Genomic DNA, 55,531 nt, shown 5'->3' on the forward strand with positions numbered 1-55,531 from the left:
GAAGCATTTTTAAGCCTTGTTGGAGAAGCGAAGTCTCAAGAACGTATGCAGCACATGTTAGTTAAAGGAAAACCACTGCGCAATTAAGGGGGAGAAAAAATGAGAGAAGCAGTTATTGTAGCAGGTGCTAGGACACCGGTCGGAAAAGCAAAAAAAGGTTCATTGGCAAGTGTTAGACCTGATGATTTGGGTGCCATTGCGGTTAAAGAAACTCTTCGCCGAGCAGGCGGATACGAAGGACCAATTGATGATTTAATTATTGGTTGTGCGATGCCTGAAGCAGAACAAGGTTTGAATATGGCTCGAAATATTGGCGCTCTTGCAGGTTTGCCTTATACGGTGCCAGCAATAACGATTAATCGCTATTGTTCATCAGGTTTGCAAAGTATTGCCTACGGTGCAGAGCGAATTATGCTAGGGCAAGCCAAAGCAGTGTTAGCTGGAGGAGCAGAATCAATGAGTTTTGTTCCGATGTTTGGAAACGTAGCGCGTCCGAATGCTCAGCTGGTTGAAAATGCGCCGGAGTATTATATGGGCATGGGACATACAGCAGAACAAGTGGCGATGAAATACGGCATTTCACGTGAAGACCAGGATGCATTTGCTGTACGCAGCCATCAAAAAGCAGCAAAAGCGCTTCAAGAAGGGAAGTTTAACGACGAAATTGTTCCCGTGGAAGTGACGCTTCGAAAAATCGATGAAAACAATAAGCTCCGTGAACAAAAGCTGATGTTCTCTCAAGATGAAGGAGTTCGTCCTGGCACAACTGCGGACGTATTAGGGAAACTTCGTCCAGCCTTTTCAATTAAAGGATCCGTAACAGCTGGAAACTCTTCGCAGACAAGTGACGGAGCTGCATCCGTTTTTCTAATGGATAAAGAACAAGCTGAAGCAGAAGGCTTAAAGCCTTTGCTTAAGTTTCGCTCATTTGCAGTTGGAGGAGTTCCGCCTGAAGTAATGGGGATTGGCCCGGTAGCTGCCATCCCTAAAGCTCTTAAACTAGCAGGGCTGGAGCTTTCTGATATCGGGTTGTTTGAATTGAATGAAGCATTTGCTTCTCAAGCACTCGGCGTTATTCGTGAATTAAATATTAATGAAGATAAAGTAAATGTAAACGGAGGCGCTATTGCCTTAGGTCATCCATTAGGCTGTACGGGAGCTAAGCTTACTCTTAGCTTAATGCACGAAATGCAGCGTCGGAATGAGCAGTTTGGAATTGTCACCATGTGTATTGGCGGAGGAATGGGAGCTGCTGGTGTATTTGAGTTGTTAGCATAATCATTTCAAAGGGGGATATAAACATGTCAAATAAAACAAAACAAATGATTAAAGGTGGAAGCTTTTTAATTGAAGAAGGCGATGCAAGCCGCGTCTACACGCCGGAGGATTATACATCTGAACAAAAGATGATTGCCAAGACGACAGATGAATTTGTAGAAAATGAAGTCCTTCCACAAGTGGAATATTTAGAAAAGCATGAGTTTGACCGCTCTGTAAAGTTATTAAAACAAGCTGGTGAATTAGGTTTACTTGGTGCAGATGTACCGGAAGAATACGGTGGACTCGGTTTAGATAAGATTACCTCGGCTTTAATTGCTGAAAAAATGTCTCGAGCAGGCGGATTTTCCATCACTCATGGTGCTCACGTAGGAATTGGGTCATTGCCAATCGTCTTATTTGGAACAGAAAAGCAAAAACAAACATATTTACCTGCTTTAGCAGTTGGGGGAAAAATAGCAGCATATGCGTTAACTGAACCTGGGTCTGGTTCCGATGCTCTCGGCGCTCGAACAACGGCTCGCCTTAACGCAGAAGGCACACACTATGTGTTAAATGGAGAAAAGCAGTGGATTACGAATGCTGGATTTGCTGATGTGTTCGTGGTGTATGCGAAAATCGACGGCGATAAATTTTCTGCTTTTATCGTGGAGCGCGAATTCCCAGGCGTTTCGGTTGGACCGGAAGAGAAGAAAATGGGAATCAAAAGTTCATCAACAAGAACATTAATTCTTGAAGATGCGCTTGTTCCAAAAGAAAATGTGCTAGGTGAAATTGGAAAAGGTCATGTGATTGCGTTTAACATTTTGAATATTGGGCGCTATAAGCTTGGAGTTGGAGCAGTTGGAGCAGGAAAACGTGCATTAGAAATTACGTCTCAATATGTTAATCAGCGTCAGCAGTTTAAAACGCCAATTGCTAAATTCTCATTAACACAAGAAAAGTTAGCCACAATGGGTTCTAAATTGTATGCAACTGAAAGCTCCGTATATCGTACGGTAGGACTTTTTGAAGACCATATGGGCCAGCTTTCAGAAGAACAACAAAAAGACGGAAAACAAATTGCTGCTTCCATTGCTGAATATGCTATCGAATGTTCATTAAATAAAGTGTTTGCCACGGAAGCTCTTGACTACATTGTAGATGAAGGCGTGCAGCTTCACGGAGGCTACGGTTTTATGAGTGAGTATGAAATTGAGCGTCTGTATCGCGATTCTCGCATTAACCGTATTTTTGAAGGAACAAATGAGATTAACCGTCTTTTAGTACCAGGCACATATTTACGCAAAGCGCTAAAAGGAGAGCTTCCACTGCTTCAAAAAGCACAAACGCTTCAAGAAGAATTGATGATGCTTATGCCGCAGGAAGTAGGAAATGAGCCGTTAGATCAAGAAAAAATGCTTGTGCAAAACGGGAAGAAAATTGCGCTCTTGCTTTTGGGATTAGCTGCACAAAAGTATGGCAAAGAATTAGAGAAAGAACAAGAAATTCTCGTTAATATTTCCGATATGATCAGTAACGTATATGCAATGGAATCTACTGTTTTACGTACTGAAAAAGCCATTTCCAAAACAGGAGCAGATCAGAATAGCTTAAAATTAAAGTATACTCAAGTATTTTGCCAAGAAGCATTTAATCGAATCGAAGCAGATGCAAAAGAAACGTTAATTGGCGTTGAACAAGGTGATACGCTTAGAGTTATGCTTTCGTCTCTTCGCAAGTTAACGCGCTATACACCAATCAATGTGATTAGCGTAAAGCGTGAGATTGCGAAAACGCTTCTAGAAGTAGAGAAGTTCACAGTTTAAGGAAAAAGGAGCTCGTTTTGCGAGCTCCTTTTTGTTTAAGAAGCCTCTATCTAGGTAAATGATAAAGGATGTGTTAAAATACGAAAAAAGCTTAAAATAAAGGGTGGTTGACGAAATGTCATTATTTTTTTATTCATATCCAAAGTGTGGGACGTGCCGAAAAGCAAAGAAGTGGCTGGATGATAACGGAGTAGCGTATGAAGAAATTCATATTGTAGAAAACCCGCCAACAAAAGAGCAGCTGCAGTCTTATTATGAGAACAGCGGCTTAGAATTAAAAAAATTCTTTAATACAAGCGGTAAAAAATATCGCGAATTAGGGCTTAAAGATAAAGTAAGCAGTGCAAGTGAAGATGAACTTCTGTCTATTCTTGCGTCAGATGGCATGTTAATTAAGCGTCCGCTGCTAACAGATGGACAAAAAGTAACGCTTGGTTTCAAAGAAGAGCAGTTTGAAGACGTGTGGAAGTGAGTTTTCAAATAGAAAATTTTTACCTTTTACGTTACACTGTTAATAGGAAGTTATTTTAGGTTGTAGAAAGTGTTCTCCACGTTGAAGGCGCTTTTTATATAAACAAATTACGATACATATTTTGGAGGGATTAAGATGAATACACCAAAAGATTTGCGTTATTCTGAAGAGCATGAATGGGTAAAAACAGAAGGAGACGTTGTCCGCGTAGGTATTACACATTTCGCTCAAGCTGAGCTTGGAGACATCGTATTCGTTGAACTGCCAGAAGTAGGAGCAACAGTAGAGGCTGACGAGCCGTTTGGCAGCGTTGAATCAGTAAAAACAGTTTCTGAGCTCTATGCACCAATTAGCGGTGAAGTTGTAGCAGTAAACGACAACTTAAGCGATAGCCCTGAACTGGTTAATGATTCTCCATACGAAGAAGCATGGATGATTACAATCAAACCATCTGATTCTTCTCAAGTAGACAAGCTAATGACAGCAGAGCAATACGAAGAAATGACAAACGAAGGATAATATTCCTCCATAAATTGTCTTTATGAAAAATTTTTGACTGGACACTCTATTAGTAAACAAACTAAAGGAGTGTCTTTTTATGTTTGAAAAACAAAAAATGGACGTTACAGATCGCGTTACAGCTAAATTTCATGACGGCGGTATGAAATTATATGTTGATAAGCAGCCAATTGGTGAAGTTAGTTACGGAACAAGCGGCAATGAATACCGCTTTGAAGAAGGATATTCGCAAGAAAATAATAAGTTCTACCAATATACGGACGTACAAAAAAAAGGTGAAACGCAAAAATATACAGACTGCGACGAAGAAGCAGGATGGTGCTAAACAGTGGCAACTGCCGCTGTTTTTCTTGTTTTATGGAAACAATATGGCCTGAGCTGCCTTTAAAAACAGTTCTTTCTTGCAAATTTCTTTTAAAAAACAGGTGAACTGTGATACATTAACGAATATTGTATAGCATAAAGAAATGATGTTACTATACAACTGACGATTATGGGTGATGAAAATGGGGCTAATTGGAATTGAAAAAGTAATTATTGTCGAAGGAAAATCAGATAAAAAACGTATTCAAGATATCATTCGAGAACCAATTGAGATTATTTGTACAAACGGTACGATTAGTTTATCAAAGCTGGATGAAATTATTGACTGTACGTTTAATAAAGAGGTATACATACTCGTTGACTCTGATGATTCAGGGAATAAGCTAAGAAAACAATTTAAACGAGAGCTTCCGGAAGCAGAGCATCTATATATTGATAAAATGTACCGAGAAGTTGCTGCCGCCCCTAGACATCACATAGCAACAGTATTACTGAGTGCCAATATCGATGTTAATGCAGAATTTTTAACATAAAAGGAATGAGCAACATGCAAGAATGGAGCGAAAAACAGCTTGATGATCAGTTGAAAGAAGGAGAAAGAGCGTTTATCTTTTTCCATACGCCTTTTTGCGGAACATGTCAGCTGGCAAAAAAAATGTTAACCGTGGCAGAAGCGATGCTGCCGGATGTAACCATCGGAATGAGCAATTTAAATTATATGCCTTCAAAGGCAGAATTATTTTCAATTGAAAGCGTACCTTGTTTGATCGAAGTGAAAAATGGTGAAATGGTAAAAAAACTCTACGCTTTTCATTCCATCGAGCACATACTCGAGGAGCTTCGATAATCAAACGTTTGTTTAAAATGAAAAAATGGAAAGAGAGCGAACCGTTGGGGTTGTTGAGTTCTTGGGATATTATCCCAAGAGCAAAATCTGTTGACAGCCTATCTGACACATGCTAAAATCACACTCATGAATGTTCATAAATGAATGAATATTTCCCAAAAACAAAATAATTGTTGCGAACTCTTATCAAGAGAGGTGGAGGGACTGAGCCCTGTGAAACCCGGCAACCGTCAGACTAACTGAAATGGTGCCAATTCCTGCAAAGCTATGCGCTTTGAAAGATGAGAGAAAGGATTAAATATCGAGCCTTTCTGTCATGCGCAGAGAGGCTTTTTTAATGGGGAAAATTGTTTTACGGCTTTTTCATCCTATAGGGCAACCTAACATAATTAAGTTTTTATTAAAGAAGGTGAAGAAATATGATTACATTAACAGACGTTACAAAAATTTATCAGGCTAAAAGCGGTCAAGTAACAGCTGTTGATAATGTGAATCTAACCGTTAACCAAGGTGAAATTTACGGAATTATTGGTTATAGCGGAGCGGGGAAAAGTTCTTTGATTCGCTTGCTAAACGGATTAGAAACACCAACGACAGGAACGGTCGAAGTAGCAGGTAATGATATTGGAAAAATTAAAGGCGGAAAACTCAGAAAAGCTAGACAAGAAATTAGTATGGTATTTCAACACTTTAATATTTTATGGTCGCGTACGGTGAGAGAAAATATTGCTTTTCCGTTAGAAATAGCAGGGATTTCAAAAGAAAAAAGAATGAAACGAGTAGACGAACTCATTAAGCTAGTTGGACTTGAAGGTCGTGAAAATGCTTATCCATCTCAGCTTAGCGGTGGACAAAAGCAGCGTGTTGGTATTGCTCGAGCGCTAGCGAATAATCCAAAAGTATTGCTTTGTGATGAAGCCACATCAGCGCTTGATCCTCAAACGACAGATTCTATTTTAGATCTGTTAGTAGATATTAATGAGAAGCTAGGGTTAACCATTGTATTAATTACTCATGAAATGCACGTCATTCGTAAAATTTGTCATCGAGTAGCTGTTATGGAAAATGGGGCAGTAGTAGAAGAAGGACAAGTGCTAGAAGTATTCAGAAAACCTAAGCAGCCGATTACAAAACGATTTGTTCAACAGATTTCTGAACCAGAGGAAACGTTTGAAACGATTGAACAAGTGAAAGAGCTGTATCCAAGCGGGCAAATTATTCAGCTGACGTTTGTTGGCGGAAAAGCAGAGCAACCGCTCATTACAACGATTTTAAAACAGTTTGATGTAACGATTAATATTTTACAAGGAAAGATTTCTCATACGCAAACAGGTTCATACGGAACGTTGTTCGTTCATTTAGACGGAGAATTAACAGAAGTTAAAAAAGTCATTGCATACATTCATGAGCAGCAGGTAGAAGTGGAGGTAATGATAAATGCTTGAGAAACTATTTCCAAACGTTATTTTAGACGATTTTATTCAAGCGACAAATGAAACACTATATATGACGGCTATTTCAGTTGTAGCCACATTTGTTCTAGGTATTTTATTGGGCTTGCTTTTATTTTTAACGTCCAAAGGACAGCTTTGGCAAAACAAACCTTTATATGCCATTGTGTCAGCGGTTGTAAATATCTTTCGTTCCATTCCATTCATTATTTTAATTGTTTTACTGATTCCATTTACCAAAGCATTGGTAGGAAGTATTCTAGGTGCTAATGCAGCGTTACCTGCTTTAATTGTTGGAGCAGCACCATTTTATGCGCGTCTTGTAGAAATTGGTTTGCGCGAAATTGATAAAGGTGTGATTGAAGCTGCTAAATCAATGGGAGCAACAACAAGCACCATTATTTTTAAAGTGCTGTTACCTGAATCGCTGCCAGCTTTAATTTCCGGTTTGACGGTAACAACGATTGCATTAGTCGGCTATACGGCAATGGCGGGTGTGATTGGAGCCGGAGGTCTTGGAAACCTTGCATATTTAGAAGGATTCCAGCGCAGTCATAATGACGTAACGCTAGCCGCTACAATCTTAATTTTGATTATTGTATTTATTATCCAACTTATTGGAGATGCGATTACTGCAAAAATTGATAAAAGATAAAGGGAGGATTATTTATTATGAAAAAATGGCTTTCGGCTTTAGCATTAACATCTGCACTAGTAGTAGGATTAGCTGCGTGTGGATCTAACAATGGATCAGAAGATGAAAAGAAAATTGTCGTGGGTGCATCTAATACGCCTCATGCTGAAATTTTAGAACAAGCAAAACCGATTTTAGAAAAACAAGGAATTGACTTAGAAATTAAAAAATTCCAAGATTATATCTTACCGAACACAGCTCTTGCAAACAATGAAATTGATGCAAACTACTTCCAGCACGTTCCTTATATGAATTCAGTGTTAAAAGATCACAAGGGTGAAAAAGGGTATGATTTCGTAAGTGCCGGTGCCATTCACATTGAACCAATTGGTATCTACTCTAAAAAATACAAAAGCTTAAAAGATCTTCCGAAAAACGGTACAGTTATTATGCGTGATGCGGTAGCAGAGCAAGGACGTATTTTATCGATTTTTGAAAAAGCTGGCGTGATTAAATTAAAGCCAGGCGTAAAGAAAATAGATGCACAAATTAAAGATATTGTAGAAAACCCTAAAAATTTAAAATTTAAAGCCGATGTTGAAGGCGGATTGTTACCTCAAATGTACAAAAATAATGAAGGTGACGCTGTTGTTATCAATGCTAACTATGCTATCGATGCTGGTTTAGATCCAGTAAAAGATCCAATCGCAGTTGAAAGCAAAGAAGATAACCCTTATGCAAACATCATTACGGTTCACAAAGGTGACGAAAATAAAGATACAGTGAAAGCTTTAGTAAAAGTTCTTCACTCTAAAGAAATTCAAGATTACATTAAAGAAAAATACAAAGGCGGAGTATTGCCGGTAAATAAATAATAGAAGAAAAGCGCTGGCCCACTCTGGGCAAGTGCTTTTTTTGTATGCGGCAAAACGAATAACTCTTATTTTTCTCACGCATACTAACCGTGAAAACTTTACTGATGATGGGAGCTGACGTTATGCAGCAAGAAGCACGTCATTCAACTGAGCAAGCACTTCATGATTATAAAATGGGTGTTGGGAAATTTAGTGAAAAATTGCCGGAAGTAACAAAAACGTTTAATGCGTTTACTGAAGCATGTTTTGGAGAAGGTTCTCTTTCTAAAAAAGAAAAGCAGTTAATCGCGTTAGGGATCAGCGTAGTAGCTCAAGACGAGTACTGTATGATTTATCATACGAAAGGCTGCATTGATCAAGGTGCAACTGAGCAAGAAATTTTAGAAGCATGCGGAGTATCAGCAGCATTTGGCGGAGGCGCAGCGATGAGTCAGTCCGTTACGCTTGTCCAAGAGTGTGTTTCAGAACTGACTAGCCACACGCACTAAGTAAATAAAGCGGGTAAAAAGCTTGTCTTAGAAGGCTCTATAGAGTCTTTTAAGGCAACTTTTTTATGAGTGGATTTAGTCTTAAAAAACGTACATAATGGTTTAAAACCTTTTGGGTCAAAAGGTTGCTATAAGTTTTCATTTGTTATAAGATTGTAATGAGAATAAAATGAGAATAATTAAAAAGATATAGGTATATCGTTTTTTACTATATACGTCTATAACTGGAGGTTTTAATATGGCAGGGTCAACTTTAACAATTAAAGATCTTCATGTTGCAATTGAAGGTAAAGAAATTTTAAAAGGTGTTAATTTAGAAGTTAAGGGCGGCGAAATCCATGCAATCATGGGACCAAACGGTACTGGTAAATCAACATTATCTTCAGCAATCATGGGACATCCTAAATACGAGGTTACACAAGGAAGCATCACGCTAGACGGCGAAGATGTACTTGAGATGGAAGTAGATGAGCGCGCTCGTGCAGGTCTATTCCTAGCGATGCAATATCCAAGTGAAATCAGCGGTGTAACAAATGCAGACTTCCTACGTTCAGCAATTAATGCTCGTCGTGAAGAAGGCGAAGAAATTTCACTAATGAAATTCATCCGTCAATTAGACAAAAACATGGATTTCTTAGAAATGGATCAAGACATGGCACAGCGTTACCTAAATGAAGGTTTCTCTGGCGGTGAGAAGAAGCGTAACGAAATTCTTCAATTAATGATGCTTCAACCAGGAATTGCAATTTTAGATGAAATCGACTCTGGTTTAGATATCGATGCGTTAAAGGTTGTATCAAAAGGTATTAATGAACTGCGCGGCAGCGAGTTCGGTTGCTTAATGATTACTCACTATCAACGTTTATTAAACTACATTACACCAGATAAAGTTCACGTTATGATGCAAGGTCGCGTTGTAAAATCAGGCGGACCAGAATTAGCACAGCGTCTAGAGGCAGAAGGTTATGACTGGATCAAACAAGAATTAGGTATTGAAGACGAAACTGTAGAGCAAGAAGCTTAAGAGTTAGGAGGATCTCTATGACTATTGATACGAAATTACCATTTGATCAAGAGTACATCAGCAGCTTTTCAAAAGAAGCTAATGAACCAAGTTGGCTGCTAGATCTTCGCTTACAAGCTCTTGCGAAAGCAGAAGATCTCGCACTTCCAAAGCCAGATAAAACAAACATTTCGAAATGGAATTTTACTGCTTTTGACAAGCACACTTCACAGGCAAGCACAATCTCATCTGTAGATGAGCTTCCAGAAGTGGTTAAAGCATTGATTGATACAGAAGCTGTTAAAAATCTATATGTTCAGCGTGACCAAACAGCTGCATACTCAACGTTAACAGAAGAGCTAAAATCTCAGGGTGTTATCTTCACAGATATTCAAACAGCTGCTAAAGAGCATAGCGCCCTTGTTGAGAAGTACTTCATGAAAGACGGAGTTAAAGTAGATGAGCACCGTTTAACTGCATTAAACGCAGCGTTATTAAACGGCGGTGTATTTGTATACGTTCCTAAAAATGTAGAAGTAGAAGAGCCGCTTCAAGCTGTATTTGTCCGCGAAGATGAAGAAGCAGCTTTATTCAACCATGTGATTGTTGTAGCTGAAGACAACAGCTCAGTAACATATGTAGAAAACTACATTGCTACTGCTGAAGAGTCAAACGGTGTTGTCAATATCGTGACGGAGGTATTCGCTAACAGCAATGCAAAAGTAACGTTTGGAGCTGTTGACTACTTAGCTAAAGGCACAACTACTTATGTGAACCGCCGCGGTGTAGCGGGCAAAGATGGTCGCATTGAGTGGGCTTTAGGCTTAATGAGTGAAGGAAATACAGTTTCAGAAAATACAACGTATCTAATGGGCGACGGTTCATATGGAGATACAAAAACGGTAACAGTTGGACGTGGAGAGCAGTCTCAAAACTTAACAACAAGTATCGTACACTTCGGAAAACATTCTGAAGGCTACATTTTAAAACATGGCGTTATGAAAGAAAGCGCGTCTTCAATCTTTAACGGTATCGGTAAAATTGAACACGGTGCATCTAAATCAAACGCTGAGCAGGAATCTCGTGTGTTAATGTTAAGTGAAAAAGCACGTGGAGACGCAAACCCAATTCTTCTAATTGATGAAGACGATGTAACAGCAGGACACGCTGCATCTGTGGGACGCGTAGATCCAATTCAGCTTTACTACTTAATGAGCCGCGGTATTCCACAAACAGAAGCAGAACGTTTAGTTATTCACGGGTTCTTAGCACCAGTTGTAAACGAGTTGCCAATCGAAACGGTTAAAAAACAATTAACGGATTTAATTGAAAGGAAAGTTCGATAATGAATATCTCTGATATTCGTAAACAATTTCCTATTTTAGACCAAGAGGTAAATGGCAGCCCACTCGTTTATTTAGACAGTGCAGCAACTTCACAAAAGCCGCTTGCTGTAATTGAAGCGATTGAGAAGTATTACAAAGAATATAACTCAAACGTACACCGAGGTGTTCACACGCTTGGTACAAGAGCAACAGACGGATACGAAGGAGCTCGTGAAAAGGTTCGTAAGTTTATTAATGCAAAATCAACGGAAGAGATTATCTTTACGCGCGGTACAACGACAGCTCTTAATACAGTAGCTGCAAGCTATGGCCGTGCGAATCTTAAACCTGGTGATGAAATTGTGATTACTTATATGGAACATCACAGTAACATCATTCCTTGGCAGCAAGTTGCCAAGGAAACAGGTGCAACGTTAAAATATATTTCATTAACAGAAGATCATGCACTTTCACTAGAAGAGGTAAAAAGCACGATTACATCTAACACAAAAATTGTATCGATTATGCAAGTATCTAACGTATTGGGCACAATTAACCCAGTAAAAGAAATTGCAGAAATTGCACATGCTAACGGTGCAGTAATGGTTGTGGATGGTGCGCAAAGTACGCCTCACATGAAGGTGGATGTACAAGATTTAGACTGTGATTTCTTTGCTTTCTCTGGACATAAAATGGGCGGACCGACTGGAATCGGCGCTCTTTATGGAAAGAAAGAGCTTCTTGAAAAAATGGAACCAATCGAGTTTGGCGGCGAAATGATTGACTTCGTAAACCTATACGAATCAACGTGGAAAGAGCTTCCTTGGAAATTTGAAGGAGGTACGCCAATCATTGCAGGTGCCATTGGTTTAGGTGCAGCGATTGATTTCTTAGAAGAAGTTGGTTTAGATAACATTCAAGCACATGAGCACAAGCTAGCGCAATATGCACTGGATCGCTTATCGCAAGTAGACGGAATTACGATTTACGGACCGAAAGAGCGAGCGGGTGTTGTGACGTTTAACATTGAAGATGTACATCCGCACGACGTTGCGACAGTAGTAGACGCTGATGGAATTGCGATTCGTGCAGGTCATCACTGTGCGCAGCCGCTGATGAAATATTTAAACGTATCTTCTACTGCACGTGCAAGCTTCTATCTGTATAACACGGAAGAAGAAGTAGATAAATTGGTGTCATCATTAATAAAAACGAAGGAGTATTTTACAAATGGCTTTTAATAATTTAGATACTCTCTATCGTCAAGTAATTATGGACCATTATAAAAACCCGCGTAATCGTGGAACATTGAATGAAGATACTGTGAACATTCATATGAATAACCCGACGTGCGGAGACCGCATTGAACTTTCTTTAAAAGTAGAGGACGGCAAAGTGGTGGATGCAAAGTTCGAAGGTGAAGGATGTTCAATTTCAATGTCATCAGCTTCAATGATGACACAAGCAATTAAAGGTCAAGAAGTAGACAAAGCGTTTAAAATGGCCCATATCTTCTCTGACATGATGCAAGGTAAAGAGTATGATGATAGTATAGATTTAGGAGATATTGAAGCACTTCAAGGTGTAGCAAAATTTCCTGCGCGTATTAAATGTGCAACACTAGCGTGGAAAGCGATGGAAAAAGGTCTTAACGAACAAAAATAAGACCTTCATTCATTCCCAATCCTATCAAGTAGGGGGTAATAAAAGATGGCTAAAAAAATGCCAGAAATCGGCGATTATAAATATGGATTTTCCGATAAAGACGTATCAATTTTCCGCTCTAAACGCGGTTTAACAAAAGAAATCGTAGAAGAAATTTCTCGTATGAAAGAGGAACCACAATGGATGCTTGACTTCCGTTTGAAATCTCTAGAGCACTTCTACAACATGCCAATGCCACAGTGGGGCGGAGACATGGCAAGCTTAGACTTTGATGAAATTACGTACTACGTAAAACCATCTGAGAAGTCTGAACGTTCTTGGGATGAAGTTCCTGAAGAAATTAAACAAACGTTTGATAAACTTGGTATTCCTGAAGCAGAGCAAAAGTATCTTGCGGGTGTATCAGCTCAGTACGAATCTGAAGTTGTTTATCACAATATGAAAGAAGATCTTGAAGCGCAAGGTATCGTATTTAAAGATACAGATACGGCACTAAAAGAAAACGAAGATATTTTCCGTGAGCATTTTGGAAAAGTTATCCCGCCAACGGATAACAAATTCTCTGCTCTTAACTCAGCGGTTTGGTCTGGTGGATCATTCATTTACGTACCAAAAGGCGTAAAAGTAGATACACCATTACAAGCTTATTTCCGTATTAACTCTGAAAATATGGGACAGTTTGAGCGTACGTTAATTATTGCTGATGAAGGCTCACACGTCCACTATGTAGAGGGCTGTACAGCACCTGTTTATACAACAAACTCTCTTCACAGTGCCGTTGTAGAAATCATCATTAAAAAAGACGCGTATTGCCGCTATACAACAATTCAAAACTGGGCGAACAACGTATACAACCTTGTAACAAAACGCGCGGTTTGTGAAGCAAACGCAACAATGGAATGGATCGATGGAAACATCGGTTCTAAGTTAACAATGAAATATCCAGCTGTTATTTTAAAAGGTGAAGGTGCACGTGGTATGACATTATCTATTGCCCTTGCTGGTAAAGGACAGCACCAAGATGCTGGTGCAAAAATGATTCACTTAGCACCGAACACATCTTCAACGATCGTATCAAAATCAATTTCAAAACAAGGCGGTAAAGTAACATACCGCGGTATCGTACACTTCGGCCGTAAAGCAGAAGGTGCACGTGCGAACATTGAGTGTGATACGCTGATTATGGATAATCAATCAACTTCTGATACAATTCCGTACAATGAGATTTTAAATGATAACATCTCACTTGAACACGAAGCGAAAGTATCAAAAGTGTCTGAAGAACAATTATTCTATCTAATGAGCCGCGGTATTTCTGAAGAAGAAGCGACAGAAATGATTGTAATGGGCTTTATTGAGCCATTTACAAAAGAGCTTCCAATGGAATATGCAGTAGAAATGAACCGTCTAATCAAATTTGAAATGGAAGGTTCAATCGGTTAATAATAGATAAAAACTCGTTTGCTGTTTATGCAAACGAGTTTTTTTGTATCGTTTGTATTAAAATAAAGAAAAGCGATGCTAAGAAAATAGAGGAGGAATGGCATGATTTATATTGGAGTCACAGGCTGGGGAGATCATGATTCATTATATGAAGCGGGTGTTTCATCAAGAGACAAGCTTGCCGTATACGCAGGCCATTTTCCAATTGTTGAAGTCGATTCATCTTTTTATGCAATTCAACCTAAATCAAATGTAGAAAAGTGGGTGAATGATACACCGAAATCTTTTCGTTTTGTGGTAAAAGCCTATCAAGGCATGACAGGGCATATGAGAGAAGGAAATCCGTTTGACAGCAAGGAAGAAATGTTTCATGCATTTTTAGAATCAGTGAAGCCGTACGTAAGTTCAAATAAGCTGGCCATGATTTTATTTCAAATGCCACCGTGGTTTGACTGTACAAAAGAAAACGTAGCATATTTGAGATATAGCCGTGAGAAGTTTGGAGATTTGCCAGTAGCCCTTGAGTTTCGAAATCAGTCTTGGTTTAAGCCGTTTTTCTACGATAAAACGCTAACGTTTATGGAACAAGAGAAGTGGATTCACGGTATTTGTGATGAACCGCAGGCAGGAGAAGGATCTATTCCCATTGTGATTCATGCTACAGATAAACAGAAAACACTCATACGTTTTCATGGACGAAACGTACACGGTTGGAACAAACCCCCAGAAGGCAATTGGCGAGCGGTAAGGTTTTTGTATCGCTACAATGAAAAAGAGCTTCTAGAGTGGAAAGAACGTCTTGAAAAGCTGCAAAAACAAACGAAGGACATTTACCTGTTATTTAATAATAACTCCGGCGGAGATGCTGTACATAATGCCAAACAGCTCATGAGTTTATTAAATATTGAATATGAGAATTTAGCTCCTAAACAATTAGATTTTTTTAATGAATTTTAGCACTGAGTTCTATAAAAGTTTATATAAATAAGGAAGAAGGAATACAAACGTCAAATAGGTAGAAAAGTATATGTAAAACCTCACTTTTTTCTTTCAAAATCATAAATTGATTAAGAAAGGAGTGAGTTACTATGATTACCCTAGCGCCTATCGTAATTGAAGGTCATACGTTTAATGCAGTTACCGTATTGCTGCCAAAAACAACTCTGTTAACAATTTCATCAGATAAAGGGTACATTATGTGCGGAGCACTAGACGTAGGTCTATTAAATGACAAATTAGCTGATCGTCAAATAATAGCTGGAAGAGCTGTAGGTGTACGTACAATTGAGCAGCTTCTTGAAGCGCCGCTTGAATCTGTAACGCTTGAAGCTGAAAAAAGAGGGATTTTTAAAGGAACAATTGGCAAAGATGCTTTATTGAAAATGCTTTAATATAGTCGAGAATTTAAGATAAAACTTTTTAAAAGAAGCGTGAACCTCCTTATACATGCATACATATAGCTTGTAAGGAGGGATTTTTTTTGGTTAAACTTCGTCGGAAATTAACAAGAAAAGGCCCGCTTCCTTTTCGTTACGTTCTGTTGCTCACCTTTCTTTTTTTTATGCTTTCCACAGGGGTAGGATTATGGCTAATTAATAGAGGGATTGAACCGACGTTAATGAAATATGCTGAAGCACAAACAAAAGAGATTGCAACTTTAGTTATTAATAAAGCGGTGAATAAACAGGTACTTGATCAACTGGACGTAGATGTCATTAAAGTGGAATCTACACCTAACGGTCAAGTAGCCAAAATTGACACAGCGCTTGTAAATCGGGTTAGAGCTCAAACTACGTCATTTGTCCAGGCTAACTTAAAAGAAGCAGAGAAAGGGAATTTAGATGCACTTGAACTTCCAACAGATATTCGTATTGAAAAAAGTGAAAAGCTGCGGAATCAAGGAATTGTATACCAAGTTCCGCTTGGGCAAGCGACTAATAATGCGCTGCTTGGAAATCTAGGTCCGCTTATTCCGGTTAAATTTCATGCTATTGGTGACGTTCAAACAGACGTAGTGCGAAAAATCGAAGAGTATGGAATAAATAATGCGTTTCTTGAAGTGTCTATCAAAGTAAAAGTAAACATGCAAATCATTATCCCATTTGCAACTAAAAAAACAACCGTTACGGCTACGATCCCGGTCGGAGGCACCGTTATTCCTGGAAATGTTCCTGACTATTTTAACGGTGGAAACTCGTCTTCTCCGGCGATTGAACTTCCGAAGAAAAATTAACAATATTATATTAACGTGATAAAGTATTATTAAAAAAGCAGGTGCGGAAGTTCAAAAAGACTTTCATACTTGCTTTTATTCATTGGGTAATTTGTCTGAATTTTCTATAAAAAATATTTTGACATACTATCTTCTCCCTTCTATAATTTGAGGTAGGAAGTTATAGAGAGAATAATCTAAAAATTATAAAAATTCTCGCTGATCTACGATAAAAAGAGGGTAGGGAGAGAACAAGAGGGGGAATTACAGTGGAAAATAGGCCGCAGTGGGGATCAAGAGCAGGGTTTATTTTAGCAGCAGCAGGTTCAGCAATTGGACTAGGGAATATATGGAGGTTTCCAGCTACTGCATATGAAAATGGAGGAGGAGCATTTTTTCTTCCCTATTTATTTGCTTTGTTGACGGCAGGAATTCCTATTTTAATCATGGAGTTTGCTATAGGTCATAAATATAAAGGTTCTTCTCCTTTATCATTAGCGAGACTAAGTCCAAAGGCTGAGTGGCTAGGCTGGTGGCAAGTAGCTATTTCCTTTTTTATTTCAGTTTACTATTCCGTTATTATCGCGTGGGCGATGTCGTATTTTATCTTTTCATTTAAGTTAAGCTGGGGAAAGGATACAGAAGCGTTTTTATATGGAGATTACTTAAAATTAGCTGAAGCACCAGGACAAACAGGAAGCATCGTATTACATGTTTTAATTCCGCTTGTACTTGTATGGATTGTCACGTTAGGTGTGTTATTAAAAGGAATCAAAAAAGGAATTGAAGCGGCAAACAAAATCTTTTTACCAACACTAATTGTTCTATTTTTAATCATCGTCATTCGAGCAGTAACATTAGACGGAGCAATGGAAGGTCTGCACGCTTTCTTTAAACCAAACTGGAGCGCAATTGGAGATGGAAAGGTTTGGATTGCGGCATATGGTCAAATTTTCTTTAGTTTATCTGTTGGTTTTGCTATTATGATCACTTATTCCAGCTACCTTCCAAAAAAATCTGATTTAACTAATAATGCGTTTATTACTGGATTCGGTAATTCCGCTTTTGAATTACTAGCAGGAATCGGTGTGTTTAGCGCACTTGGTTTTATGGCTACTCAGCAAGGTATCCCAATCGATAAAGTGGTTCAGGGAGGGGTAGGACTAGCCTTTGTTGTTTTCCCGCAAATTATTAATGAATTTCCGGCCTTTAAACAGCTGTTTGGAATGCTATTCTTTGCTTCCTTAACATTAGCAGGATTAACATCGCTTATTTCAATTATTGAAACCTTTGTAGCAGGCATTCAAGATAAATTTACTATCTCACGTACAAAATCTGTATTAATAGGCGGAGGAATCGCTTCAATTTGCTCGCTGTTATTTGCAACACAAGGCGGACTTTATTTCTTAGATGTGGTCGACTATTTCATTAATAACTTCGGAGTTGCTTTAGCAGGCTTAGTAGAAGTTGTATTAGTTGCTTGGGTATTTAAAAAGCTGAGCAGCCTTCAGCAGCATGCAAATGAAGTCTCTGATATCCGAATCGGATCATGGTGGAAGATATGTTTAGGAGTCGTTACACCACTTGTACTTGGGTATATGATGTTTGATAACTTCCGGAAAAATATTTCGGAAAATTACGAGCAGTATGCAACGACTTTTGTAGGTCCTTTTGGTTGGGGCGTGGCAGCTCTGGCTGTTATTTTAGGAATTGTTTTCTCTTTTGCACGATGGAAAGATGGGACGATCCGTTTGTCAGTTAAAGAGAAGGGGGTTTCTAAATAATGGATGGAAGTTCAATTACAATGATGGTTGTAGGGATGGTCATCATATGGGGCGGCTTGGCCGCGAGTATTGCTCATGCTGTGAAAAAAGCAAAAGAAAGCAAAGCATCAGGATAAAAAACAGGAAGCGTCGGCTTCCTGTTTTTTTATTTTTTCTTTAGTTCTAAACGATCATTTCTTTCCCACGTTCTTAACTGAGGATATGGGTCAAACGACCACTCATTTTTGCCGTTATCTTTATACATTCCATAATGCAAGTGAGGAGGGAATTTCCCAGAAGTTCCAGGAGGTCCATAACCGGAACTTCCTACTCCGCCAATGAGTGTTCCTGGTTCTACAATTTGCCCTACTTTTAAATTTTTTGCAAACCCGCTTAAATGAGCTAAATAATGATAGTTATTATGAAGGTCACGAATACCGATTCGCCAGCCTCCATATTTATTCCATCCTTTAAGCTCAATAATGCCATAGCAAGGGGATTTTACTGGAACTCCGTAATTTGCAAAAATGTCTGTTCCTTCATGGATTCGTTTTCCACCCCAGCCGCGCGCATCTCCCCATGTACTGCGATAACTGTAGTTCGCACGGAGAGGCACAGGAAATGAAGAACCTTTTAAATCAATGCGACCGTAATGGCGAAAAATTTTAGCATTCCCTAAAATAATATCAACCGCTTTAGCCCGGTGATAATAGTTCCAAAGCGCAATTTTAATATAGTCTTCGGATACCCCGAACGTCCGAATATAATCTGCCATGGTAAAAAGCATATCTTCATCATTAAATTGGTCTGCTTTTTTGTCTCCATTCCCATCTTTACCTATTCCCCCGAGGAGAGAAATAGTTAGTGGGTTTGTATCTTCCAAATTTGGATTTAGAGAACCTGACCATTTTTCTGGAGGATAATAAATGGCGATCGCACCTTTTTCTCTTGGAATATCTTTATGAGAGCGTCGAATATTTCGTTCATACTGGTCAATTCCAGCAAAGTAATACCAAGGAATTGTAGTAGCGGCTTCCATTTGTTTATACAGCTCTAATCTCTTTTGAATAAGCATTTTTTCTTGATCTGCTGAAGATTCAGCTGTTACGTGGTGCCATCCTGTGAATATAGACATGAACATAAAAAGTAAGATAATCGTTTTGCGCATCGTGTTTCCCCCTTTCTAAAAATAGTGTGTAACCCTAGTTTGCAGCGAGAAAAAAGATTTCATAAATATTAATTAATGGAAATCGCTTCAAAACTTTTTTAAAGAATTTTATTCAGAAGATAAATGGAAATTATACGGAGGATGAAAACGCACACATTCGGATGGAAAATAGAAGAAAACTCAGGAAAATAAAGAGCAGACAACTTGTCGAATCTCACTTTTTTATGATAAAGTGACATATAGTTATGTTTTTAATATGTAGTTAAAATTAAGCATATAGGTTATAGACATTTTCTAGATTGGTGGAGTTGATAATATGGCAACAAAAGAAGAGCATGTCCGCAAACCCGAGTGGCTGAAGATTAAGCTAAACACAAACGAAAATTACACAGGCTTAAAGAAAATGATGCGTGAAAAAAACCTTCATACAGTTTGTGAAGAAGCAAGATGTCCGAATATTCATGAGTGTTGGGCTGTTCGTCGTACGGCAACTTTTATGATTTTGGGAGAAGTATGTACACGTGCCTGTCGTTTTTGCGCGGTTAAGACAGGTTTACCAACAGAATTAGATTTAGAAGAGCCAGAACGCGTAGCGGATTCTGTTCAGCTAATGAACTTAAAACATGCGGTTATTACAGTAGTAGCTCGCGATGATTTAAAAGACGGAGGAGCAAGCGTATTAGCTGAAACAATTCGTGCGATTCGTCGTAAAAATCCATTCACAACAATTGAAGTATTGCCTTCTGATATGGGCGGTGTGGAAGAGAACTTACGTATTGTAATGGACGCACGTCCTGATATTTTAAACCATAATATTGAAACAGTACGCAGCCTTACGCCTCGTGTTCGTGCTCGTGCTAAATATGAGCGTTCTCTTGAGTTCCTTCGCCGTGCAAAAGAAATGCAGCCGGATATCCCTACAAAATCAAGTATCATGCTTGGTCTAGGAGAAACAAAAGAAGAAATTATTGAAACGATGGATGATTTGCGTGCGAACAATGTAGATATTATGACGCTAGGCCAATATCTACAGCCAACTAAAAAGCACATAAAAGTTCAGAAATATTACCATCCAAATGAGTTTGAAGAGCTAAAAGAAATTGCATTATCAAAAGGATTCAGCCATGTCGAAGCAGGTCCTCTTGTACGTTCTTCTTACCATGCAGATGAGCAAGTTAACGCTGCTGCAAAAAACAAAGCACAAGAAAGCAAGTAAGGTAAAAAGCGGCTGGAACAAAAGTAGTTTAGCCGAAGTGAAAAACGAACCACTAATCAAACTGTTTGATTAGTGGTTCGTTTTTTTTTTGTTACGGTTAACGTAAAATTTATCTGTTTTGTTCCTTCTAGCAGTTGATTGGAGGGCAAGGCGAAGACTCCTGCGGGAACAGCGGAACAGGTGAGACCCCACAGGAGCGCAAGCGACGAGGAGGCTCAGCGCCCGCCCGCGGAAAGCGAAGCCTTGCACGGAAATCAACTGCGGTGTCACAAGCGGTTCAGCTCATGTGTCTCATTTCTTCGTCTTTTGATTACATTCTTTTAGTTACGTCTCAACTTTTTTGTTTATTCCACCATATCTTTGTCCGTCATCGGTTCATTCAATTCGTTTTTCTCTCTTCCATTTGCATCTTCTCCGCCGTTCATTTTACGCCCTTGGGGAGATTTTAGCATTTGTTGAATAACGGCATCGATTCGTTTTCTAGCATCATTTGTTTGTGTATTCATTTCACTAATATTTTCGATTTGGTCCATATGTTTCGGATTATCTGAGACGTATACATGATAATAACGAGGGACTACAGACATAGCTGTACGTTTTACCTGATCGGCTGCGTTATTCCTATTTTTAGCATCTGTTTTATAAGCAACAAGCACATCTTTATCTGTTACTAGCGTAGCGGCTTGTTTAATATTTGGGATAGCGGTGCTCAGTTTACTAATATTGTCGGCTGCTTCTTCTCGATTAAATGTTCCTACTTGGTTCATATTGGAATTTTGTTCATTTGTGTTTTTAGTGTATCGGACATATCCATAATTTGTGCCGCTATTATTATTTGGATTATAATAATGATTAGGCTCGTTTACATTAATGGCATCTGGGTTGTTTGGTGATAAATTTTCATTTTCAGCTGTGTTTTTATTTTGACAGCCAATGGTTAAAATACTTGTTATCAAAGCGATTCCAAGAATAGATTTCTTCACCATTTCCACCTCCTGTAGTTAAATATCGTACGCCAGGTAAACCGGCGAACCTTCATGTGGAGCATAAAAGATCAGTAGGTATACCGATAAAACTCCTACAGGATTAGAGTGCTGCTTATACGTGAAAAATTTCATGTTAATTGATGGTTTCATCATCATAATTATGGTATGGTAAATTTTAAGAGAAGAGGTGTGAGCAATGGTCTGTATCAATAATATTTGTTATGAAGTATTAAAAGATGAGCGCGAAGCATTTAATGAAGAGGCGTTTAGAGGTCGCTTTATTGACGTGCTGAGCCGCTATGACTATATTGTGGGAGATTGGGGATACAATCAGCTTCGACTGCGAGGCTTTTTTGATGACCGAAATCAAAAGGCAACGTATGATACGAAGATTAGTACGCTTCAAGACTATTTACATGAATATTGTAATTTTGGCTGTGCGTATTTTGTCTTAAAAAAAGTCCATAAGTAAAAAAAGGCAAGCCGAAGACACTAATTGTCCTTCACGCTGCCTTTTTTTTTAGATGATTTCATATAAAAATTCGCGAAGTTCCTGACCGTCTTCACTGTTTAATTTAAATACTTCTTCAAGATAGTTTGGTTCTTCAAGGTCATCTTGTCCAATGATGGCAAAGCGTCCTCCTTGAATATCAAGAACAACTTGTTTGCCATAATAGCGGTCGGTTTGGATAATAGCTAAATCAAATCGTTGATTTTCGCCCATAAAGCTGACAAACCGGGTCTTTGTAGATACGACATCGTCATATAGATAAAAGCGTTCGCTCATAGGTATACTCCTTTCATAGGTTGTATTTGTATCATATCAAATAAGGTCAAAAACAAAAATCAATTTATCAAATGGATAATGGGTCATGATAAAATAGAACAGGAACCCCGTTTGTTTATGAAAAAAGATTTATAGAGAGCTGACAACTAGGGAGGAAATAATATGTACTTTGTAGATCGTGAAAAAATAGAAGCCACGCTTGTTTTTTTTGATGAACATGTTCGTTTGTTTGCTGAGCATTCGAGCTGGAACACAGAAATAGAGAAAAAGGCATTAGAGAGAATTGTACATCTTTTAATTGAAAACGTTTTAGATGTAGGAAATGCAATGATTGATGGATTTATTATGAGAGATCCAGGCAGTTACGACGATATCATTGACATTTTAGTTGATGAGAAAGTGGTTAAAAAAGAGGAAGAAACGCCATTAAAAGAGATCGTTCAATTGCGTAAAAGCCTTGTCCAAGAATATGTGGATGTTAATCATCAGGATATTTATCAAAAAGTGATGCAGCATAAAGACGTACTGGCAGCATTTTCAGAGCGCGTAAGGACATATCTAGAGACAGAGTTAGGGCCTGTGTCTGCTTTTCGTAATTAAAGGCAAGCAAGTTGTAGTTGTATAAAAAATAAGCTATGATTTCAAGTATGACACTTGAAAGGAGATCACACAACATGAAGGAATATAAAGGATATTTGATTGATTTAGACGGAACAATGTACAAAGGAACAGAGCTAATTGCCGAGGCGCGTGATTTTGTTATTAAATTAAAGGAAAAAGGAATTCCTTATTTATTTGTAACAAACAACTCAACAAAAACGCCCGATAAAGTAGCTGAAAAGCTAGAGGCATTTGGCATTCCTGCAACAGAAGAGCAAGTTTTTACAACGAGTCAGGCAACAGCTAATTATTTGCATGAACGAAAAGCAAACGCTTCAGCTTATGTAATTGGTGGAGAAGGAATTCGACATGCGCTGCTTGAAAAAGGATTTACCATTGAAGAGGAAGATACGGATTTTGTAGTTGTTGGTTTGGATCAGGAAATTACATATGAAAAATTAGCAAAAGCATGTTTAAACGTTCGAAACGGCGCCTTTTTTGTTTCAACGAACGGAGATATTGCGATTCCTACTGAAAGAGGCTTACTGCCTGGTAATGGCTCTATCACGTCCGTTATTACGGTTTCTACTCAAACAAATCCAGTATTTATTGGCAAGCCAGAAAGTATTATTATGGAGCAAGCCCTTGAAGTCATCGGTACGCCAAAAGAAGAAACAATCATGATTGGTGATTACTATGATACAGATATTTTAGCAGGGATGAATGCAGGCTTAGATACATTATTAGTCCATACAGGGGTAACAACAAGAGAGTTACTAGAAGGATATGAGAAAAAGCCAACTTATACGGTAGATTCACTAAAAGAGTGGATGGAGCGAATTTAAAAAGCTGTCAATTGACAGCTTTTTTGTTTTTAAAGGCTATTCTTGGCTAGCAGCCCGATGCGCTAACCGGCTAGAAGCAGCGGCAGCAATTGCGCCTACTAAATCATCTAAGAAAGTATGGCACTCTCCAGTCGATTTATCGTTTAATCTTTCTAAAATACCCGGCTTTTGTTTATCAATATACCCGTAATTGGTAAAGCCGATTGATCCGTAAACATTTACAATCGATAATGCTAAAATCTCGTCGATACCGTATAAACCTTCGTCTTTCTCAAGAATGTCCAACAGAGGCGGCTCAATCACTTTTTTTTCCGTGAGGACATCTAGTTGAATACCCGTTAAAATAGCATTTTGAACTTCTCGTTTAGAAATGACGCGCTCAACGTTATATAAACAGTCTTCGATTGTTAAGTTTGGGTGATACTTTTTTTGCAAGTAATAGACCAGTTCAGCAATGTCCGTAAGAGCCACGCCGCGTTCTATTAACCATTCTCTTGCTTTTTTTTCTAACTCACTTTGTGTATGTTTTTTCTCCAAGTATCATCACCTGTTTTCTATATATTTTTAAGTCTAAAGTTGTTTCATACTACTAACCCGGAGTAAATAACTATAAATGGTGTATTTCTAATCTATTCATTCCTCCGTAAATATTATGACAAGTAATGTTGTTTTCCATCATATAATTTCTTGAATGAATGAAGAGAGGGATTAAAATGATACAAACCATTTATGAGCATTACGGATTACGTCCAAACGAATTTATGCCCGTTGGTAAATTTGAAGGTTTTCAGTATCGAGATATTTTATATACGATCATTAATGTAAAGCAAATGGAACAAGACGAGTTAAATGAACTATATCAAATGAGTCAATTTCTAATGGGGCAAGGTGATCGCCATGTGGCAACATTTATGCCTAATTTGAATGGTGAAATGATTACAGAAACTGAAACTGAAAAATTTATCATTTGCCGCTGTCTTGCGGAAGAGAAAAACCCCAATTTTTCACCTGGGCACGAGCTAGCTGTTTTTCATCAAAAAGGGAGGCTGTTTCCTTATGAAGTGGAACAAGCAAACCGGCTAGGGCAATGGAAGTCCATGTGGGAGAAGCGTCTCGACCAGATGGAGCAATTTTGGTATGGAAGATTACGTGCTTTACCTAATCAAGAGATGGAAAAACGTTTTTTAGAAACGTTTCCTTATTACCTAGGATTAACGGAAAATGCTATTCAATACCTAGTAGACACGGAAATTGACGATTTGCCCCGGTCAGTTGACGCTGCGACGATTTGTCATCATCGGTTCGGCCAAAAAACATGGGGGGAAGACTACGTTTACAAGCTCCCGGCAGACTGGGTCTTCGATCACCCTAGCAGAGATATAGCTGAATATATAAGGGAACAATATTTATTAACATACGCTGTCGATGAAAGGCACATGCATCAGTTTTTAAGTGAATATGAAAAGGTAAATCCACTTTCTTCTTTTTCATGGAGACTGTTATATGCTAGACTTCTTTTTCCTGTTCATTATTTTGAGGTCATTGAAGGATACTACAGTGTACAAGATGAGCGGCAAAAACAAAAGTATTATGAGAAGCTGGAAGGAGTATTAGCTCATTCTTCTCACTACGAAGCGTTTCTCAAGCGCTTTTATCAGTCGGTGGGCATTTCAACGTCTCGTTATCACATTCCTGAATTAACATGGATTCATTAAAAAGCGATTACTATAGAATATGATAAAATAGAAAAATAGGTGTTGGATAATCCAAACCCGTTTTTCTATTTTGTTTTTGTGCATGCAGTTTAAAAAGAATAAAGAGGTGGCGTACATATGGACAAGCCGTTTGTATTTATTGCGAGAAAAATACCCAATGAATTAATTGAACCTTTACAGGCAGTAGCGAATGTGGAAATGTGGGATAAAGAAGATGAGGCAGTCCCTCATGAGCTGCTTTGTGAAAAAGCTAAGCACGCACATGCTCTATTAACAATGCTTTCAGACCGTATTGACAGTGAATTGCTTACGCAAGCTCCTCATTTAAAGCTTGTAGCTAACTTGGCGGTTGGATTCGATAATATTGATATAGAAGCGGCAACTGAACGCGGAGTGATCGTTTCTAATACGCCCGATGTTTTATCTGATACAACAGCGGATTTAACGTTTGGTTTGTTAATGAGTGTAGCTAGACGTTTAGTAGAAGCTGCTGAATACGTGAAAGAAAATCAGTGGAAAAGCTGGAGTCCATTTTTGTTAGCGGGTAGAGATGTTCACCATAAAACATTAGGTATTGTTGGAATGGGGAAAATTGGAGAGACGCTTGCGAAACGTGCTACAGGTTTTGATATGGAAATTCTGTACCACAACCGGAGTCGCAACCTTCAAGCAGAACAAAAGCTCGATGCAGTTTACTGTGAGTTAAATGAGCTGCTTGAACGATCTGATTTTATTGTTTGTTTGACACCATTAACGGACGAAACCAAACATTTATTTAATGCTGAAGCATTTGAACAGATGAAAACAACAGCGATTTTTATTAATGCTTCAAGAGGAGCAGTGGTTGATGAGCAAGCACTGTTACATGCAATTGAATCCGGTGAAATTGCTGGAGCTGGCTTGGATGTATTCGATCAAGAGCCTGTTTCCGCTTCTCACCCTCTTCTTCAACTGCCTAATGTTGTAGCGCTGCCTCATATCGGCAGTGCGAGTATTGAAACGCGTACGGAAATGATTTCTTTATGCGTAAAAAATATTAAAGCAGTGCTCACAAACGAGTCTCCTACTACAATTGTAAATAAAGAAGCGTTTGCGAAAAAATCATAATGAAAAAAGGCAATTTCATTTCGGTGAAATTGTCTTTTTTTTATTAAAAAACAGTGGTAGCCATGTTATGATAATAAAATGAAATATTTTAAAAATTTACATTTATCTTTATATACCAATTTTTTTAACAAGTTTACGAGAAAAGATGGCAAGTAAACCTTGTAAAAAAGAAAAATAAGGTCTATAATGTCCTCTATAAGAGAACAAATGTATACGTAGAAAGAACACAGAGGTGAGGAATATGACAAAAAGTATTTCAGTAGGATTATTAGGATTAGGAACGGTAGGAAGCGGAGTAGTCAAAATTATTGAAAATCATCAGGATAAATTAAGTCATCAAGTCGGGTGTCCTGTAGAAGTTAAAAAAGTAGTAGTTAAAGATATTGATAAGAAACGTGACGTGGAGATCAGTGAAGATAAATTAACAACGAATGTTGAAGACGTTTTACATAACGCGGAGATTGACGTTGTCATTGAAGTAATGGGTGGCGTTGAAGAAACAAGAGATTATATCTTAACAGCCCTTCGTAATAAAAAGCATGTTGTGACGGCAAACAAAGACTTAATGGCGGTTTACGGCTCAGAATTGTTAACAGTAGCTTCTGAAAATAATTGTGATTTATTTTATGAAGCAAGTGTAGCTGGCGGTATTCCAATCCTTCGTGGATTAGCAGATGGGTTAGCATCTGATCGTATTACGAAAATGATGGGAATTGTAAATGGGACAACAAACTTCATTTTAACGAAAATGACAAAAGAAGGAAGCGCCTATGATGAAGTGTTAAAAGAAGCGCAGGATTTAGGGTATGCTGAAGCGGATCCCACTTCTGACGTAGGTGGTTTAGATGCTGCTCGTAAAATGGCAATCTTGGCTACATTAGGATTTTCAATGAAAATTGACTTGGATGATGTTCGTGTTCAAGGTATTACAGAAGTAACGGAAGAAGACTTGCAATATAGTAAACAACTAGGCTATACGATGAAACTGATTGGATATGCACATCGTGACGGTGACAATGTAGAAGTTAGTGTTCAGCCAACTCTTTTAGCAGATACACATCCTCTCGCTTCAGTAAGCGATGAGTACAACGCTGTATATGTATACGGAGAAGCTGTTGGAGAGACTATGTTCTATGGACCAGGAGCGGGAAGCCTGCCAACTGCAACTGCTGTCGTATCCGATTTAGTAGGCGTTATGAAAAACATGCGTTTAGGTGTAAATGGTAAAAGCGCGGTAACACCTCAGTATCCAAAACAGTTAAAAGCAGAAGATGAAATGTTCTCGAAGCATTTCTTGCGTATTCATGTAAAAGATCAGGTTGGAGCATTTGCAAAATTAACAACGCTATTTTCAGAGCGTGGTGTGAGCTTCGAAAAAATTATCCAACTTCCTGTGAAAGGAAGCGAATTAGCTGAGATTGTTGTGGTTACACACAAAACATCTCAAAAAGATTATGAGGAAATCCTTCAGCAGCTTCGGGATTTACCAATTGTAGAAAATGTAAAAAGCAGTTACCGCGTAGAGGGAGTTGGCACAGTATGATGTGGAAAGGTCTATTAGCTGAATATAAAGAATTTTTACCTGTAACAGATAAAACACCTATGCTTACACTACATGAAGGAAATACGCCTTTAATTCATCTTGCTCAGTTATCAAAAGAGCTAGGCATTGATTTACATGTGAAAGTAGAAGGGTTAAATCCAACGGGGTCATTTAAAGACCGCGGAATGGTAATGGCTGTAGCAAAAGCAAAAGAAGAAGGAAGCAATACGGTTATTTGTGCATCTACAGGTAACACATCCGCAGCTGCCGCAGCCTATGCATCACGCGCTGGCATGCGCTGTATCGTTGTTATTCCAAATGGAAAAATTGCGATGGGGAAATTAGCTCAAGCTGTTATGTATGGTGCAGAAATTGTAGCGATTGAAGGAAACTTTGACCAAGCGCTTTCTATGGTTCGTAAGCTAAGTGAAACATCACCGGTTGCACTTGTAAACTCCGTGAACCCATACCGTATTGAAGGGCAAAAAACAGCTTCTTTCGAGATTTGTGAGCAGCTTGGAAAAGCGCCGGACGTTTTAGCTATCCCAGTGGGGAATGCAGGGAACATTACAGCTTACTGGAAAGGATTCAAAGAATACAGTGAGCGTCACCAAACGTCTCTTCCTCATATGCATGGTTTTGAAGCAGAGGGTGCAGCGGCGATCGTGCGTAATCAAGTTATCGAAAATCCAGAAACAATTGCAACCGCTATTCGAATCGGAAATCCAGCAAGCTGGGATTATGCTGTAAACGCAGCAAAAGAATCAAACGGAAAAATTGATGAAGTGACAGATGAACAAATCTTAGAAGCATATCGTACAATTGCACGCAAAGAAGGCGTATTTGCAGAGCCAGGTTCTTGCGCTTCAATTGCTGGTGTATTCAAAGATGTAGCTTCTGGTAAAATTGCAAAAGGTTCAACGGTTGTAGCTGTACTAACAGGTAATGGATTAAAAGATCCAAACGTAGCAATCGATGCTCATAACGTAAAGCCAGTGGTTTTACCAAATGATGAAGAAAAGGTATTTGAGTATATCCAAGGTGTCGTTGCTTCATGCTAGAAAATGAGCGTTTTGTCATTACGGTCCCAGCTAGCTCTGCTAATTTAGGGCCAGGGTTTGATTCTATTGGAGTGGCTTTATCCCGCTACTTAAGATTAACAGTAGAGCGTTATGATGAATGGATTTTTATCCCTGAGACAAAAGAAGTGCAAAGCATTCCGACAGGTACAGATAATTTAATGTATGAAGTGGCACAAAACGTAGCTCGTCAATTTAACATTGACCTTCCAAGTGCGAAGGTATCTGTTTGGAGCAACATTCCGTTAGCAAGGGGACTTGGAAGCAGCGCATCGGCTATCGTAGCCGGAATCGAGCTGGCAAATGTATTATGTGGCTTGCGTTTATCTAAAAGAGAAAAGCTTCGCATCAGCAGCTTGATGGAAGGACATCCCGATAACGTCAGTCCTTCTATTTATGGAGGAATCGTTGTTGGTTACCACCATGAAAATGAAACATATATTGCTCAAATACCTGAATTTGATGTCGATATCGTGATGGCTATTCCAGAATATGAATTAAAAACAACGGATGCCCGTGATGTGCTGCCTTCCGATATTAATTATCGCCATGCAGTAGAAGCTGGAGCCATCGGCAACATGCTAGTAGCAGCCCTGTTGAATAAAGATTTGCCTCTGATAGGCGAATTTATGGAGAAAGATTTATATCACGAACCTTATCGCATGAGACTCGTGCCAGAGCTTTCTCTTGTGCGAAAAGAAGCAAAAGCTCTCGGCGCATACGGTGTGTCACTAAGCGGAGCCGGTCCGAGTGTATTATGTTTAGCACCAAAAGGAAAAGGAAAAGCGATTGCTGAACATATGTATGCTTTACTGCCGAACTGCGAAATAGATGTTTTACAAATTGACCGCAAAGGTGTATTTGTAGAAGCTGAAGTCACAACGAGCTAATAAAAAAATCCTCATTCAGTTGAATGAGGATTTTTCATTCGCAAGCCCCAATAAAATGGAAGGTTGCTTTTATAATAAAATCAAAGAGATTAGAATACTTGTTCTACTTCAACTACACCAGGTACTTCTTCTAAAAGGGCACGTTCGATACCAGCTTTTAGCGTAATTGTTGAACTTGGGCAGCTTCCGCAAGCGCCTAAAAGACGTAATTTTACAATACCATCCTCTACGTCTACTAGCTCACAGTCTCCACCGTCGCGAAGTAAAAACGGACGAAGTTTTTCTAATACTTCTTGAACTTGCTCGTGCATTTCTGACATAACTATCGACTCCTTTCTTCTACTCTTATTATAAACGGTCTTTCATGAAAAATCTATCGGAGTATACATCGTAATGTTACCTTAAAAGAAAAAGATGTGCAATGAATCAGTTTTGTGTAAAATAGTATTCATAATGAAGTAAAAGTGTGAATAATCTTACAGTTTATATGTAAAGATTCAAGGGGGATGTGCTATGCAGTCAACTGAGGTAGAAGTGTGTATTTATGGAGCTGAAATTGTTTGTGCAAGCTGTGTTAACCTGCCGTCTTCAAAAGACACCTATGATTGGCTAGAGGCAGCTATTTCTCGCAAATATCCGAATCAACCGTTTGCTATCACGTATGTAGATATAAACGAGCCGCATACGGATCCAGAAAAAGCAGCTTTTGCCAAACGTGTGATTGAAGAAGATTTATTCTATCCTGTAGTGGTCATTAATGGAGAAATTGTTGGTGAAGGCAATCCGAAATTAAAGCGCGTATTTGAGGAAATGGAGAAGTATGGTTTCCGCGCATCATAACGAAAAAAGCCGTTAGATTGTCAGTCATCTAACGGCTTTTGTTTTATCCACTGTGGTGTTTATACATCCAAAGAATACCTGATTTCAATAATCGGGCTACGCGTCCTGTAATCGGACGTTCGGCAACTAAGCCAAATCCATGCTTTTTGCCTAATGAACCAAGTATGCCTTTTAATTTAATAGTTGGCAATTCATCTGGAAGCGCTTCGCCTTTCCAGCGGTGAAGAAGCACTTGCACAATTTGTTCAGCCTGACCTTCTGCAAGCTGAGCACTTGGTGCATGCGGTAGGCTTGCACAGTCACCTAAAATGTAGACATTTTCATCGTCAGGCAAGTTATGGTATTTTGTCAATACGACGCGTCCTTGAGGATCTTTTTCTACGTCTAAATCGCGTACCACTTTATTTGGCTGAATGCCTGCTGTCCATACGATTGCATCGCTTTGAATGGGCTCATCATGATTATAAAGAATGTTAGGTTCTACTTTTGTAATATTAGCACTATTTACAATTTCGACACCGTTTGAAGTAAACCAAGTTTGAACGTAATTGCTTAAACGTTCTGGGAAAGCAGATAAAATTAATTTACCGCGGTCAAATAAGATGATTTTTAAATCCGGGCGGCTTTCTCTTAGTTCACTTGCCAGTTCTACTCCGCTTAATCCAGCTCCGACAATTGAAACAGTAGCGTGGGCCGGCAAGTTGTTTAATGTCTGATAAGTTGCTCGTGAAGCATCAATGGATTGAATGCTGTATGTATGCTCAAGAGCTCCGGGAACTCCATGATATTTATCTTCACATCCGAGTCCTACAATCAGGTCATCGTAAGCAATCATTTGATCATCCACATAGACGCATTTCTCTTTCAAGTCTATGCGTTTTACACAGCCGTAGCGGATTTTTAAACGAGGGTGTTCAGGAAAAGCAACACGGACATGCTGATCAGAGATTGTTCCAGCTGCAAGTGCATAGAATTCAGTTTTCAGTGAGTGATAAGGTGCTTTGTCAATAAGCGTTACTTCTACATCGTTAGGCAATTGATTCGGAAAAAGGCGCTGCAAAATGCGCATACCACCGTATCCGCCGCCCAGTATGACAAGGTTCTTCATGTGAATTTCCCCTTTAGCTTCATGCATTTTTGTTTTCTCTCTATTATTCTTGCTTTTAAGAATAGGAGGGTACAAATTACCGTTAATAAGGATGGTTGCCAAAAAGATATGAAAGGCTATATAAGATAACATATTTTACTTAAATAATAATTTAATATAACCTCGTTTGGTTTTCTATACATAAAAGTATAACTAAATTAATAAAAAACCACAATATGTTTCAACATAATTTCAAGCTATCCACGTAATAAAGCTTATTTATGCGTTTTTGAAAAAAGTCTATAAAGCTAAAAAGCGTGCGCGAAATGAACGTGAATTTCTAAAGTTGACGTTGAAAATGAAAGGAGATAGGATAAACTAATAGTAGAGAGGTGAAAAAACGTGATACAGCCAATTATTGAATTTTGCGTTAGCAATTTAGCCAGCGGTTCTCAAAAGGCTTTAGAAAAGCTTGAAAAAGATCCAAATCTAGATATTATTGAATACGGATGTTTAGGTTATTGCGGGAAATGTTCACAATCTTTATTTGCCTTGGTAAATGGAGAGATTGTTACGGCGGAAACACCTGAACAGTTAGTAGATAATATCTACATTCATTTAGAAGAAAATCCAATGTTTTAAACTATCCCCGCTGTCGTATCCCTTTTTATCAGGAGAGTGACATGAGGCTAATAGAATAGATGATGTAAGCACGGGCTAGTTTTGCCGTGCTTATTTATGCGTTTTTGAGCAAATATATGCGCTTTAATCATCCTCTTTGCAATCATAATGCTTATTTTGTTTTTTAATACTCCAAAGGAGGACAAAATAAAAAACCCCTTAATCTTTATGATTAAGGAGCTAAAAAAACGGGGGATGATATTATTGTGTACAAAAGAGAATCACTTTATACTAGAGCTACATAAAAAAATAATGGGTGATAATATGAAAAAATTTCAGTTTACAAAAATGCATGCGCTTGGCAACAACTATATCTACGTAAATATGTTTGAAGAACATATAGAAGAGCAAGAGTTAGCACCGCTTGCTGTAAAAGTCTCAAATGTTTATACGGGAATCGGATCGGATGGAATGATTCTTATTTGTCCATCTGAACGTGCAGATGTGAAAATGCGCGTATTTAATAATGACGGCTCGGAAGCAAAAAACTGCGGAAACGGTTTAAGATGTGTAGCTAAATATGCATATGAACATAATTTAGTAACAAGCGAAAGATTTTTTATCGAAACGCTTTCTGGAGTTGTAGAAGCAACGGTGCATCCGCAGGGAAATGAAGTTCCAGAAGTAACAATCGATATGGGAGAGCCTATTTTAGCTAGAGAACAAATTCCAATGATGGGAGCAAGCCAGCACCAAGTTGTTGATGAAGAGATGGAATTTGGAAAAGAACGGTTAAAAGGGACGGCTGTATCGATGGGAAATCCTCACGTCGTCTTTTATGTAAATGATATTGAACAAGCGCCTCTTACTACATTAGGCCCTGTGGTTGAAAAAGATTCGCGTTTCCCAGAAGGAGTGAACGTTGAATTTGTTGAGGTAGTGAACGAAAGAGAGCTGAACTTTCGCGTATGGGAACGAGGTTCGGGCATCACTCAAGCATGTGGGACAGGAGCATGCGCTGCTGTTGTTTCTTCCGTGTTAAATGAGAAGACGAAAAAAGATGTTCCTACTGTCGTACACCTCGCTGGAGGAGATTTAACGATTGTTTGGCAAAATAAAGGCAATGTGTTAATGACAGGTCCAGCCAATGTGATTTGTGAAGGCACGTATTATTATTAAAAAATGAAGAAGCAGACGATTTGTCGTCACAGACATTTCGTCGTATACTAAACAAAAAAGGAGGTCTGTTTAAAAATGAGTCAAGATATCCTAACAATTACAGAAGCTGCAAGCTTTCAAATAAAAGATATGATGAAAGAACATGAAGAAGAAAATGCTTATTTACGTGTTAATGTAAATGGAGGAGGCTGCTCAGGTCTTTCTTACGGCATGGGTTTTGCACACGAAGTAAATGAAAACGATACGCTGTTTGAACAACATGGCATTAAGATTCTTGTAGATAGTGAAAGTGCTCCAATTTTAAGAGATGTAAAAATTGATTACAAGCAATCTATGCTAGGCGGAGGGTTTACAATTGATAACCCGAACGCCATTGCAGCATGCGGCTGCGGCTCTTCTTTCCGTACAGCAAGCAACGCAGGTGCTCCTGAAGAGTGCTAAGTATATGTTTATAGGAAAGCTTTCTTCACCTCATCTGGTGAAGAAAGCTTTTTTAGTGGGAAATTTTTGTATGTTACATCATCTATCAAATGTGTTGACTGAATAATCAGTCTTTTTTATACTCAATAAAAAAGAGGAGATGAACGGATTTGATAGATGCGACTCATTACGACAGGGAACAAGTAAGAGGTTACGGAAGTTTTCGCAAAAAAAACACCCTGCCTATTCTATGGAAGGGGTTTATAAACTGGTTAAAACTTGAAAGTAGGAAAATGGAGTCTAAGGATGCAAAAAGTATTCACTTTAGTGAATCGCATTTATTTGTTCAACATTTGCCTTTTTCCGCAGGTGAAGCCTGTCATCAAAACTCGTCCTCTGCGCCTCTTAACCATTCTGAACCTTACATTCGCTATTATGAAAATGCTAACGCATCTCTGGTTGAAACCTACGGAGCAGTTGAAGGAGAGCATATTTTACTTATTGAACGTATTGTCGGTCAATCAGAGGTAGTAAAATATTTAAGCAAGCTCGAAGGTTTGAAGGCCTACAGAATGAGCATAACTAGTCAAGAAGGAAACCATTCCTTTTATGAAATCTGTTTAATAAGCAGTGATGCAGAAATGATGAGTGAAATCATTCATCGAATGGTCACACCAATCCAGCAATGAAAAAAAGCAGGCGAGAGCCTGCTTTTTTTATGAGAACATTGACGTACTGTGCATAGGCTGTAAGCGAGCCTTTGGATCAATGTATGCTTTAGCGTTATTAACGGCAGTCGGACCTTCTCCAAATCCTGCCACAATGAGTTTTACTTTTCCATCATATGTGCAGACATCACCTGCTGCATAGATGCCAGGAATATTTGTTTCTTGCTTTGAGTTAACAACAATTGCATTTTTCTCTAAATCTAAGTCCCATTCTTTAATCGGACCTAGAGAAGAAACAAATCCAAAGTTTACAATAACATCATCTACGTCTACTATTGTCTTTTCTTCACCTTTTGTATTTTCTAACACAACTTGTGTAATACGGTCATCTCCAATAAATTCAACCGGTACATATGGTGTTTTAATATCAACTGATGAGTTATGCAAGTTTTCTACGCTATGTTCATGAGCGCGGAACTTATCTCGGCGATGCGTTAACGTTACTTTTTCTGCGATTGGCTCTAACATAAGAGACCAGTCTACAGCAGAATCCCCGCCCCCGCATACTAATACTTTGCGGCCTTTGAATTTATTCATATCATCCACAAAATAATGAAGGTTCGTTTGCTCGAACTGTTCTGCATTTTCTAGCTCGATTTTACGGGGCTTGAAGGCACCGTTTCCAGCCGTAATAATAATTGTTTTTGAATAGTGGACTTCAGAATTAGTAGTTAATCGAAATACGCCGTCCGCTTGTTTTTCTACCTTTTCTACGGCTTGCTCTAGCGCAACTGCAGGTTTAAATTGATCCATTTGCTCTTTTAGGTTATTGACTAATTCTTGAGCGCGTACTTTTGGAAAACCAGCTACGTCATAAATATATTTTTCAGGATATAAAGCAGAAAGCTGTCCACCAAGCTGTGGTAAGCTTTCAATAATTTTTACGCTCGCTTGACGCATACCGCCATAAAATGCTGTAAATAAGCCTGTAGGGCCGCCTCCGATGATGGTAATATCATATACTTGTTTATCTTCTTTCATTTATAATCACCTCTAGATTGTTCTGTGCCAATGCATATTCTACTTTATGATAGCATAGTAAATTATAAAATATCATTAAAACACGCTGGAATGTTTGAGAAACTTTCTCAACTTAAAGATCAGTATTTGCAATCATTAACATAACCACACGTTTTGGTCAAATATAAAACTGGGTATACAGGAAAGTAATTGAAAATTTAAAAGCTTGTAAATACAAAGTGAAGGGTTGAAAAACCGATGAAAAAAGCATAAGATGTTTGTGTAAATCAAGCTAGGACTTATGCTTACATTTTTTTGAAAAAGAAAAAATGTATTTTTTTAAAAAAGAACGTGAAGTGATTCACATTGTTTTTCTTATATGAATAATAAATGGATAGCGATGATCGTTCTTGCTCAAACTAACATAAAAAAGCAAACTAAATAAAATTGCTCTTATCATTATATTTGTAAGACATACTTGTGACTATAACTAAAAAAGGTGGATGACATTCCTATGAAAAAGCCTAAAATCGTCATTTTGGGTGCCGGGTATGGCGGCATTATGACAATTGTTAATTTACAAAAGAAACTGGGTGCTAGTGATGCGGAAATTGTTTTGGTAAATAAAAACGATTACCATTATGAAACGACATGGCTTCATGAAGTATCAGCAGGTACAATTCATCAAGATCGCTCTCGTGTTCCTGTTAAAAATTTAATTAACACAAATAAGGTTACATTTATTAAAGACACGGTCGCAGATATTAAGTTAGATGAAAAGCGTGTTCTTCTTGAAAACAGTGAGCTAACATACGATTATTTAGTTGTTGCTTTAGGATATGAAGCAGAAACTTTCGGAATTAAAGGTTTAAAAGAACATGCATTTACCATTACGAGCATTAATGCAGCACGTCAAATTCGTGAACATATTGATTATGTATTTGCGACGTATAACAATGAAGTGGAAAAAAGAGACGAACTTCTGACAATTATTGTTGGAGGTGCTGGCTTTACCGGCATTGAATTTGTGGGAGAACTAGCAAATCGAGTCCCTCAGCTTTGCAAAGAGTTTGATATTCCGCGTGAAAAAGTACGCGTTATTTGTGTAGAAGCAGCGCCTACGGCTTTGCCGGGTTTTGATCCAGAACTTGTAGAATATGCGGTAACACAGCTAGAACGAAAAGGAATCGAGTTCAAGATCGGAACAGCGATTAAAGAGTGTACAGAAGAAGGAATTATTGTATCAAAAGATGACCAAGTGGAAGAAATCAAATCAGCAACAGTTGTATGGGCTGCAGGTGTTCGAGGCAGTCACGTGATTGAAAAGGCTGGATTTGAGAACATGCGCGGACGCGTAAAAGTAAGCAATAGCTTGCTGGCACCAGGGCATGAAGATGTGTTTGTTATTGGAGATTGTTCACTAATGATTAACCCAGAAACAGAACGCCCTTATCCTCCAACAGCTCAAATCGCTATGCAGCAAGGCGGTACCTGCGCTGAAAATATTAGCCGTTTGATGAAAGGTCAAAAAGAATTAAGCGAGTTCAAGCCAGATATTAAAGGAACGGTATGTTCGTTAGGGCATGATGACGCAATTGGTGTTGTATATGGTCGAAAACTATTTGGTTCAAGCGCATCTTTTATGAAAAAAGTTGTTGATAATCGCTCACTTTTCCTTCAAGGCGGAGCAGGTCTTGTATTGAAAAAAGGAAAATTTAATTTCTTTTAAAACAAAAAGCAAAAGGTCTTTGAACCTTTTGCTTTTTTTGGTATTAACTTACTTTTCTGTGATTGACGCCTTGATTACTCTTAAGTAAACTGAGAGTATAAAGAGTAACGGAGGCGAAAAGCAATGGAAATGAGTGTGCCTGTCCTAATTATCTCCATCTTGTTGTTTTTTGTTTTGTTTTTTGGAATCGGTTTCTTGTTGAATATGCTGCTTCGCATGTCTTGGATTATGGCCATTATTTATCCCGTGATTTTTATTTTTATTATTGATGATGTAAGAGCGGTTGATTACATTCAGCATCCCGCTCACTCCTTTCAGCAGCTAGGTACAAAAGTGCTATCTTTAGCCACAGCTGACATTGCGATTTTAATGGCTGGTTTTATAGGTGCACTAGCTTCAGGCATTACCATTAAATCTTTACGAACAAGAGGGTACCAAATGTTTTAAATGTAAATTCTTCTCGCAAACGAATAATTTGTTTTTATGTTGGAAACAAATAGATTCGTGAGAGGAGTTGTGGAAATCACAATGATTGGAAAAATAGCAAAGCGATTCATTATGTGCCTACTACTGGTCGGAGCGCTGTTTACAACATATGAAGCAATTACCGGCGTCCCAATAACCACAGTCATCAAATATATGCCTTTTTTAAACAGTACAGGGCATCCTCTAATGAATGAAAGGCTCTTACCATCATTTCTAAAACCACTAAGAGCTGAAGCGGCTAGCAATGACAAAGAGCGTCTGACGATTGAAGAAGCATTTGATTGGTCGCGTTATCCATCTAAGAACGTATTGGCTACGGGTTACACAGCTGGTTACGAATCAACTGGGAAAAATCCCAATCATCCAGGTTATGGTATTACATATTCAGGCGTTAAAGTAAAACGTGACTTGTATTCAACCATCGCTGCTGATTTAACCATATTTCCAATCGGCACGATCTTGTTTATTCCGGGCTATGGCTATGGAGTGGTAGCAGATAAAGGTGGGGCTATTAAAGGCAATCATCTTGATTTATATTTTGAGACTGTTTCCGATGTGTACAACATATGGGGTAAGAAAGAATTAAACGTCTATGTAGTGAAATCAGGAGACGGCCGTTTAACTGAAGACGAGTTAACAATGCTGAATGAAAAAAAATCAATGCAAGTTTTTCGTCAGCAGGTGAAATAAACGAGAAACACATGAAGAATGCTTCATGTGTTTTCTTATGTTTTATGGCCATACATAATACATGACAAAAGCAACTGCTATTCCTGTTAAGGCTCCAAAGAAAACTTCAATGGGTTTATGTCCAAGCAGCTCTTTTAGCTTCACTTGTTTTTCGTCTTCTTCATTGGTCGTCCACAGCTTTGCCTCTTTTACCGCGCGCTGAAAATCTTCAACCAAACGATTTAAAACCGTTGCTTGCTCTCCTGCGTGTCTTCTTACTCCTTTAGCATCGAACATGACAATGATGGCAAAAATAGCGGAGAGAGCAAAAATAGGGGATTTAAGACCTTCTGCTAGCCCAATGGCAGTTGCTAAGGAAGTTACGGCTGCGGAGTGAGAGCTTGGCATGCCCCCCGTACTAAAAAATAAGCTTCCGTCTATTTTTTTAGTAGCTACAAAAGAAAGCGGAATCTTAATAAATTGAGCAAAGAAAATAGCGATTAATGAACTCCAAAGTGGAAAATTTGAGAATAACTCCATTGAGATGTCCTCCCTAAACTTAAAATGTCCAAAAAGCTAAACCCGTGTGATGGAAACAGTGGTAGATGAAATTATATGTGTGAAACTAAGGTTTTTGAACTGTGATTAAAAATTGTATTTCTGCTATCATATGTATATAGATGAAAACAGTGGTGAATATGATATATATTCCACTTGCTGAATAGATTAAACAAAGCAGAGGATAAATAAAAATAAAATATCTATACGTAAAAGGGAGGAATTTTATGTTTTCGCACGTAGAAACATATGGTGTTGATCACCAAACAGAAGCGCTCGTAATTGGTTTATTTAATCAAAACCAACAGTTTGAAGGCTTTCTAAAAGAAATTGATGATGCTTTAGATGCACAGCTCATTCATTTGATTAAGGAAGGAGATATTCGCGTACAGGAAAAGCGTATATCAACAATTCATACACTAGGGAAATTAGGAGCAAAACGTCTTTATTTTGTAGGGCTAGGACGAAAGCAAGCGTTAACTAAAAATGGGCTCAAGGAAAGCTTTGGACTTTTATTTAAAAAGTTAAAAGAAGCAAAAATTTCAAACGCGTCGGTCGTCCTTCCTACATTTGATACAGGAGGGTGGTCAGAGCAAGAAACTGCAGCTTTACTAGGAGAAGCTCAACAGCTTGCTATGTATGAGTTTGAAAACTACAAAAAGAAATCAAATGAACCTGACAAGCAGCTTAAGAAAATTGAACTTTTTTCTTGTTATAAAGACGTTTTACAATCTGCGTTGATTGGATATACGTACGGTAAAGCAACAAACTCAGCGCGCACCCTCGTTAACTTACCAAGCAATATGCTAACGGCTACAGATTTAGCCAATTATGCAGTAGAAATGGCACATACATATGGTTTTGAATATGAAATTTTAGAAAAAGAAGAGATGGAAACATTAGGAATGGGCGCACTGTTAGCAGTCAATCAAGGTTCCGCAGAGCCTCCTAAAATGATCGTGCTGAAATATCAAGGCAAAGAAAAATGGGAAGACGTTATTGGGTTGGTAGGAAAAGGGATTACCTTTGACACAGGTGGTTACTCTATTAAATCTAAAGACGGGATTGTAGGCATGAAAACAGATATGGGTGGAGCTGCATCTGTTCTTGGTGCAATGGAAGCGATTGGAGAATTAAAACCTCAGCAAAACGTAGTAGCGGTCATTCCATCAACTGACAACGTTATTAGCGCGCGTGCCTTTAAACCAGATGATGTTATTACAGCAATGAATGGAAAGACAATAGAAGTGCTGAACACAGATGCTGAAGGGCGTTTAGCACTAGCTGATGGCATTTCATATGCCAAGCATCATGGAGCAAATTATTTAGTAGACGTGGCGACATTAACGGGTGGTGTAATTGTAGCTCTTGGTACACATACAACTGGGGCAATGACGAATGATTCTGCTTTATTGCAGCAAATAGCGAAAGCGAGCATTGAGACAGGCGAACCGGTTTGGGAGCTGCCTATTACAGAACGAGACAAAAAGCGTGTTCGGGGAAGTAAGGTAGCAGATTTAAATAACTCTCCTGGACGAGAGGGACACGCAATTATGGCAGGAACTTTTATTGGTGAGTTTGCAGAGCAAACACCATGGGTTCACTTGGATATTGCTGGAACTGCAACATCCGCTGCTTCTCATGAGTTAGGACCTTCAGGTGCAACAGGCGTGATGGTGCGAACACTAGCTGCAATGGTTTGTTCATTTGAAGCCAATTAATGAAAAGAACATAGCAGTAATAGAAAGAAACGTAAAAAGAAGCATCGAGGATGCTTCTTTTTTAATATGTTTACATAATGTTTTTTTCTTTTTAGAAAAAAACATTATGTGAAAAAATCCTTATATTGTTGAGGGTGTAGAGAAGTTAAACAAACGTTTATTTAGTAAGATGATTGACTTTTTTTCTATACCTAATATAATGAACATGTTGTTTATCTCTCTACTGTTTTAATGAGATAAAGTAAAAAGAAAAATGGAGGTTTCAAAATGAATGCAGTATTAATAGCTGTGCTCGTGATGCTGATTTTGAGCTTATTGCGTATCAACGTTGTCTTTTCTTTAGCGGTCGGAGCGCTAATTGGAGGACTTGTTGGCGGTATCAGCCTCACAGACACAGTAAGTATATACACAGATGGTCTTGGAAACAGTGCTTCTGTTGCATTAAGCTATGCTTTGCTTGGAGGATTTGCAATGGCTGTTTCGCGGACAGGGCTGCCTGATGCGGTTGTTCAGCTAGCGTTAAAAATAGTAGGGAAAGAAGGAGAAACGAAAAAGAAGTCACTGTCAAAAGTACTAATTTTATTAATCATCCTTATTATTTCGTGTTTTTCTCAAAACGTTATTCCAGTTCACATTGCATTTATTCCGCTTTTAATTCCACCGCTATTAAAAGTATTTAATCAGTTGAAAATAGATCGCCGATTAGTCGCAACAGTTATTACATTTGGATTGGTTACACCTTATATGTATTTGCCGGCAGGATTCGGTAAGATTTATCACGACATTTTATTTACTAACATCAAAGAAAGCGGATTGACAATTGATAAAGGAGATATTACCACGGCGATGGCTCTTCCAGCTTTAGGAATGGTAGCGGGCTTATTGTTTGCTGTGTTTATTTCGTACCGTAAGCCGCGCAGTTATGAAGACATTGACATTGATCAAGGCGCAGAGGAGCGTACAGGTTACACAACAAGGGGAATTATAGTAGCTTTACTTGCTATTGTAGCGGCTTTAACTGTACAGCTCTTAGTAGATTCTATGATTTTTGGAGCGCTTGCAGGCATTGTTGTCGTTTACTTCAGCGGGGCTTTGAAGTGGAACGAAGCAGATCCAGTATTAACGAACGGAATGAGAATGATGGCTTTTATCGGATTTGTTATGCTGTCAGCCTCTGGTTTTGCAAAAGTTCTTCAAGAAACTGGAGATGTAGAAGCGCTTGTAAAAGGCTCTGTTGCTCTTATTGGCGGAAACCAAATGCTCGGTGCATTTCTTATGCTTGTCATCGGGCTTTTAGTCACAATGGGCATTGGTTCTTCTTTCTCTACCATTCCAATTATCGCGACAATTTTTGTTCCTCTTTGCTTAGAACTTGGTATGAGTCCAATGGCAACGATTTGTATTGTTGGTACAGCGGGAGCGCTTGGAGACGCTGGTTCACCAGCTTCAGACAGTACGCTTGGACCAACATCTGGATTAGCAGTCGATCGTCAACATGATCATATTTGGGATACGTGTGTACCAACTTTTCTTCACTATAACATTCCACTCATTATTTTTGGGTGGATTGCCTCAGTTATCTTGTAAATAGAGGGTCTATAATGAAAAAAAGCAGCCGATCAAAACCGGCTGCTTTTTTTCATGCTTGAGAAAGAGTAGAAGCAGTGCTGTCACAAGCTCCTAATGCTTGCTCTACAGCCTGAAGAGATTGTTCAATACGTTCGCGATTTGAATCTTTCTCTACTGTTTGAAGAGCTTGTTCAAGGCTTGCTTTTGCCTGATTTAATGACGTACAAGAATCCTGCACGTAACCTCTAGCGTTTTTAGACATTCTTCTTCCTCCTAACTAACCAAAAATGAGAATCAATAAATAGTATGAGTAATTTGCAGGGAATTATGAGGAGAAATAATAAAAAGGATTAACTCTTATGAAAGGAGTTAACCCTGTCAGCCTAACTGTTTAAATTGGTTGGAATGTAGAAGTTCAAGCACTTTCTTATCAAGCTCCTTAATTTTCTTTACAGCCAAATTATATTCCATTTCACGGTAATGATGTTTGCCGCCTGGCTCTTCATCAGCTTCATCAGCTAGTTTGACTACTTTTTGAAGAGGGCGTTGTTGAATGGTTCCTTCAGGCAAATATGAGTCTGTGTGCAGTAAAATAGCTAAGGCAATTTCTTTTGCCGCCTGAGGTTCCTCACCTAAACGAATGAGTAATTTATGTGCACGTTCAGCACCTTTAATAGCGTGAATATCATTTTGACGATACTTTTCATAATCCCACTGACCATTTGTGTACCATTCGTAGTGGCCAATATCATGAAGCAGCGCTGCTTTTGTAGCTAAATCGGGGTTTACATTATGCTGTACAGATAGACGAAACGCATGATAGGCGACGGATACAGCATGCGCAACGCCAGAGCGAGTTAAATATTTTTGAGCGATAGGATGCGTAAAAATTTCTACTAGCGTAACATGTCTCATCATGTCATCCCTCCTAAAGAAAAAATATATTTCCAAATACAATATCATATTTATTTCTTAAATACAATTATCGTGTAATTTGTTTTTACATCCAAAAATGTCATATATTATAATATTCGAAACAAAACAACATGTACATCTTTTTTAAAAGAAAATAAGACTTTTTTCCTTGTGTTTTACCATTTAATATTTAACGAAACGTGACAGCAGTCAAATTGGTTATCAGGATGAATAAACGTAATTTTAATATAGTCTGGCGTATAAAAAACATCAATTTTTGCCTTAACGCCCGTTGAAAGAATGAGTCTTTTTACTTCACTCATTTTAGATTCTTGAGCAGCAGCTTTTATTTTTTTTATTAAAGCTGGCGAAGCGTTAGCTCTTTGAATAAATATGGTAGCGCTTTGCATAGTAGAGGGAATCACTTTAAGAGATTGCTGGAAAGTCGCTATGTCCGCCTCAGGTAAGCTAGGTACCCTGTATGTATAAGGGTGAGGCATGTAGTACGATGGCCAATAGTAAGACAAGGGAGCAAATGGTTTCATATAAGAGTCCTCCTAAAAAACGGATTTTTATTATGTATATGTAGAGGGTTCGTATATGTTGTAGCAAAACCGTTATTGTATACTAGATACAAAGGGAGGTATGTATATGAAAACAAAAGATACGCTGTTAGAAGCATTAGGAATTGAGATTATTAGCGCAAGTGAACAAAGAGTGGAAGCGACGATGCCTGTTGATGAGCGAACGCGTCAGCCATTCGGGCTTTTGCACGGAGGAGCATCGGTGGCGTTAGCCGAAACTGTGGCTAGTCTAGGTGCTATTAAAAGTGTAGATATTGAAAAAGAAATCTGCGTGGGTTTAGAGATTAATGCCAATCATATCAAAGGGAAAAAAGACGGAACAGTTACAGCTATAGGCGTTCCTTTACATAAAGGAAAAAAAACAGCGGTTTGGGAAGTGAAAATTCAAGATGAAGAAGAGAATTTAATCTGTATATCCCGGTGCACGCTTGCTATCCTGCCTAAAGCTTAAATATAAGAAAGGCTTAGTCTAAAAGGTGTGAGGTATGCTTTTGTAGTCAGAAGCAGCTACCTCACACACTGACGTGAGAGCTTAAAGAGAATTTGGAAGAGCGGATACATAAAAAAGTGAAAAAATAGGTAAAAAAAAGAAGCAAAATTATGTCTATTCGTGACAGTTACCCTGCGCATAGAGACATGCTCTAGAATATAGTAGTAGTAAAGTATTCTTTTTATTCAGCAACTAGAATATTCATAATATTAAAAATAAGAACAGAAAATAGACCTTCCGATTGTTCAATCGTGCTATAATAGCATTAATATAGTAGGGCGGTTTATTTTACAAAGGGGTGATAATATTGGATAAGAACTCTCAGTATTTATTCATTGATTTTGAATTTACAATGCCAGAGTATAAAGGTTTTCCAAAAGGCTTTTTTCCGGAAATCATTGAAGTTGGTTTGGTGTTTGTTAAAAATCAAGAAATCATTGATCGTTTCTCCTCTTACGTACAGCCTACACACTTTACAAAATTAACTGAGCGCTGTAAATCATTTCTCCATATCGAACAAAATCAAGTAAATGAAGGAATTACGCTAGAGCAGCTTGTACAGCGACTGGGCATGTATAAAAACAGCACGATTATTACATGGGGGAACATGGATATGAAAGTATTAAGGCAGTGCTGTCAAAAAAATAAGGTGCCGTTTCCGTTTACAGGTAAAGAAATTGATCTTTCGATGGAGTATAAGCGCTTTTTTGGAGATCAAAATCAAACCGGCCTTTGGAAAGCTGTGCAAGAGTATGGTAAAGAAGGAACTGGAAAGCACCACTGCGCGCTTGATGATGCGATGACGACACTCAACATCTTTAAGCTTGTAGAAAAAGATAAGAGGTACCTTCAAAAGCCGGAACCAACGACCATAGGAGATCGAATCGATTTTTCAAAAGTATTAAATAAATTTGCATTATAAAAGCCAAATCACTTCTATGTGAATTTGGCTTTTTGCTTAATGAATACCGTACTCTTTTTTTAACTCTTCTAAACATGCAATACTTGCTTGAGCAAAAGCGCTATCTTTGGCTTGTTGTTCAGCTATCTTTAATTCAAGGGCTTTTTTTAGTGAAAGCTTATAATCAGGAACGCTGTCTTCATAGAGATGAACCATTTTTTGAGGAATGTTGGCCTGCTCTCGAAACGCAAGTGCTTTTCGCTCGTGAAAAAAAGGTACGTCCACTTGTCCAGGGTTATGTAAGTCACCTTGTTCTGGATGCTTCAACACAGCTTGAATTCGTACAACATAATGCAAATCTCGAACTTGTGTAATTTCACCGATGTATTTCCCGGTTTTATAAAGTGCCTTAACGGTTTGACCAATTGTAAATGTCATATTGCCAGATCTCCTTTAAGTAAAGTGTTTGTTATAAACAGTATAAATCAAAAACCACTACCGTTTCTATGAAAGGATGTTGTACATGATGTATTTAATGTTTTTGCTTTATTTTCCGGAAGATAAAACAGAATATATTCCTGCTTTTGCTACAATGGCGATTTTTGTACTAGCGGCAGTTGCAGTCTGGCGGTTCATCATCAAGGTGTCTAAAAAAGAAGAAGAAAAAACAAAGGAATTAGAATCAAAGCTGAAAGAACAAGAAAATAAGAAATCACTGTAATGAAATGCAAATAAAATGTAAGCGTTTAAAATGATATGTTGCTGGACAATCTATGGAAAGACATCTAAAACTTTCGCTAGTGCATATGCGATTGGAGGGCAACATGAAAAAACTACTACTCATTGGAACCGTGCCTTTTTTCTTGTTAACGGGGTGTATGGAAAAAGAAATATCCAATAAAGAAGTCAAAGTCTATAACGCAGATGGAGATAGCATCGGTACAGTCAAGTTGAAAGAGCAGGCTGATGGAATTGAGTTTACTTACGATTTAAGCGGACTTCCACCTGGAGAACACGGCGTACATATTCATGAAATCGGAATTTGCAAAGCTCCTAACTTTAAAAGTGCAGGAAATCACCTTGATCCTGATAAAAAGAAACACGGACTGTTAAATCCAAAAGGACCGCATTTAGGCGATATGAAAAATATTGTGGTAGAAGACGATCAGACGTATACAGGAACGGATATGGTTCCTCAAGTCACGTTAAAAGAAGGAAAGACATCTCTCGTTAAGCGTATGGATGGTTCTTCCCTTGTTATTACCGAACAAGGTGATGACGGAATGACAGAGCCATCAGGTAATTCTGGCAAGCGAATCGCGTGCGGAGTTATTTCAAAAAAACATTAAAAACAGCGTTCTTTCGTGAGAAAGAACGCTGTTTTTTACGTTAAAGCTATTTTTAAGCGATTTAATCCTTCTTGAAGTTGTTCATGTGAACAGCCAATGTTCAAGCGGATAAAACCTTTTCCATATGTGGAGCTGTATTTTTCGCCTTTTTCTACGGCAATTTTGCCTTTTTCTAATAAGCGTTCATGTAATTCTTCTTCTGATAAGTGCAGCTTGTTACAGTCAATCCATAATAGATAAGTTCCTTCTGGCGGAATGACTCGCAGTTCAGGTAAGTTTTCACTTATAAACCCCGTCACGAGATCTACATTTTTCTTCAGATACACAAGCAACGCTTCTAGCCACTCTCCACCTTCGCTGTAAGCTGCTTCTAATCCAATGATTCCAAATGTATTTAAATTAGAGAACCCTTGTTTTTGCTGCTGCTGAACATACTGTGTGCGCAGCTTCTTATTTGGAATAATAATGGCTGAAGCTTGAAGTCCGGGTATATTGAATGTTTTGCTAGGGGCCATACACGTAATGGTTCGATTGGCTGCATCTTCACTCACCATGCTGATGGGAATGTGTTTATAAGGATGGTAAATTAGATCAGAATGGATTTCATCTGAAACAATTAATACATTGTATTTTTGACAAAGATCGGCAAGCTTCTTCAGTTCTTCTTTTGTCCACACACGTCCTACTGGATTATGAGGACTGCAAAGAATCATTAATTTTACGCCTTCCGCAAATTTTTTCTCTAAATCTGCAAAATCAATTTCGTATTTATCGCCTGCAAGTTTTAACGGATTTTCAACAACTTCTCGATCATTTACCTGTATCATGTTAAAAAATGGAGTATAGACTGGAGGTTGAATTAAAATTGAATCTCCGGGTTCCGTAAATGCTTGAATAGCCATACTCAGGGCAAACACAACTCCTGGACTGTATGTAATCCATTCATGATCAATGGTCCACTGATGCTTTTTTTCTACCCAAGATGATAAAGCATTTGCCGTAGATTCAGTAGGGGAAGTGTAGCCGAAAATACCGTGTTTGACACGCTCATTAATGGTTTGAAGAACATTAGGCGGCGCTTGGAAATCCATATCAGCTACCCAAAAAGGCAGAACATCTTTTGCTCCAAAAACGAGATCAGTTTTGTCCCACTTTACGGACTGCGTACCTGTACGGTTAATTAATTGATCAAAAGAATAAGTAGACAATAAAAGTACCCCCTTTTTTAATATAATAGTTTGCTTATTTTTAATACGTTTGTCAACGAAGTTAACTCGTGAAGTCAATAAAGAAAGTGAAAAATTGCTGAAGCGCCACTACTAAATTTTTTATTAAAGTTAGCGCCTCTTGTGACATATACGAATTCGCCCCGTCATTATTGAGACAGGGCCTGTTCATCGTACAAGAAATCGACCATATGAGACTGCACAATGTCGGGACATTCTTCTGGTAAAAGATGTCCAATTTCCTTTAAAGAGACAAAGGTAGAATCTGTTAAATCATCTTTTAACTTACGTCCGAGATGTAAAGGGACAACTCGGTCTTCTTCTCCCCAAATGAGTAAACTTGGTTTTTTTATGTGCTGCAAATCCTTTGAGGATAGGTCTCCTTCTCGATCACGAATCATTCTTGTCAAAGCCATAAACGTACGGTCATCCAAAAATGGTTCAGTATAGCCATCAATCATTTCTTCGTCGATTAACTGATGATCAAATACGACATTTTGCAAGTTACCTAATACACCTTTGCGAGATAGCCACGTTTTTACCCACAGATAAAAGAAGGGAACATAAGAAGACATGACCAACCCATAATGTGAAGGGCCTAAATAAGCTGAGCTGCACAGAAGAACGAGTTTTGATACGCAAGAAGGCTTTAATTTTGCTACGTTTAAACAAACCTGTCCTCCCATTGAGTGTCCCGATAGTACAACGTCTTTTAATTTTAAATAGTCAATCAACTCGATGACAATTTTGGCTAAGTTTTTATACGAGTATTGAAAGGTTAACGATTTTTCACTTCGCCCAAATGGCGGAAGGTCCAGCGTAATGATAGAAAACGTATCTTCAAATAAAGGAATTAAACGCCGAAAACTAAAACTGGATGATAAAAAGCCGTGAATAAATAAAATAGCTGGTTTATCAGGGTGATAGTTATGGCATTCGTAGTAAACATTGACTCCATTAAAAGTACGCTGGTGGCAAGTAATTTTAGATTCAGTCAATTTGTTTCACTCCATCTTTTTCTTTCTAGTCTGTCCTAATTTCCAGCAATCTATAAAATGAAACTCAATTACCGGTATAGATTTCACATTAAAGATGTGTTTAAATTTGATATAATGGAAAAAGTGAAAAAATTTAATCGGTGTAGGAGGGGAACGCGGTGTTCTTAGAAGAAAAAGAGTTAGAAATTTTAGAAATTCTAGAAAAAAATAGCCGTATTTCAATAGATAGTATTTCAAAAATGGTGGATTTAACGTTTGACGAAACCTCTAATATTGTTAAAAAGCTAGAGAGAGAAAAAGTAATTGTGCAATATTCAGCTGATATTAACTGGAGACGAGTAGATGGACATGAGGGCGTCACCGCTATGATAGATGTAAAAGTTGCACCAAAGCGAGGAGTAGGCTTTGACGAGATTGCGGAGCGCATCTATCGTTTTCAAGAAGTGAAATCTGTGTACCTAATGTCAGGAGCATATGATTTGTCTGTTATTATTGAAGAAAAATCAATGTCTGAAGTAGCATTTTTTGTTTCTGAAAAGCTTTCTACGCTAGACTCTGTTTTATCTACAACGACTCACTTTATCATGAAAAAATACAAGCACGATGGTACCATCTACGACCAAGGCGATGAAGATCGCAGAATCGTGGTGTCTCCGTAATGAAAGAGCGCTTGTCAACAACTGTACAACAGCTGAAACCTTCAGGTATTCGCCGCTTTTTTGATTTAGCAGCAAGTATGGATAACGTCATCTCTCTTGGAGTAGGTGAACCTGATTTTGTCACATCTTGGGCTGTTCGAGAAGCGAGTATTTTATCATTGGAAAGAGGATATACCTCTTATACAGCAAATGCGGGGCTTTTAGAGCTCCGCTTTGAAATTATGAAGTATATGAAAAGAAATTTTAACGTCTCGTATGATTATCAAGATGATATTATCGTGACCGTTGGAGGAAGTCAGGCTTTAGACATTACAATGCGAGCTTTGATTAACCCTGAAGATGAGATTATTGTCGTGGAGCCAAACTTTGTGTCTTACAGTCCGTTAATTTCTCTAGCAGGAGGAGTTCCTGTGGCAATTGAAACAACGGCAGAAACAGAGTTTAAACTGCAGCCTAGACAGATTGAAGAAGTCATTACAAGCAACACGAAAGCCCTTCTTTTATGCTCTCCTAATAATCCAACAGGAAGTTCACTATCTAAAGAAGAGCTGCAGGCTATTGCGGATATTGTCATCAAGCATGACTTGCTTGTTATCACGGATGAAATCTATGCAGAATTAACATATGATGAAGAATTTACATCTATTGCTTCTTTAGAAGGAATGAAAGAACGAACCATTATTATTTCTGGCTTTTCTAAAGGGTTTGCTATGACTGGATGGCGTCTTGGGTACATATGTGCACCAACTGAGATTGCTAAAGCAATGCTGAAAATTCATCAGTATACAATGATGTGTGCGCCTACCATGGCACAGTATGGAGCAATTGAAGCACTGCAAAATGGGCAGCATGACGTAGAAGAGATGAGAAAAAGCTATCGCAGAAGACGGAACTATATGGTGAAGTCGTTAAATCAAATTGGTCTGGAATGCCATTCTCCGGGAGGAGCGTTTTATGTGTTCCCGTCTATCAAGAAAACTGGATTGTCATCGGAAGAATTCGCTGAGCAGCTGTTGCTTGAAGAGCGAGTAGCCGTGGTGCCAGGCAATGTATTTGGAAAAGGCGGAGAGGGACATATTCGCTGTTCATACGCCTCTTCAATGGAATCATTAGAAGAATCCATAAAACGGATTAGCCGTTTTGTTGAAAATAAGTTATAATAAAAATAAGATATTATGTCATATCGTATAGACGGTTTGATATAATATCTTTTTTGCTATGATGAAATGTAGTGTTAGTTTATATTTGTGACGAAATTGGTAAATAATAAATATAGTATAACTACTTTTTGATTCAATCTATGAACTGTGCTATAATTTTAAATTGGCTATAATGGTGAAAATAATAAGGTATCTAGGAGTGTTTATATGTCAAAATTTGAAATCGGTACTGTTACAAAAGGTAAAGTAACAGGAATTCAACCATACGGTGCATTCGTTGCATTAAATGAAGAAACTCAAGGATTAGTTCATATCTCAGAAGTAAAACATGGCTTCGTTAAAGATATCAACGAACATTTATCAGTAGGAGACGAAGTAAACGTTAAAGTTTTATCTGTTGATGAGTCAACTGGTAAAATTGGTTTATCTATTCGTGCAACTGAGCCAGCTCCAGAAAAAACTGAAGCTTCTGCACCTAAAAAACCTGCTAAAAAGCGTCAAGGTCAAGCAACAGTTCATACTGAATCTACTCAAGGATTCAACACATTAAAAGAAAAATTAGAAGAGTGGATTGAGCAATCAAACCGCGAAGATCTAATTAAGAAATAAGAAATAAGAAAAAAAGAAGGATAGCTCAGCTATCCTTCTTTTTTTAATGTTCCGTTCTAGGTTCTGTACGCTCTACTTCAGCAGAAGGTTTAAATAATAGACCTAGGTTAATCAGTCCTGCGATTCCAACCAATCCATAAATAATGCGGGAGAAAGCAGATGTTTGACCGCCGAAGATTGCTGCTACTAAATCAAATTGAAAAAAGCCAATAAGTCCCCAGTTAATTGCTCCAATAATCGTTAATACGAGCGCAATACGTTGAATACCACTCATGATGAACCCTCCTTGTTTTGTAGTTCACTTATTAGCCTGCTTTTTTTAGAGGAAAATATGCATAGTTACTTTTGGAAGATACAGACAAATAAACGTTCATTTGGATGGGGTGAGCGTCTAGTCAACAGGGAATAATCTTTAGGAAGTCAATTTTCTTTACAATCAAAAATTTGTTCTTCATAATGATGCATGTACTCAAGCTCGTAAGGAGGAGTTTATAGTGAACAATTTTACATTTTATAACCCTACAAAATTAATTTTTGGTAAAGGCCAATTAGAGCAATTAAAAACAGAAGCAAGTCGCTTTGGTAAAAAGATATTATTAGTATACGGCGGAGGAAGCGTAAAACGCAGCGGTTTATACGATCAAGTAATGGATGTACTGAATGACATGAATGCAGAAGTACATGAGTTAGCGGGAGTAGAGCCGAATCCACGTCTGACAACTGTTCGCAAAGGAATCGATATTTGTAAAGAAAACGGTATTGAATTTTTACTTGCAGTAGGTGGAGGAAGCGTAATCGATTGTACAAAAGCAATCGCAGCAGGAGCAAAATATGATGGAGACGTATGGGACATCATTAACCGCGACGCATTCGCAGCTGAAGCTCTTCCGTTTGGAACAGTGCTAACATTAGCAGCAACGGGTTCAGAAATGAATGCTGGTTCTGTTATTACAAATTGGGAAACACAAGAAAAATACGGCTGGGGCAGTCCGGCAACCTTCCCTCAATTCTCTATTTTAGATCCCGTTAATACATTTACTGTACCAAAAAATCAAACAGTTTATGGCATGGTCGACATGATGAGCCACGTATTTGAACAGTATTTCCATGCTGCAACAAATACGCCGCTTCAAGATCGCATGTGTGAAGGAGTACTGCAAACGGTTATTGAAACGGGACCAAAATTATTAAACGACTTAGAGAACTACGAGTTACGTGAAACGATTTTATACAATGGTACCATCGCATTAAACGGTATGTTACAAATGGGACACCAAGGCGATTGGGCTACTCACAATATTGAGCATGCGGTATCAGCTGTATATGACATCCCACATGCGGGTGGACTCGCAATTTTATTCCCGAACTGGATGAAACACGTAATGGATGAGAACGTAGATCGCTTCAAGCAAGTAGCTGTACGCGTATTTAACGTAGATAAGGAAGGCAAGACGGATAAAGAAGTAGCACTTGAAGGTGTTGATAAGCTTCGCGAATTCTGGTCAAGCCTAGGTGCACCAACTCGCTTAGCTGATTATGATATTGGTGAAGACAAATTAGATCTTATGGCTGATCGTGCGATGGCTAAAGGTGAATTTGGTAAATTTAAAAAATTAAACAAAGAAGATGTACTAGCAATCCTACGCGCTTCTTTATAAGATTCTCGAAAAAAAACGCCGTGCAAAAGGCACGGCGTTTTTTTCTATTCATGATGGGTAAGCTTTTTCTGCTGTTTGGTTTTCAAATCATCCCGAACGGTTTTATCAGAAAGAGGAACCCCGCTGTAATAAGCGGCTCTTCCTAGTAAATGCCCAGCAATAGGAGAGGTGATAAACACAAAGACAATCGCTAAAATTAGCCGTGCACTAATATGGCCAGTGTCAATCCAAAAGTAGAGTAAGCAGCCCACTAATACAAACAGGACGCCTAAGGTAGCACTTTTGGAGGCAGCGTGACTTCTTGTATACGTATCAGGCAAGCGAATAAGCCCAATCATGGTCACAACTGTCAGAAGAGACCCTATTAGTACGAAAGCTCCTACAATGATTTCACTGATCACGTTCATATTCAATCACTTCTCCTTTCTCTAAAAACTTAGAAAAAGCAACGGTACCTACAAAGGCTATGATGCCTAGCAGTAAAATGACTTCGAAAAAAGCCTGGGTTCGAAAAATAATCGAGATGATGGCCGTGATAGCAATGATGTTAATTCCAATAGCATCAAGGGCCATTGCTCGATCAGCAGTTGACGGACCTTTTACCACTCGATAAACAAACCCAATAGTTGAAGCAGAAATGAGAATGAGCGAAACGTTTAAAAAAATATCGAGCATTTAACGACTCACCTCCATAATAGCTTTTTCGAATGTTTGCTGAATATCTGTAATAATGTCATCAATATCGTCTGTATTGATTGCATGAATATAGATAGTAGAATTATCATCTGACACATCTATTACCAGTGTGCCTGGCGTTAGCGTAATTAAAAGAGAAAGAATGGTAATTTCCCATTCACTCTCCAAACGGGTTGGCATTGCAAAGATGGCTGGCTGAATATTTAATTTAGGGCGCAATACGTCTTTAGTAACTGCAATATTGGCTTTGAATAATTCTCGTATGAAAATAAACAGCAGCTTAATGATCGCATACACTTTATGCAAGTAAAAACGGCTGTGAAAAAAACGGCGGAAAACAAACAGCAGTACCGCTCCCCAGAAAAATCCTATAATAAAGGAAGGTAGTGTCCAAATCCCTCTCAAAAACATCCATGTGAATGCAATGGTTACGTTTAATAATAGTTGAAATGACATGCAGATCTACTCCTTTAACACCGAGTGGATATAAATTGAAGGATCCATAAGCGTTTGAGCGGCTGTTGACACATAAGGAATAACAGCTTCTGCACCTAGTCCTAAAAAGACAGAAACAGCAAGTAAGATAGCGGATGGGTATAGAATTCCTTTAAGGGATACTTTTTCTTGACCAGAAGAAAGCGTAGGTTCACCCCAGAAGCAGCTCATGAAAATCTTAATGGCAGAATATAAAACGAGCAGGCTTGAAACGAGTAAAACTCCTACAAACGTGTAGCTCTCTGATTCTAAACCGCCTTGAACTAAAAGAAATTTTCCAATAAAGCCGCTTAGGGGAGGAATTCCTGCCAACGAAATAGTAGCGATAAAAAACATCCAGCCAAGCAGCGGATAGTCTTTAATTAACCCACCCATTTTCTTTAATTTTGTTGTACCAGTTATTCGAATGATGCTTCCAGCAAGAAGGAAGAGAGCTGCTTTAATAATCATGTCGTGAATTAAATAATAGATGGCTCCTTCAAAGCCTGCTTTTGTTGTTAAAGTCACACCATAGACAATGACTCCGACAGCAATAATAATGTTATAAATTAAAATTTTATTCATATCCGAATACGCAATGGCGCCTACTGCACCAACAACGATAGTCAAAAGCGCAACGTAACCGATAATTTGATGAGTGAATTCAGGATGGTGATAAAACAGTAAAGTGAAAGTCCTGAAAATAGAGTAAACTCCTACTTTTGTTAGCAGCGCACCAAACAATCCGATAATAACCGGTGGAGGCGCACTGTACGAACCTGGAAGCCAAAAATACATTGGAAATAAAGCTGCTTTTAATGCAAATACAATAAATAAAAGCATGCCAATAGTTGTTAAAATTCCCGGCTGATTAGCCTCTGCAATTCGTTGCGAAAGGTCTGCCATGTTGAGAGTTCCTGTTACAGCGTACAAATAAGCAACAGCAATTACAAACAAAGCGGATGAAATTACATTAACTAAAATATACTTAAGAGACTCTCGAAGCTGTGCTTTTGTACCGCCAATTACAATAAGAGCATACGAAGACATAAGCATGACTTCAAAAAAGACAAATAAGTTAAAGATATCACCTGTCAAGAAGGCGCCAAATACGCCTACTAATAAAAACTGTACAAACGAATAAAAGTAAAAGCGTTCACGTCTTTCGCCAATTGTATGAAAAGCAAAAAGAACGCAGCATA

At 38.4% G+C, this 55,531-nt stretch carries 68 protein-coding genes and 1 riboswitch (2 of these 69 running past the window's edge); of the genes, 49 read left to right on the forward strand and 19 right to left on the reverse strand.

Annotation, left to right across the window (positions count from 1 at the left end):
* The 22 genes from ACOZIR_RS22825 to ACOZIR_RS22930 form a co-directional block, all read left to right on the forward strand.
* Positions 1-87, forward strand: partial view of a 3-hydroxyacyl-CoA dehydrogenase/enoyl-CoA hydratase family protein gene (locus ACOZIR_RS22825; protein ID WP_328120610.1) — the 3' end only. It extends 2,295 nt beyond the left edge of the window; 87 of the gene's 2,382 nt are visible here — the last part of the coding sequence; its start codon lies off the left edge, out of view; its stop codon occupies positions 85-87.
* A gap of 12 nt (positions 88-99) precedes the next feature.
* Positions 100-1,278 carry an acetyl-CoA C-acetyltransferase gene (locus ACOZIR_RS22830; RefSeq protein WP_045291609.1) on the forward strand — a complete coding sequence of 393 codons (1,179 nt, stop codon included), beginning with the start codon at positions 100-102 and terminating at the stop codon, positions 1,276-1,278.
* Positions 1,279-1,301: 23 nt separating this feature from the next.
* Positions 1,302-3,086: an acyl-CoA dehydrogenase family protein gene (locus tag ACOZIR_RS22835; protein ID WP_045291607.1), complete on the forward strand. Its 1,785-nt coding sequence runs from the start codon at positions 1,302-1,304 to the stop codon at positions 3,084-3,086.
* A 115-nt stretch (positions 3,087-3,201) separates the two neighbouring features.
* Positions 3,202-3,558, forward strand: a complete 357-nt coding sequence (locus ACOZIR_RS22840; RefSeq protein ID WP_045291606.1) for an arsenate reductase family protein — start codon at positions 3,202-3,204, stop codon at positions 3,556-3,558.
* A gap of 135 nt (positions 3,559-3,693) precedes the next feature.
* Entirely contained in the window at positions 3,694-4,077 is a 384-nt protein-coding gene (gcvH, locus tag ACOZIR_RS22845; RefSeq protein WP_340141678.1) for a glycine cleavage system protein GcvH, read from the forward strand.
* A gap of 79 nt (positions 4,078-4,156) precedes the next feature.
* Positions 4,157-4,402 (forward strand): YusG family protein, encoded by a 246-nt coding sequence (locus ACOZIR_RS22850; RefSeq protein ID WP_045291605.1) that lies wholly within the window; start codon positions 4,157-4,159, stop codon positions 4,400-4,402.
* Positions 4,403-4,583: 181 nt separating this feature from the next.
* Positions 4,584-4,934 (forward strand): toprim domain-containing protein, encoded by a 351-nt coding sequence (locus ACOZIR_RS22855; RefSeq protein ID WP_045291604.1) that lies wholly within the window; start codon positions 4,584-4,586, stop codon positions 4,932-4,934.
* Between the two features lie 14 nt (positions 4,935-4,948).
* Entirely contained in the window at positions 4,949-5,248 is a 300-nt protein-coding gene (locus ACOZIR_RS22860; protein ID WP_045291602.1) for a thioredoxin family protein, read from the forward strand.
* 180 nt (positions 5,249-5,428) lie between these two features.
* Positions 5,429-5,536, forward strand: a riboswitch (SAM riboswitch).
* 131 nt (positions 5,537-5,667) lie between these two features.
* The gene (locus tag ACOZIR_RS22865) at positions 5,668-6,693 is read left to right on the forward strand and encodes a methionine ABC transporter ATP-binding protein (protein ID WP_421535833.1); all 1,026 of its coding nucleotides are present in this window, start codon (positions 5,668-5,670) and stop codon (positions 6,691-6,693) included.
* Positions 6,686-7,354: a methionine ABC transporter permease gene (locus tag ACOZIR_RS22870; protein WP_016765829.1), complete on the forward strand. Its 669-nt coding sequence runs from the start codon at positions 6,686-6,688 to the stop codon at positions 7,352-7,354. The genes ACOZIR_RS22865 and ACOZIR_RS22870 overlap by 8 nt, the downstream gene beginning before the upstream one ends.
* A gap of 17 nt (positions 7,355-7,371) precedes the next feature.
* Positions 7,372-8,208, forward strand: a complete 837-nt coding sequence (locus ACOZIR_RS22875; protein WP_045291601.1) for a MetQ/NlpA family ABC transporter substrate-binding protein — start codon at positions 7,372-7,374, stop codon at positions 8,206-8,208.
* Positions 8,209-8,330: 122 nt separating this feature from the next.
* Positions 8,331-8,696, forward strand: coding sequence for a carboxymuconolactone decarboxylase family protein (locus tag ACOZIR_RS22880; protein ID WP_016765828.1), 366 nt, complete (start codon positions 8,331-8,333; stop codon positions 8,694-8,696).
* Between the two features lie 238 nt (positions 8,697-8,934).
* Entirely contained in the window at positions 8,935-9,720 is a 786-nt protein-coding gene (gene sufC / locus ACOZIR_RS22885) for a Fe-S cluster assembly ATPase SufC (protein WP_013059647.1), read from the forward strand.
* Positions 9,721-9,737: 17 nt separating this feature from the next.
* On the forward strand, positions 9,738-11,045 hold the full coding sequence (sufD, locus tag ACOZIR_RS22890; RefSeq protein ID WP_045291600.1) for a Fe-S cluster assembly protein SufD: 1,308 nt from the start codon (positions 9,738-9,740) through the stop codon (positions 11,043-11,045).
* Positions 11,045-12,265, forward strand: a complete 1,221-nt coding sequence (locus ACOZIR_RS22895; RefSeq protein WP_013059645.1) for a cysteine desulfurase — start codon at positions 11,045-11,047, stop codon at positions 12,263-12,265. Before sufD ends, ACOZIR_RS22895 begins: the two co-directional genes overlap by 1 nt.
* Positions 12,255-12,689 (forward strand): Fe-S cluster assembly sulfur transfer protein SufU, encoded by a 435-nt coding sequence (gene sufU / locus ACOZIR_RS22900; RefSeq protein ID WP_013085338.1) that lies wholly within the window; start codon positions 12,255-12,257, stop codon positions 12,687-12,689. The genes ACOZIR_RS22895 and sufU overlap by 11 nt, the downstream gene beginning before the upstream one ends.
* A gap of 45 nt (positions 12,690-12,734) precedes the next feature.
* A complete protein-coding gene (sufB, locus tag ACOZIR_RS22905) occupies positions 12,735-14,132 on the forward strand; it encodes a Fe-S cluster assembly protein SufB (RefSeq protein ID WP_013059643.1) in 1,398 nt (465 codons plus the stop codon).
* Between the two features lie 102 nt (positions 14,133-14,234).
* Complete coding sequence (locus ACOZIR_RS22910) at positions 14,235-15,089, forward strand: DUF72 domain-containing protein (protein WP_310878137.1); 855 nt, start codon at positions 14,235-14,237, stop codon at positions 15,087-15,089.
* Between the two features lie 131 nt (positions 15,090-15,220).
* Positions 15,221-15,523 (forward strand): YunC family protein, encoded by a 303-nt coding sequence (locus ACOZIR_RS22915; protein ID WP_013059641.1) that lies wholly within the window; start codon positions 15,221-15,223, stop codon positions 15,521-15,523.
* 89 nt (positions 15,524-15,612) lie between these two features.
* Positions 15,613-16,365 carry a sporulation protein YunB gene (yunB, locus tag ACOZIR_RS22920; protein ID WP_013085335.1) on the forward strand — a complete coding sequence of 251 codons (753 nt, stop codon included), beginning with the start codon at positions 15,613-15,615 and terminating at the stop codon, positions 16,363-16,365.
* Positions 16,366-16,613: 248 nt separating this feature from the next.
* Entirely contained in the window at positions 16,614-18,128 is a 1,515-nt protein-coding gene (locus ACOZIR_RS22925; protein ID WP_045291599.1) for a sodium-dependent transporter, read from the forward strand.
* A complete protein-coding gene (locus ACOZIR_RS22930) occupies positions 18,128-18,244 on the forward strand; it encodes a methionine/alanine import family NSS transporter small subunit (protein ID WP_016765823.1) in 117 nt (38 codons plus the stop codon). Before ACOZIR_RS22925 ends, ACOZIR_RS22930 begins: the two co-directional genes overlap by 1 nt.
* Before the next feature lie 29 nt (positions 18,245-18,273).
* On the opposite strand, the gene ACOZIR_RS22935 is transcribed toward ACOZIR_RS22930, so the two are convergent.
* Complete coding sequence (locus tag ACOZIR_RS22935; protein WP_045291597.1) at positions 18,274-19,275, reverse strand: M23 family metallopeptidase; 1,002 nt, start codon at positions 19,273-19,275, stop codon at positions 18,274-18,276.
* Between the two features lie 316 nt (positions 19,276-19,591).
* Between ACOZIR_RS22935 and lipA the strand changes: the two genes are divergently transcribed.
* The gene (gene lipA, locus ACOZIR_RS22940; protein ID WP_013059637.1) at positions 19,592-20,491 is read left to right on the forward strand and encodes a lipoyl synthase; all 900 of its coding nucleotides are present in this window, start codon (positions 19,592-19,594) and stop codon (positions 20,489-20,491) included.
* Between the two features lie 344 nt (positions 20,492-20,835).
* Here the strand turns inward: lipA and ACOZIR_RS22945 are convergent, their stop codons facing one another.
* Complete coding sequence (locus tag ACOZIR_RS22945) at positions 20,836-21,477, reverse strand: YhcN/YlaJ family sporulation lipoprotein (RefSeq protein ID WP_013085333.1); 642 nt, start codon at positions 21,475-21,477, stop codon at positions 20,836-20,838.
* 196 nt (positions 21,478-21,673) lie between these two features.
* Here ACOZIR_RS22945 and ACOZIR_RS22950 point away from each other — a divergent pair, with 196 nt between their 5' ends.
* Positions 21,674-21,949 (forward strand): YutD family protein, encoded by a 276-nt coding sequence (locus ACOZIR_RS22950; protein WP_013059635.1) that lies wholly within the window; start codon positions 21,674-21,676, stop codon positions 21,947-21,949.
* Positions 21,950-21,997: 48 nt separating this feature from the next.
* Here ACOZIR_RS22950 and ACOZIR_RS22955 read toward each other — a convergent pair whose 3' ends face one another.
* On the reverse strand, positions 21,998-22,264 hold the full coding sequence (locus tag ACOZIR_RS22955) for a DUF3055 domain-containing protein (RefSeq protein ID WP_013059634.1): 267 nt from the start codon (positions 22,262-22,264) through the stop codon (positions 21,998-22,000).
* Between the two features lie 162 nt (positions 22,265-22,426).
* On the opposite strand from ACOZIR_RS22955, the gene ACOZIR_RS22960 reads away from it, so the two are divergent.
* Positions 22,427-22,864 (forward strand): DUF86 domain-containing protein, encoded by a 438-nt coding sequence (locus ACOZIR_RS22960; protein ID WP_013085332.1) that lies wholly within the window; start codon positions 22,427-22,429, stop codon positions 22,862-22,864.
* 74 nt (positions 22,865-22,938) lie between these two features.
* Positions 22,939-23,709, forward strand: a complete 771-nt coding sequence (locus tag ACOZIR_RS22965; protein WP_013059632.1) for a TIGR01457 family HAD-type hydrolase — start codon at positions 22,939-22,941, stop codon at positions 23,707-23,709.
* 36 nt (positions 23,710-23,745) lie between these two features.
* Here the strand turns inward: ACOZIR_RS22965 and ACOZIR_RS22970 are convergent, their stop codons facing one another.
* The gene (locus tag ACOZIR_RS22970; protein WP_013059631.1) at positions 23,746-24,246 is read right to left on the reverse strand and encodes a phosphatidylglycerophosphatase A; all 501 of its coding nucleotides are present in this window, start codon (positions 24,244-24,246) and stop codon (positions 23,746-23,748) included.
* Between the two features lie 176 nt (positions 24,247-24,422).
* Here ACOZIR_RS22970 and yutH point away from each other — a divergent pair, with 176 nt between their 5' ends.
* The 5 genes from yutH (at position 24,423) to thrB (ending at position 30,043) form a co-directional block, all read left to right on the forward strand.
* Entirely contained in the window at positions 24,423-25,424 is a 1,002-nt protein-coding gene (yutH, locus tag ACOZIR_RS22975) for a spore coat putative kinase YutH (protein ID WP_045291595.1), read from the forward strand.
* A gap of 117 nt (positions 25,425-25,541) precedes the next feature.
* On the forward strand, positions 25,542-26,531 hold the full coding sequence (locus tag ACOZIR_RS22980; RefSeq protein ID WP_045291593.1) for a 2-hydroxyacid dehydrogenase: 990 nt from the start codon (positions 25,542-25,544) through the stop codon (positions 26,529-26,531).
* Positions 26,532-26,772: 241 nt separating this feature from the next.
* The gene (locus tag ACOZIR_RS22985; RefSeq protein ID WP_013059628.1) at positions 26,773-28,074 is read left to right on the forward strand and encodes a homoserine dehydrogenase; all 1,302 of its coding nucleotides are present in this window, start codon (positions 26,773-26,775) and stop codon (positions 28,072-28,074) included.
* Complete coding sequence (gene thrC / locus ACOZIR_RS22990; RefSeq protein WP_045291685.1) at positions 28,074-29,135, forward strand: threonine synthase; 1,062 nt, start codon at positions 28,074-28,076, stop codon at positions 29,133-29,135. Before ACOZIR_RS22985 ends, thrC begins: the two co-directional genes overlap by 1 nt.
* Positions 29,129-30,043 carry a homoserine kinase gene (thrB, locus tag ACOZIR_RS22995; RefSeq protein WP_045291592.1) on the forward strand — a complete coding sequence of 305 codons (915 nt, stop codon included), beginning with the start codon at positions 29,129-29,131 and terminating at the stop codon, positions 30,041-30,043. Before thrC ends, thrB begins: the two co-directional genes overlap by 7 nt.
* An 89-nt stretch (positions 30,044-30,132) precedes the next feature.
* Here the strand turns inward: thrB and ACOZIR_RS23000 are convergent, their stop codons facing one another.
* Complete coding sequence (locus tag ACOZIR_RS23000; RefSeq protein ID WP_013059625.1) at positions 30,133-30,363, reverse strand: NifU family protein; 231 nt, start codon at positions 30,361-30,363, stop codon at positions 30,133-30,135.
* Positions 30,364-30,556: 193 nt separating this feature from the next.
* On the opposite strand from ACOZIR_RS23000, the gene ACOZIR_RS23005 reads away from it, so the two are divergent.
* Positions 30,557-30,883 (forward strand): YuzD family protein, encoded by a 327-nt coding sequence (locus ACOZIR_RS23005; protein ID WP_028412620.1) that lies wholly within the window; start codon positions 30,557-30,559, stop codon positions 30,881-30,883.
* Positions 30,884-30,926: 43 nt separating this feature from the next.
* Here the strand turns inward: ACOZIR_RS23005 and ACOZIR_RS23010 are convergent, their stop codons facing one another.
* Positions 30,927-31,991, reverse strand: a complete 1,065-nt coding sequence (locus tag ACOZIR_RS23010; RefSeq protein ID WP_045291684.1) for an NAD(P)/FAD-dependent oxidoreductase — start codon at positions 31,989-31,991, stop codon at positions 30,927-30,929.
* A 381-nt stretch (positions 31,992-32,372) separates the two neighbouring features.
* On the opposite strand from ACOZIR_RS23010, the gene ACOZIR_RS23015 reads away from it, so the two are divergent.
* The 4 genes from ACOZIR_RS23015 to ACOZIR_RS23030 all read left to right on the forward strand — a co-directional run bounded on the left by ACOZIR_RS23015 (position 32,373) and on the right by ACOZIR_RS23030 (position 34,879).
* Positions 32,373-32,612, forward strand: a complete 240-nt coding sequence (locus ACOZIR_RS23015) for a YuzB family protein (RefSeq protein ID WP_045291589.1) — start codon at positions 32,373-32,375, stop codon at positions 32,610-32,612.
* A 303-nt stretch (positions 32,613-32,915) separates the two neighbouring features.
* Positions 32,916-33,770, forward strand: coding sequence for a diaminopimelate epimerase (gene dapF / locus ACOZIR_RS23020; RefSeq protein WP_045291683.1), 855 nt, complete (start codon positions 32,916-32,918; stop codon positions 33,768-33,770).
* 75 nt (positions 33,771-33,845) lie between these two features.
* The gene (locus ACOZIR_RS23025; protein ID WP_045291588.1) at positions 33,846-34,211 is read left to right on the forward strand and encodes a HesB/IscA family protein; all 366 of its coding nucleotides are present in this window, start codon (positions 33,846-33,848) and stop codon (positions 34,209-34,211) included.
* Positions 34,212-34,360: 149 nt separating this feature from the next.
* Entirely contained in the window at positions 34,361-34,879 is a 519-nt protein-coding gene (locus tag ACOZIR_RS23030; protein ID WP_421535834.1) for a hypothetical protein, read from the forward strand.
* Between the two features lie 27 nt (positions 34,880-34,906).
* On the opposite strand, the gene ACOZIR_RS23035 is transcribed toward ACOZIR_RS23030, so the two are convergent.
* Complete coding sequence (locus ACOZIR_RS23035; protein ID WP_045291585.1) at positions 34,907-35,899, reverse strand: NAD(P)/FAD-dependent oxidoreductase; 993 nt, start codon at positions 35,897-35,899, stop codon at positions 34,907-34,909.
* A gap of 493 nt (positions 35,900-36,392) precedes the next feature.
* Between ACOZIR_RS23035 and ACOZIR_RS23040 the strand changes: the two genes are divergently transcribed.
* The 3 genes from ACOZIR_RS23040 to ACOZIR_RS23050 all read left to right on the forward strand — a co-directional run bounded on the left by ACOZIR_RS23040 (position 36,393) and on the right by ACOZIR_RS23050 (position 38,783).
* On the forward strand, positions 36,393-37,607 hold the full coding sequence (locus ACOZIR_RS23040; RefSeq protein ID WP_045291584.1) for an NAD(P)/FAD-dependent oxidoreductase: 1,215 nt from the start codon (positions 36,393-36,395) through the stop codon (positions 37,605-37,607).
* Positions 37,608-37,730: 123 nt separating this feature from the next.
* Positions 37,731-38,054: a YuiB family protein gene (locus ACOZIR_RS23045; protein ID WP_013059616.1), complete on the forward strand. Its 324-nt coding sequence runs from the start codon at positions 37,731-37,733 to the stop codon at positions 38,052-38,054.
* An 81-nt stretch (positions 38,055-38,135) separates the two neighbouring features.
* The gene (locus tag ACOZIR_RS23050) at positions 38,136-38,783 is read left to right on the forward strand and encodes a 3D domain-containing protein (protein ID WP_045291582.1); all 648 of its coding nucleotides are present in this window, start codon (positions 38,136-38,138) and stop codon (positions 38,781-38,783) included.
* Between the two features lie 42 nt (positions 38,784-38,825).
* Here the strand turns inward: ACOZIR_RS23050 and ACOZIR_RS23055 are convergent, their stop codons facing one another.
* Positions 38,826-39,302 carry a divergent PAP2 family protein gene (locus ACOZIR_RS23055; RefSeq protein WP_045291581.1) on the reverse strand — a complete coding sequence of 159 codons (477 nt, stop codon included), beginning with the start codon at positions 39,300-39,302 and terminating at the stop codon, positions 38,826-38,828.
* Between the two features lie 245 nt (positions 39,303-39,547).
* On the opposite strand from ACOZIR_RS23055, the gene ACOZIR_RS23060 reads away from it, so the two are divergent.
* Positions 39,548-41,041 (forward strand): leucyl aminopeptidase, encoded by a 1,494-nt coding sequence (locus tag ACOZIR_RS23060; protein ID WP_310878134.1) that lies wholly within the window; start codon positions 39,548-39,550, stop codon positions 41,039-41,041.
* A gap of 267 nt (positions 41,042-41,308) precedes the next feature.
* A complete protein-coding gene (locus ACOZIR_RS23065) occupies positions 41,309-42,628 on the forward strand; it encodes a Na+/H+ antiporter family protein (RefSeq protein ID WP_071269708.1) in 1,320 nt (439 codons plus the stop codon).
* Between the two features lie 52 nt (positions 42,629-42,680).
* Here the strand turns inward: ACOZIR_RS23065 and ACOZIR_RS23070 are convergent, their stop codons facing one another.
* The 3 genes from ACOZIR_RS23070 to ACOZIR_RS23080 form a co-directional block, all read right to left on the reverse strand.
* Positions 42,681-42,872, reverse strand: coding sequence for a hypothetical protein (locus tag ACOZIR_RS23070; RefSeq protein WP_013059611.1), 192 nt, complete (start codon positions 42,870-42,872; stop codon positions 42,681-42,683).
* A 116-nt stretch (positions 42,873-42,988) separates the two neighbouring features.
* Entirely contained in the window at positions 42,989-43,525 is a 537-nt protein-coding gene (locus tag ACOZIR_RS23075) for an HD domain-containing protein (RefSeq protein ID WP_013059610.1), read from the reverse strand.
* Positions 43,526-43,701: 176 nt separating this feature from the next.
* Positions 43,702-44,070: a hypothetical protein gene (locus tag ACOZIR_RS23080; protein WP_033580462.1), complete on the reverse strand. Its 369-nt coding sequence runs from the start codon at positions 44,068-44,070 to the stop codon at positions 43,702-43,704.
* Positions 44,071-44,176: 106 nt separating this feature from the next.
* Here ACOZIR_RS23080 and ACOZIR_RS23085 point away from each other — a divergent pair, with 106 nt between their 5' ends.
* Both ACOZIR_RS23085 and kapD read left to right on the forward strand, forming a co-directional pair.
* The gene (locus ACOZIR_RS23085) at positions 44,177-44,560 is read left to right on the forward strand and encodes a hotdog fold thioesterase (RefSeq protein ID WP_033580463.1); all 384 of its coding nucleotides are present in this window, start codon (positions 44,177-44,179) and stop codon (positions 44,558-44,560) included.
* A 346-nt stretch (positions 44,561-44,906) separates the two neighbouring features.
* Positions 44,907-45,521 (forward strand): 3'-5' exonuclease KapD, encoded by a 615-nt coding sequence (kapD, locus tag ACOZIR_RS23090; RefSeq protein ID WP_013085312.1) that lies wholly within the window; start codon positions 44,907-44,909, stop codon positions 45,519-45,521.
* 36 nt (positions 45,522-45,557) lie between these two features.
* Here the strand turns inward: kapD and ACOZIR_RS23095 are convergent, their stop codons facing one another.
* Positions 45,558-45,938 (reverse strand): kinase-associated lipoprotein B, encoded by a 381-nt coding sequence (locus ACOZIR_RS23095; RefSeq protein ID WP_045291577.1) that lies wholly within the window; start codon positions 45,936-45,938, stop codon positions 45,558-45,560.
* A gap of 85 nt (positions 45,939-46,023) precedes the next feature.
* Here ACOZIR_RS23095 and ACOZIR_RS23100 point away from each other — a divergent pair, with 85 nt between their 5' ends.
* Positions 46,024-46,221 carry a hypothetical protein gene (locus ACOZIR_RS23100; RefSeq protein WP_421535835.1) on the forward strand — a complete coding sequence of 66 codons (198 nt, stop codon included), beginning with the start codon at positions 46,024-46,026 and terminating at the stop codon, positions 46,219-46,221.
* A 103-nt stretch (positions 46,222-46,324) separates the two neighbouring features.
* Entirely contained in the window at positions 46,325-46,849 is a 525-nt protein-coding gene (locus ACOZIR_RS23105; RefSeq protein WP_045291574.1) for a superoxide dismutase family protein, read from the forward strand.
* Between the two features lie 35 nt (positions 46,850-46,884).
* On the opposite strand, the gene ACOZIR_RS23110 is transcribed toward ACOZIR_RS23105, so the two are convergent.
* Together ACOZIR_RS23110 and ACOZIR_RS23115 are read right to left on the reverse strand one after the other, a co-directional pair.
* Positions 46,885-48,057: a MalY/PatB family protein gene (locus ACOZIR_RS23110; RefSeq protein WP_421535836.1), complete on the reverse strand. Its 1,173-nt coding sequence runs from the start codon at positions 48,055-48,057 to the stop codon at positions 46,885-46,887.
* Positions 48,058-48,224: 167 nt separating this feature from the next.
* Positions 48,225-49,073, reverse strand: a complete 849-nt coding sequence (locus ACOZIR_RS23115; protein ID WP_421535837.1) for an alpha/beta fold hydrolase — start codon at positions 49,071-49,073, stop codon at positions 48,225-48,227.
* Positions 49,074-49,231: 158 nt separating this feature from the next.
* Between ACOZIR_RS23115 and ACOZIR_RS23120 the strand changes: the two genes are divergently transcribed.
* From ACOZIR_RS23120 to yugI, 3 genes are all read left to right on the forward strand, one after another.
* Positions 49,232-49,732: an Lrp/AsnC family transcriptional regulator gene (locus ACOZIR_RS23120; protein WP_013085306.1), complete on the forward strand. Its 501-nt coding sequence runs from the start codon at positions 49,232-49,234 to the stop codon at positions 49,730-49,732.
* The gene (locus tag ACOZIR_RS23125; RefSeq protein WP_045291570.1) at positions 49,732-50,892 is read left to right on the forward strand and encodes an aminotransferase; all 1,161 of its coding nucleotides are present in this window, start codon (positions 49,732-49,734) and stop codon (positions 50,890-50,892) included. Before ACOZIR_RS23120 ends, ACOZIR_RS23125 begins: the two co-directional genes overlap by 1 nt.
* Positions 50,893-51,099: 207 nt before the next feature.
* A complete protein-coding gene (yugI, locus tag ACOZIR_RS23130) occupies positions 51,100-51,501 on the forward strand; it encodes a S1 domain-containing post-transcriptional regulator GSP13 (protein ID WP_013059599.1) in 402 nt (133 codons plus the stop codon).
* Between the two features lie 43 nt (positions 51,502-51,544).
* Here the strand turns inward: yugI and ACOZIR_RS23135 are convergent, their stop codons facing one another.
* Complete coding sequence (locus ACOZIR_RS23135) at positions 51,545-51,775, reverse strand: DUF378 domain-containing protein (RefSeq protein ID WP_013059598.1); 231 nt, start codon at positions 51,773-51,775, stop codon at positions 51,545-51,547.
* A 220-nt stretch (positions 51,776-51,995) separates the two neighbouring features.
* On the opposite strand from ACOZIR_RS23135, the gene ACOZIR_RS23140 reads away from it, so the two are divergent.
* A complete protein-coding gene (locus ACOZIR_RS23140; RefSeq protein WP_421535838.1) occupies positions 51,996-53,159 on the forward strand; it encodes an iron-containing alcohol dehydrogenase in 1,164 nt (387 codons plus the stop codon).
* A 44-nt stretch (positions 53,160-53,203) separates the two neighbouring features.
* On the opposite strand, the gene mnhG is transcribed toward ACOZIR_RS23140, so the two are convergent.
* The 4 genes in view from mnhG to ACOZIR_RS23160 are tightly spaced (at most 6 nt apart) and all read right to left on the reverse strand, a layout consistent with a single transcriptional unit that may run on beyond the window.
* Positions 53,204-53,566, reverse strand: coding sequence for a monovalent cation/H(+) antiporter subunit G (mnhG, locus tag ACOZIR_RS23145; protein ID WP_045291568.1), 363 nt, complete (start codon positions 53,564-53,566; stop codon positions 53,204-53,206).
* Entirely contained in the window at positions 53,550-53,834 is a 285-nt protein-coding gene (locus tag ACOZIR_RS23150; RefSeq protein ID WP_013059595.1) for a Na(+)/H(+) antiporter subunit F1, read from the reverse strand. Before ACOZIR_RS23150 ends, mnhG begins: the two co-directional genes overlap by 17 nt.
* On the reverse strand, positions 53,835-54,311 hold the full coding sequence (locus tag ACOZIR_RS23155) for a Na+/H+ antiporter subunit E (protein ID WP_045291567.1): 477 nt from the start codon (positions 54,309-54,311) through the stop codon (positions 53,835-53,837). It abuts the gene before it with no gap.
* Between the two features lie 6 nt (positions 54,312-54,317).
* Positions 54,318-55,531, reverse strand: partial view of a Na+/H+ antiporter subunit D gene (locus ACOZIR_RS23160; RefSeq protein WP_045291566.1) — the 3' portion only. The gene runs 271 nt beyond the window's last position; 1,214 of the gene's 1,485 nt are visible here — the last part of the coding sequence; its start codon lies off the right edge, out of view — the gene reads right to left on this strand; it ends in the stop codon at positions 54,318-54,320.

The organism is Priestia sp. D3YE.R1, assembly GCF_049199565.1.
Classification (GTDB): Bacteria; Bacillota; Bacilli; order Bacillales; family Bacillaceae_H; genus Priestia; species Priestia aryabhattai.

Coding starts and splice junctions, on each gene's coding strand:
- ACOZIR_RS22930 (WP_016765823.1), top strand. CDS start 18,128: ATGGATGGAAGTTCAATTACAATGATGGTTGTAGGGATGGTCATCATA.
- ACOZIR_RS23080 (WP_033580462.1), bottom strand. CDS start 44,070: ATGAAACCATTTGCTCCCTTGTCTTACTATTGGCCATCGTACTACATG.
- ACOZIR_RS23135 (WP_013059598.1), bottom strand. CDS start 51,775: ATGAGTGGTATTCAACGTATTGCGCTCGTATTAACGATTATTGGAGCA.
- ACOZIR_RS23000 (WP_013059625.1), bottom strand. CDS start 30,363: ATGTCAGAAATGCACGAGCAAGTTCAAGAAGTATTAGAAAAACTTCGT.
- ACOZIR_RS23085 (WP_033580463.1), top strand. CDS start 44,177: ATGAAAACAAAAGATACGCTGTTAGAAGCATTAGGAATTGAGATTATT.
- ACOZIR_RS22850 (WP_045291605.1), top strand. CDS start 4,157: ATGTTTGAAAAACAAAAAATGGACGTTACAGATCGCGTTACAGCTAAA.
- ACOZIR_RS23070 (WP_013059611.1), bottom strand. CDS start 42,872: ATGTCTAAAAACGCTAGAGGTTACGTGCAGGATTCTTGTACGTCATTA.
- ACOZIR_RS23035 (WP_045291585.1), bottom strand. CDS start 35,899: ATGAAAGAAGATAAACAAGTATATGATATTACCATCATCGGAGGCGGC.
- ACOZIR_RS22875 (WP_045291601.1), top strand. CDS start 7,372: ATGAAAAAATGGCTTTCGGCTTTAGCATTAACATCTGCACTAGTAGTA.
- ACOZIR_RS22950 (WP_013059635.1), top strand. CDS start 21,674: ATGGTCTGTATCAATAATATTTGTTATGAAGTATTAAAAGATGAGCGC.
- thrB (WP_045291592.1), top strand. CDS start 29,129: ATGCTAGAAAATGAGCGTTTTGTCATTACGGTCCCAGCTAGCTCTGCT.
- ACOZIR_RS22935 (WP_045291597.1), bottom strand. CDS start 19,275: ATGCGCAAAACGATTATCTTACTTTTTATGTTCATGTCTATATTCACA.
- yutH (WP_045291595.1), top strand. CDS start 24,423: ATGATACAAACCATTTATGAGCATTACGGATTACGTCCAAACGAATTT.
- sufU (WP_013085338.1), top strand. CDS start 12,255: ATGGCTTTTAATAATTTAGATACTCTCTATCGTCAAGTAATTATGGAC.
- ACOZIR_RS23055 (WP_045291581.1), bottom strand. CDS start 39,302: ATGGAGTTATTCTCAAATTTTCCACTTTGGAGTTCATTAATCGCTATT.
- ACOZIR_RS22965 (WP_013059632.1), top strand. CDS start 22,939: ATGAAGGAATATAAAGGATATTTGATTGATTTAGACGGAACAATGTAC.
- ACOZIR_RS23005 (WP_028412620.1), top strand. CDS start 30,557: ATGCAGTCAACTGAGGTAGAAGTGTGTATTTATGGAGCTGAAATTGTT.
- ACOZIR_RS23155 (WP_045291567.1), bottom strand. CDS start 54,311: ATGTCATTTCAACTATTATTAAACGTAACCATTGCATTCACATGGATG.
- ACOZIR_RS23040 (WP_045291584.1), top strand. CDS start 36,393: ATGAAAAAGCCTAAAATCGTCATTTTGGGTGCCGGGTATGGCGGCATT.
- ACOZIR_RS22830 (WP_045291609.1), top strand. CDS start 100: ATGAGAGAAGCAGTTATTGTAGCAGGTGCTAGGACACCGGTCGGAAAA.
- ACOZIR_RS22985 (WP_013059628.1), top strand. CDS start 26,773: ATGACAAAAAGTATTTCAGTAGGATTATTAGGATTAGGAACGGTAGGA.
- mnhG (WP_045291568.1), bottom strand. CDS start 53,566: ATGAACGTGATCAGTGAAATCATTGTAGGAGCTTTCGTACTAATAGGG.
- sufC (WP_013059647.1), top strand. CDS start 8,935: ATGGCAGGGTCAACTTTAACAATTAAAGATCTTCATGTTGCAATTGAA.
- ACOZIR_RS22960 (WP_013085332.1), top strand. CDS start 22,427: ATGTACTTTGTAGATCGTGAAAAAATAGAAGCCACGCTTGTTTTTTTT.
- ACOZIR_RS22865 (WP_421535833.1), top strand. CDS start 5,668: ATGATTACATTAACAGACGTTACAAAAATTTATCAGGCTAAAAGCGGT.
- ACOZIR_RS22955 (WP_013059634.1), bottom strand. CDS start 22,264: ATGAGCGAACGCTTTTATCTATATGACGATGTCGTATCTACAAAGACC.
- ACOZIR_RS22870 (WP_016765829.1), top strand. CDS start 6,686: ATGCTTGAGAAACTATTTCCAAACGTTATTTTAGACGATTTTATTCAA.
- sufB (WP_013059643.1), top strand. CDS start 12,735: ATGGCTAAAAAAATGCCAGAAATCGGCGATTATAAATATGGATTTTCC.
- sufD (WP_045291600.1), top strand. CDS start 9,738: ATGACTATTGATACGAAATTACCATTTGATCAAGAGTACATCAGCAGC.
- ACOZIR_RS22835 (WP_045291607.1), top strand. CDS start 1,302: ATGTCAAATAAAACAAAACAAATGATTAAAGGTGGAAGCTTTTTAATT.
- ACOZIR_RS23060 (WP_310878134.1), top strand. CDS start 39,548: ATGTTTTCGCACGTAGAAACATATGGTGTTGATCACCAAACAGAAGCG.
- gcvH (WP_340141678.1), top strand. CDS start 3,694: ATGAATACACCAAAAGATTTGCGTTATTCTGAAGAGCATGAATGGGTA.
- ACOZIR_RS23105 (WP_045291574.1), top strand. CDS start 46,325: ATGAAAAAACTACTACTCATTGGAACCGTGCCTTTTTTCTTGTTAACG.
- ACOZIR_RS23025 (WP_045291588.1), top strand. CDS start 33,846: ATGAGTCAAGATATCCTAACAATTACAGAAGCTGCAAGCTTTCAAATA.
- ACOZIR_RS23045 (WP_013059616.1), top strand. CDS start 37,731: ATGGAAATGAGTGTGCCTGTCCTAATTATCTCCATCTTGTTGTTTTTT.
- yugI (WP_013059599.1), top strand. CDS start 51,100: ATGTCAAAATTTGAAATCGGTACTGTTACAAAAGGTAAAGTAACAGGA.
- lipA (WP_013059637.1), top strand. CDS start 19,592: ATGGCAACAAAAGAAGAGCATGTCCGCAAACCCGAGTGGCTGAAGATT.
- ACOZIR_RS22915 (WP_013059641.1), top strand. CDS start 15,221: ATGATTACCCTAGCGCCTATCGTAATTGAAGGTCATACGTTTAATGCA.
- ACOZIR_RS22880 (WP_016765828.1), top strand. CDS start 8,331: ATGCAGCAAGAAGCACGTCATTCAACTGAGCAAGCACTTCATGATTAT.
- ACOZIR_RS22895 (WP_013059645.1), top strand. CDS start 11,045: ATGAATATCTCTGATATTCGTAAACAATTTCCTATTTTAGACCAAGAG.
- ACOZIR_RS22980 (WP_045291593.1), top strand. CDS start 25,542: ATGGACAAGCCGTTTGTATTTATTGCGAGAAAAATACCCAATGAATTA.
- ACOZIR_RS22855 (WP_045291604.1), top strand. CDS start 4,584: ATGGGGCTAATTGGAATTGAAAAAGTAATTATTGTCGAAGGAAAATCA.
- ACOZIR_RS22840 (WP_045291606.1), top strand. CDS start 3,202: ATGTCATTATTTTTTTATTCATATCCAAAGTGTGGGACGTGCCGAAAA.
- dapF (WP_045291683.1), top strand. CDS start 32,916: ATGAAAAAATTTCAGTTTACAAAAATGCATGCGCTTGGCAACAACTAT.
- ACOZIR_RS23150 (WP_013059595.1), bottom strand. CDS start 53,834: ATGCTCGATATTTTTTTAAACGTTTCGCTCATTCTCATTTCTGCTTCA.
- ACOZIR_RS23095 (WP_045291577.1), bottom strand. CDS start 45,938: ATGACATTTACAATTGGTCAAACCGTTAAGGCACTTTATAAAACCGGG.
- ACOZIR_RS22860 (WP_045291602.1), top strand. CDS start 4,949: ATGCAAGAATGGAGCGAAAAACAGCTTGATGATCAGTTGAAAGAAGGA.
- ACOZIR_RS23100 (WP_421535835.1), top strand. CDS start 46,024: ATGATGTATTTAATGTTTTTGCTTTATTTTCCGGAAGATAAAACAGAA.
- ACOZIR_RS22910 (WP_310878137.1), top strand. CDS start 14,235: ATGATTTATATTGGAGTCACAGGCTGGGGAGATCATGATTCATTATAT.
- ACOZIR_RS23125 (WP_045291570.1), top strand. CDS start 49,732: ATGAAAGAGCGCTTGTCAACAACTGTACAACAGCTGAAACCTTCAGGT.
- thrC (WP_045291685.1), top strand. CDS start 28,074: ATGTGGAAAGGTCTATTAGCTGAATATAAAGAATTTTTACCTGTAACA.
- ACOZIR_RS23010 (WP_045291684.1), bottom strand. CDS start 31,991: ATGAAGAACCTTGTCATACTGGGCGGCGGATACGGTGGTATGCGCATT.
- ACOZIR_RS23065 (WP_071269708.1), top strand. CDS start 41,309: ATGAATGCAGTATTAATAGCTGTGCTCGTGATGCTGATTTTGAGCTTA.
- ACOZIR_RS23075 (WP_013059610.1), bottom strand. CDS start 43,525: ATGAGACATGTTACGCTAGTAGAAATTTTTACGCATCCTATCGCTCAA.
- ACOZIR_RS22945 (WP_013085333.1), bottom strand. CDS start 21,477: ATGGTGAAGAAATCTATTCTTGGAATCGCTTTGATAACAAGTATTTTA.
- ACOZIR_RS23050 (WP_045291582.1), top strand. CDS start 38,136: ATGATTGGAAAAATAGCAAAGCGATTCATTATGTGCCTACTACTGGTC.